Source organism: Geodermatophilus sp. Leaf369, from assembly GCF_001424455.1.
Lineage (GTDB): Bacteria > Actinomycetota > Actinomycetes > Mycobacteriales > Geodermatophilaceae > Klenkia.
This window is the reverse complement of record NZ_LMQA01000002.1, coordinates 1-56,525: the sequence shown is the minus strand read 5'-3', so window position 1 is coordinate 56,525 and position 56,525 is coordinate 1. Positions and strand designations below refer to the sequence as shown.

At 75.8% G+C, this 56,525-nt stretch carries 53 protein-coding genes, 1 pseudogene and 1 riboswitch (1 of these 55 running past the window's edge); of the genes and pseudogenes, 30 read left to right on the top strand and 24 right to left on the bottom strand.

Translation table 11 applies throughout. The features are described 5' to 3' along the window. The 3 genes in view from ASG36_RS09065 to ASG36_RS09055 are tightly spaced (at most 51 nt apart) and all read left to right on the top strand, a layout consistent with a single transcriptional unit that may run on beyond the window. Positions 1-1,321, top strand: the 3' portion of a protein-coding gene (locus ASG36_RS09065; protein ID WP_055762946.1) for an acyl-CoA dehydrogenase family protein. It extends 317 nt beyond the left edge of the window; the window shows 1,321 of its 1,638 coding nt (coding positions 318-1,638); its start codon lies off the left edge, out of view; its stop codon occupies positions 1,319-1,321. Between the two features lie 19 nt (positions 1,322-1,340). Then, positions 1,341-1,814 (top strand): DUF1992 domain-containing protein, encoded by a 474-nt coding sequence (locus tag ASG36_RS09060; RefSeq protein ID WP_055762943.1) that lies wholly within the window; start codon positions 1,341-1,343, stop codon positions 1,812-1,814. Between the two features lie 51 nt (positions 1,815-1,865). Further along, positions 1,866-2,510 (top strand): GNAT family N-acetyltransferase, encoded by a 645-nt coding sequence (locus ASG36_RS09055; RefSeq protein WP_055762940.1) that lies wholly within the window; start codon positions 1,866-1,868, stop codon positions 2,508-2,510. A gap of 1 nt (position 2,511) precedes the next feature. Here ASG36_RS09055 and ASG36_RS09050 read toward each other — a convergent pair whose 3' ends face one another. Then, complete coding sequence (locus ASG36_RS09050) at positions 2,512-3,042, bottom strand: NUDIX hydrolase (RefSeq protein WP_055762937.1); 531 nt, start codon at positions 3,040-3,042, stop codon at positions 2,512-2,514. Positions 3,043-3,169: 127 nt separating this feature from the next. Between ASG36_RS09050 and ASG36_RS09045 the strand changes: the two genes are divergently transcribed. From ASG36_RS09045 to ASG36_RS09025, 5 genes are all read left to right on the top strand, one after another. Continuing rightward, positions 3,170-4,933 carry a bifunctional diguanylate cyclase/phosphodiesterase gene (locus ASG36_RS09045; protein ID WP_055762934.1) on the top strand — a complete coding sequence of 588 codons (1,764 nt, stop codon included), beginning with the start codon at positions 3,170-3,172 and terminating at the stop codon, positions 4,931-4,933. 157 nt (positions 4,934-5,090) lie between these two features. Continuing rightward, positions 5,091-5,795, top strand: coding sequence for an NYN domain-containing protein (locus ASG36_RS09040; protein WP_235494787.1), 705 nt, complete (start codon positions 5,091-5,093; stop codon positions 5,793-5,795). Further along, on the top strand, positions 5,792-7,348 hold the full coding sequence (locus ASG36_RS09035) for a phospholipase D-like domain-containing protein (RefSeq protein WP_200944417.1): 1,557 nt from the start codon (positions 5,792-5,794) through the stop codon (positions 7,346-7,348). The genes ASG36_RS09040 and ASG36_RS09035 overlap by 4 nt, the downstream gene beginning before the upstream one ends. Before the next feature lie 45 nt (positions 7,349-7,393). Continuing rightward, entirely contained in the window at positions 7,394-9,040 is a 1,647-nt protein-coding gene (locus tag ASG36_RS09030) for an ABC transporter ATP-binding protein (protein ID WP_055762930.1), read from the top strand. Then, positions 9,037-10,761: an ABC transporter ATP-binding protein gene (locus ASG36_RS09025; protein WP_055762927.1), complete on the top strand. Its 1,725-nt coding sequence runs from the start codon at positions 9,037-9,039 to the stop codon at positions 10,759-10,761. The genes ASG36_RS09030 and ASG36_RS09025 overlap by 4 nt, the downstream gene beginning before the upstream one ends. Before the next feature lies 1 nt (position 10,762). Here the strand turns inward: ASG36_RS09025 and ASG36_RS09020 are convergent, their stop codons facing one another. The 4 genes from ASG36_RS09020 to ASG36_RS09005 form a co-directional block, all read right to left on the bottom strand. Further along, the gene (locus ASG36_RS09020) at positions 10,763-12,532 is read right to left on the bottom strand and encodes a GAF domain-containing SpoIIE family protein phosphatase (RefSeq protein WP_055762924.1); all 1,770 of its coding nucleotides are present in this window, start codon (positions 12,530-12,532) and stop codon (positions 10,763-10,765) included. Next, positions 12,529-12,960: a YdeI/OmpD-associated family protein gene (locus ASG36_RS09015; protein ID WP_055762920.1), complete on the bottom strand. Its 432-nt coding sequence runs from the start codon at positions 12,958-12,960 to the stop codon at positions 12,529-12,531. The genes ASG36_RS09020 and ASG36_RS09015 overlap by 4 nt, the downstream gene beginning before the upstream one ends. A gap of 65 nt (positions 12,961-13,025) precedes the next feature. Then, complete coding sequence (locus tag ASG36_RS09010; RefSeq protein ID WP_055762917.1) at positions 13,026-13,496, bottom strand: (2Fe-2S)-binding protein; 471 nt, start codon at positions 13,494-13,496, stop codon at positions 13,026-13,028. 17 nt (positions 13,497-13,513) lie between these two features. After that, positions 13,514-15,760 carry a xanthine dehydrogenase family protein molybdopterin-binding subunit gene (locus tag ASG36_RS09005; protein WP_200944416.1) on the bottom strand — a complete coding sequence of 749 codons (2,247 nt, stop codon included), beginning with the start codon at positions 15,758-15,760 and terminating at the stop codon, positions 13,514-13,516. Positions 15,761-15,989: 229 nt separating this feature from the next. On the opposite strand from ASG36_RS09005, the gene ASG36_RS09000 reads away from it, so the two are divergent. Further along, entirely contained in the window at positions 15,990-16,568 is a 579-nt protein-coding gene (locus ASG36_RS09000) for a GNAT family N-acetyltransferase (protein ID WP_055762914.1), read from the top strand. Beyond that, positions 16,565-17,140 carry a pentapeptide repeat-containing protein gene (locus ASG36_RS08995; RefSeq protein ID WP_055762911.1) on the top strand — a complete coding sequence of 192 codons (576 nt, stop codon included), beginning with the start codon at positions 16,565-16,567 and terminating at the stop codon, positions 17,138-17,140. Before ASG36_RS09000 ends, ASG36_RS08995 begins: the two co-directional genes overlap by 4 nt. Positions 17,141-17,150: 10 nt before the next feature. On the opposite strand, the gene ASG36_RS08990 is transcribed toward ASG36_RS08995, so the two are convergent. After that, positions 17,151-18,215, bottom strand: coding sequence for a M23 family metallopeptidase (locus ASG36_RS08990; protein ID WP_235494785.1), 1,065 nt, complete (start codon positions 18,213-18,215; stop codon positions 17,151-17,153). A gap of 307 nt (positions 18,216-18,522) precedes the next feature. On the opposite strand from ASG36_RS08990, the gene ASG36_RS21490 reads away from it, so the two are divergent. Then, positions 18,523-20,709: a SpoIIE family protein phosphatase gene (locus ASG36_RS21490; RefSeq protein WP_082522975.1), complete on the top strand. Its 2,187-nt coding sequence runs from the start codon at positions 18,523-18,525 to the stop codon at positions 20,707-20,709. 3 nt (positions 20,710-20,712) lie between these two features. Here ASG36_RS21490 and ASG36_RS08980 read toward each other — a convergent pair whose 3' ends face one another. Continuing rightward, on the bottom strand, positions 20,713-21,189 hold the full coding sequence (locus ASG36_RS08980; protein ID WP_055762908.1) for an ATP-binding protein: 477 nt from the start codon (positions 21,187-21,189) through the stop codon (positions 20,713-20,715). Positions 21,190-21,380: 191 nt separating this feature from the next. Between ASG36_RS08980 and ASG36_RS08975 the strand changes: the two genes are divergently transcribed. Both ASG36_RS08975 and ASG36_RS08970 read left to right on the top strand, forming a co-directional pair. Then, positions 21,381-23,096 (top strand): GTPase domain-containing protein, encoded by a 1,716-nt coding sequence (locus ASG36_RS08975; protein WP_235494783.1) that lies wholly within the window; start codon positions 21,381-21,383, stop codon positions 23,094-23,096. Next, entirely contained in the window at positions 23,093-24,658 is a 1,566-nt protein-coding gene (locus tag ASG36_RS08970) for a GTPase (protein WP_055762902.1), read from the top strand. The genes ASG36_RS08975 and ASG36_RS08970 overlap by 4 nt, the downstream gene beginning before the upstream one ends. Before the next feature lie 21 nt (positions 24,659-24,679). Here the strand turns inward: ASG36_RS08970 and ASG36_RS08965 are convergent, their stop codons facing one another. Both ASG36_RS08965 and ASG36_RS08960 read right to left on the bottom strand, forming a co-directional pair. Next, a complete protein-coding gene (locus tag ASG36_RS08965; RefSeq protein WP_055762899.1) occupies positions 24,680-25,456 on the bottom strand; it encodes an isocitrate lyase/phosphoenolpyruvate mutase family protein in 777 nt (258 codons plus the stop codon). Between the two features lie 8 nt (positions 25,457-25,464). Beyond that, entirely contained in the window at positions 25,465-25,890 is a 426-nt protein-coding gene (locus ASG36_RS08960) for an STAS domain-containing protein (RefSeq protein ID WP_055762895.1), read from the bottom strand. Positions 25,891-25,964: 74 nt separating this feature from the next. Between ASG36_RS08960 and ASG36_RS08955 the strand changes: the two genes are divergently transcribed. From ASG36_RS08955 to ASG36_RS08945, 3 genes are all read left to right on the top strand, one after another. After that, positions 25,965-26,924 carry a hypothetical protein gene (locus tag ASG36_RS08955; protein WP_157498741.1) on the top strand — a complete coding sequence of 320 codons (960 nt, stop codon included), beginning with the start codon at positions 25,965-25,967 and terminating at the stop codon, positions 26,922-26,924. Positions 26,925-27,025: 101 nt separating this feature from the next. Beyond that, positions 27,026-28,792, top strand: a complete 1,767-nt coding sequence (locus ASG36_RS08950) for an alpha/beta hydrolase (RefSeq protein WP_055762889.1) — start codon at positions 27,026-27,028, stop codon at positions 28,790-28,792. A gap of 2 nt (positions 28,793-28,794) precedes the next feature. Continuing rightward, complete coding sequence (locus ASG36_RS08945) at positions 28,795-29,634, top strand: alpha/beta fold hydrolase (protein WP_055762886.1); 840 nt, start codon at positions 28,795-28,797, stop codon at positions 29,632-29,634. Here ASG36_RS08945 and ASG36_RS08940 read toward each other — a convergent pair. Next, positions 29,622-30,572, bottom strand: coding sequence for a nucleoside hydrolase (locus ASG36_RS08940; RefSeq protein WP_055764829.1), 951 nt, complete (start codon positions 30,570-30,572; stop codon positions 29,622-29,624). The two genes, ASG36_RS08945 and ASG36_RS08940, sit on opposite strands and share 13 nt — an antisense overlap. A 987-nt stretch (positions 30,573-31,559) precedes the next feature. Here ASG36_RS08940 and ASG36_RS08930 point away from each other — a divergent pair. Continuing rightward, on the top strand, positions 31,560-33,404 hold the full coding sequence (locus ASG36_RS08930) for a gamma-glutamyltransferase family protein (protein ID WP_235494781.1): 1,845 nt from the start codon (positions 31,560-31,562) through the stop codon (positions 33,402-33,404). Between the two features lie 21 nt (positions 33,405-33,425). On the opposite strand, the gene ASG36_RS08925 is transcribed toward ASG36_RS08930, so the two are convergent. From ASG36_RS08925 to ASG36_RS08915, 3 genes are read right to left on the bottom strand one after another with little or no spacing between them, the layout of a single operon-like run. Beyond that, entirely contained in the window at positions 33,426-34,058 is a 633-nt protein-coding gene (locus ASG36_RS08925) for a hypothetical protein (protein ID WP_055762879.1), read from the bottom strand. 9 nt (positions 34,059-34,067) lie between these two features. Further along, on the bottom strand, positions 34,068-34,466 hold the full coding sequence (locus tag ASG36_RS08920) for a rhodanese-like domain-containing protein (RefSeq protein ID WP_055762876.1): 399 nt from the start codon (positions 34,464-34,466) through the stop codon (positions 34,068-34,070). Beyond that, on the bottom strand, positions 34,463-35,587 hold the full coding sequence (locus ASG36_RS08915) for an aromatic acid exporter family protein (RefSeq protein ID WP_055762873.1): 1,125 nt from the start codon (positions 35,585-35,587) through the stop codon (positions 34,463-34,465). Before ASG36_RS08915 ends, ASG36_RS08920 begins: the two co-directional genes overlap by 4 nt. An 88-nt stretch (positions 35,588-35,675) precedes the next feature. Between ASG36_RS08915 and ASG36_RS23095 the strand changes: the two are divergent. Beyond that, positions 35,676-36,917: pseudogene (locus ASG36_RS23095) on the top strand (PAS domain-containing protein); the annotation flags it as partial. A 186-nt stretch (positions 36,918-37,103) separates the two neighbouring features. Beyond that, positions 37,104-38,279 (top strand): PP2C family protein-serine/threonine phosphatase, encoded by a 1,176-nt coding sequence (locus ASG36_RS23090; protein ID WP_369794087.1) that lies wholly within the window; start codon positions 37,104-37,106, stop codon positions 38,277-38,279. A 2-nt stretch (positions 38,280-38,281) separates the two neighbouring features. On the opposite strand, the gene ASG36_RS08905 is transcribed toward ASG36_RS23090, so the two are convergent. Both ASG36_RS08905 and ASG36_RS22195 read right to left on the bottom strand, forming a co-directional pair. Further along, positions 38,282-38,698 (bottom strand): ATP-binding protein, encoded by a 417-nt coding sequence (locus ASG36_RS08905; protein ID WP_055762870.1) that lies wholly within the window; start codon positions 38,696-38,698, stop codon positions 38,282-38,284. A 109-nt stretch (positions 38,699-38,807) separates the two neighbouring features. Then, positions 38,808-39,350, bottom strand: coding sequence for a DUF1697 domain-containing protein (locus tag ASG36_RS22195; RefSeq protein WP_055762867.1), 543 nt, complete (start codon positions 39,348-39,350; stop codon positions 38,808-38,810). A gap of 238 nt (positions 39,351-39,588) precedes the next feature. Here ASG36_RS22195 and ASG36_RS08895 point away from each other — a divergent pair, with 238 nt between their 5' ends. The 5 genes from ASG36_RS08895 to ASG36_RS08875 all read left to right on the top strand — a co-directional run bounded on the left by ASG36_RS08895 (position 39,589) and on the right by ASG36_RS08875 (position 45,170). Further along, a complete protein-coding gene (locus ASG36_RS08895) occupies positions 39,589-40,938 on the top strand; it encodes a reverse transcriptase family protein (protein WP_162245185.1) in 1,350 nt (449 codons plus the stop codon). 80 nt (positions 40,939-41,018) lie between these two features. Further along, a complete protein-coding gene (locus tag ASG36_RS08890) occupies positions 41,019-42,398 on the top strand; it encodes a uracil-xanthine permease family protein (protein WP_157498739.1) in 1,380 nt (459 codons plus the stop codon). Between the two features lie 33 nt (positions 42,399-42,431). After that, positions 42,432-43,118 (top strand): ABC transporter ATP-binding protein, encoded by a 687-nt coding sequence (locus ASG36_RS08885; protein WP_055762858.1) that lies wholly within the window; start codon positions 42,432-42,434, stop codon positions 43,116-43,118. Then, a complete protein-coding gene (locus ASG36_RS08880; protein WP_055762855.1) occupies positions 43,115-44,638 on the top strand; it encodes a DUF6297 family protein in 1,524 nt (507 codons plus the stop codon). The genes ASG36_RS08885 and ASG36_RS08880 overlap by 4 nt, the downstream gene beginning before the upstream one ends. Positions 44,639-44,702: 64 nt before the next feature. Continuing rightward, positions 44,703-45,170, top strand: coding sequence for a DUF805 domain-containing protein (locus tag ASG36_RS08875; RefSeq protein ID WP_055762851.1), 468 nt, complete (start codon positions 44,703-44,705; stop codon positions 45,168-45,170). Between the two features lie 13 nt (positions 45,171-45,183). Here ASG36_RS08875 and ASG36_RS08870 read toward each other — a convergent pair whose 3' ends face one another. From ASG36_RS08870 to ASG36_RS22300, 3 genes are all read right to left on the bottom strand, one after another. Continuing rightward, a complete protein-coding gene (locus ASG36_RS08870) occupies positions 45,184-45,945 on the bottom strand; it encodes an MIP family channel protein (RefSeq protein ID WP_055762848.1) in 762 nt (253 codons plus the stop codon). 103 nt (positions 45,946-46,048) lie between these two features. After that, entirely contained in the window at positions 46,049-46,645 is a 597-nt protein-coding gene (locus ASG36_RS08865) for an Asp23/Gls24 family envelope stress response protein (protein ID WP_055762845.1), read from the bottom strand. A 4-nt stretch (positions 46,646-46,649) separates the two neighbouring features. Continuing rightward, positions 46,650-47,486, bottom strand: coding sequence for an RNA polymerase sigma factor (locus ASG36_RS22300; RefSeq protein ID WP_082522970.1), 837 nt, complete (start codon positions 47,484-47,486; stop codon positions 46,650-46,652). 423 nt (positions 47,487-47,909) lie between these two features. On the opposite strand from ASG36_RS22300, the gene ASG36_RS21480 reads away from it, so the two are divergent. Both ASG36_RS21480 and ASG36_RS08855 read left to right on the top strand, forming a co-directional pair. Then, positions 47,910-48,080: a CsbD family protein gene (locus ASG36_RS21480; RefSeq protein ID WP_082522969.1), complete on the top strand. Its 171-nt coding sequence runs from the start codon at positions 47,910-47,912 to the stop codon at positions 48,078-48,080. Between the two features lie 103 nt (positions 48,081-48,183). Next, entirely contained in the window at positions 48,184-48,513 is a 330-nt protein-coding gene (locus ASG36_RS08855) for a hypothetical protein (RefSeq protein ID WP_055762842.1), read from the top strand. A gap of 5 nt (positions 48,514-48,518) precedes the next feature. Here the strand turns inward: ASG36_RS08855 and ASG36_RS08850 are convergent, their stop codons facing one another. From ASG36_RS08850 to ASG36_RS08840, 3 genes are all read right to left on the bottom strand, one after another. Further along, a complete protein-coding gene (locus ASG36_RS08850; RefSeq protein WP_055762839.1) occupies positions 48,519-49,280 on the bottom strand; it encodes an energy-coupling factor transporter transmembrane protein EcfT in 762 nt (253 codons plus the stop codon). Beyond that, a complete protein-coding gene (locus ASG36_RS08845; protein ID WP_055762836.1) occupies positions 49,277-50,743 on the bottom strand; it encodes an ABC transporter ATP-binding protein in 1,467 nt (488 codons plus the stop codon). The genes ASG36_RS08850 and ASG36_RS08845 overlap by 4 nt, the downstream gene beginning before the upstream one ends. A 1-nt stretch (position 50,744) precedes the next feature. Further along, on the bottom strand, positions 50,745-51,362 hold the full coding sequence (locus ASG36_RS08840) for an ECF transporter S component (protein ID WP_055762833.1): 618 nt from the start codon (positions 51,360-51,362) through the stop codon (positions 50,745-50,747). Further along, positions 51,362-51,466, bottom strand: a riboswitch (TPP riboswitch). (Overlaps the previous gene by 1 nt.) Positions 51,467-51,592: 126 nt before the next feature. Here ASG36_RS08840 and fabG point away from each other — a divergent pair. Beyond that, positions 51,593-52,351: a 3-oxoacyl-ACP reductase FabG gene (gene fabG / locus ASG36_RS08835; protein WP_055762830.1), complete on the top strand. Its 759-nt coding sequence runs from the start codon at positions 51,593-51,595 to the stop codon at positions 52,349-52,351. Positions 52,352-52,387: 36 nt separating this feature from the next. Here the strand turns inward: fabG and ASG36_RS08830 are convergent, their stop codons facing one another. Continuing rightward, positions 52,388-53,002, bottom strand: coding sequence for a hypothetical protein (locus ASG36_RS08830; protein ID WP_082522968.1), 615 nt, complete (start codon positions 53,000-53,002; stop codon positions 52,388-52,390). 38 nt (positions 53,003-53,040) lie between these two features. After that, positions 53,041-53,697 (bottom strand): FMN-dependent NADH-azoreductase, encoded by a 657-nt coding sequence (locus ASG36_RS08825; protein ID WP_055764819.1) that lies wholly within the window; start codon positions 53,695-53,697, stop codon positions 53,041-53,043. 69 nt (positions 53,698-53,766) lie between these two features. On the opposite strand from ASG36_RS08825, the gene ASG36_RS08820 reads away from it, so the two are divergent. Further along, positions 53,767-54,123, top strand: a complete 357-nt coding sequence (locus ASG36_RS08820; protein ID WP_055762827.1) for a helix-turn-helix domain-containing protein — start codon at positions 53,767-53,769, stop codon at positions 54,121-54,123. Positions 54,124-54,127: 4 nt separating this feature from the next. On the opposite strand, the gene ASG36_RS08815 is transcribed toward ASG36_RS08820, so the two are convergent. Further along, on the bottom strand, positions 54,128-54,625 hold the full coding sequence (locus ASG36_RS08815; protein ID WP_055762824.1) for a PaaI family thioesterase: 498 nt from the start codon (positions 54,623-54,625) through the stop codon (positions 54,128-54,130). Positions 54,626-54,690: 65 nt separating this feature from the next. Between ASG36_RS08815 and ASG36_RS08810 the strand changes: the two genes are divergently transcribed. Then, a complete protein-coding gene (locus ASG36_RS08810) occupies positions 54,691-55,332 on the top strand; it encodes a GntR family transcriptional regulator (protein WP_055762821.1) in 642 nt (213 codons plus the stop codon). Continuing rightward, complete coding sequence (locus ASG36_RS08805; RefSeq protein ID WP_055762818.1) at positions 55,329-56,351, top strand: 1-aminocyclopropane-1-carboxylate deaminase; 1,023 nt, start codon at positions 55,329-55,331, stop codon at positions 56,349-56,351. Before ASG36_RS08810 ends, ASG36_RS08805 begins: the two co-directional genes overlap by 4 nt. Positions 56,352-56,525 lie beyond the last annotated feature (174 nt).

The window sequence follows — 56,525 nt, the reverse complement described above, 5'->3', positions numbered from 1 at the left end:
GGCCGACGACCCCGAGCACCCCGACCCGCACGCACACGTGCGGCGAGCGGTGGGCTACCTGGGCTGGACGCAGGTGGAGATGGGGCACGCCTGCCCGGTGACGATGACCTACGCCGTGGTCCCCGCGCTGCGCCGGGCGCCCGAGCTCGCGGTGGTGTTCGAGCGCGGGCTGACCAGCACCTCCTACGAGGCGGGGCTGGCAGACCCGCGCACCAAGGCCGGGCTGGTCGCCGGGATGGGGATGACCGAGAAGCAGGGCGGCTCGGACGTCCGGGCCACCACCACCCGCGCCGTGGCCCAGCCCGACGGCACCTACGCCCTCACCGGGCACAAGTGGTTCACCTCGGCGCCGATGAGCGACCTGTTCCTCGTGCTCGCGCAGCTGGAGGAGGGCGTGTCCTGCTTCCTGGTGCCCCGGATGCTGCCCGACGGCGACCGCAACGTGTTCCGGCTGCAGCGGCTCAAGGACAAGCTCGGCGACCGCTCGAACGCCAGCAGCGAGGTGGAGTTCGACGGCACCGCCGGCTGGCTGGTCGGTGAGCCCGGCCGCGGCGTGCCGGCGATCCTGGAGATGGTGGCCACCACCCGGCTGGACTGCGTGCTCGGTTCGGCGGCCACCGTGCGGGCGGCGCTGACCCAGGCGCTGCACCACGCCCGGCACCGGGAGGCCTTCGGGGCCCGGCTGGTCGACCAGCCGCTGATGCAGAACGTGCTGGCCGACCTGGCCGTGGAGAGCGAGGCCGCGACCGCGCTGGCGATCCGGTTGGCCGCCGCCCAGGACGCCGGGGAGGCCGACTTCCTGCGGCTGGCCGGGGCCGCGGCCAAGTTCGCCGTCTGCAAGCGGACGCCGACGGTGGTCGCCGAGGCCCTCGAGGTGCTCGGTGGCAACGGCTACGTCGAGGAGTCGGTGCTGCCGCGGCTCTACCGGCAGGCGCCGCTGAACTCGATCTGGGAGGGCTCGGGCAACGTCATCGCCCTGGACGTACTGCGGGCGATGGACCGCCGGTCGGAGTCCGCCGAGGCGGTGCTGGCCGAGATCGAGGCCGCCACCGGCGCCGACGACCGGTACGACAGGGCTGCCGCCCGGCTGCACGCCGAGCTCGCCGACCCCGAGCAGCTGCCCTTCCGCGCCCGGCGGGTCGCCGAGCTGCTGGCCCTGTGCCTGCAGGGCTCGCTGCTGCTCCAGCACGCCCCGGGCGCCGTCGCCGACGCCTTCTGCGCCACCCGGCTGGGCGGTGACTGGGGCTCCGTCCTCGGCACCCTGCCCGCCGGCACCGCGACCGCCGAGATCGTCGACCGCGCGGTGGTCGCCCCGGCCTGAGGCTGGGAAGCTCGAGCGGGTGACGCAGCGCAAGCCCGAGGGGGTCTCGTTCGAGACCTGGGTCGAGCACCAGATCCGGACGGCGGACGAGCGGGGCGAGTTCGCCGACCTGCCCGGCGCCGGCAAGCCGCTCCCGAAGCGGGACGGTCCGGAGGACGCGTACTCCTGGGCACTGTCCTGGGCCCGCCGGCAGGAGCCCGATGCCACCTTCCTGCCGCCGTCCCTGGCGCTGCGCCGGGAGTACGACGACCTGCCCGCGCGACTGGCCACTCTGCGCGAGGAGTCGCAGGTCCGGGCCGCGATCGCCGAGTTCAACGGCCGGGTCGCCGCGGCCTGGCGGCAGCCGCTGGACGGGCCGCCGGTCGTCGTCCCGATGCGGGAGGAGGAGGCGGCTGTCGAGGTGTGGCGGGCCTCCCGGCCGCCGGAGCCCGAGCCGGAGGAGCCGGCGCCGGAGCCCGTCGTCCGCACCCGGTGGTGGCGTCGCCGGCGCTGACACCGGTGCGGCTCACCGCCGGTGCGCGCGGCCGGGGCTAGCGTGGTGACGATGTCGATCGAGGAGCAGCGCCGGGCGGTCCCCGTGCCCGGCAGCTCCTTGGTGACCCCCCGGTTGCGGCTCCGGCCGGTCCGCGCGGGGGACGGCGACGACGTCGTCGCCCTGCACGGGGACGCCGAGGTGATGCGCCACCTGGGCACCGGCCACCCCGTCCCGCCGGCCCGGGTGCGCGGGCGTGACCTGCCCCGGCTCCTGGCCAACCACGGCGCGCACCCGCTGGGCTGCTGGGCCGCCGAGGACCGGGCGACCGACGCCTTCGTCGGGTGGTTCGAGCTGCGACCGATGGCCACCACCCCGGTCGTCGCCGTCGAGCTGGGCTACCGGCTGCGACGCGCTGCCTGGGGTCGCGGGCTGGCCACCGAGGGTGCCCGCGCGCTGGTCGAGGCGGTGTTCACCGGCACCGACGTCGACGAGGTGGTGGCCACCACGATGGCGGTGAACACCGGGTCGCGGCGGGTGATGGAGAAGGTCGGCCTGACCTGGCGGCGGACCGTGACCGAGGACGCCCCCGGTCCCCTCCCCGGTGCCGAGCACGGCGAGGTCGAGTACTCCCTCGCCCGCGCCGACTGGCGCCCGGCCCGCACCGAGCCGTTCCACCGCCGCCAGCCCCGCCGCTGGTCCACCCGCCGCCCCTGACTCAGCTCCCTCGGTGCACGCGGAGGACGGCGTGGGCGGCCAGGGACGGGGCGTCGGTGAAGCGGCCGTCGCGTACCCGGGCCAGGAACTCGGCCTCGGTGACGAACGCGCTCACCATGTCGGCCTCGCTGACCTCGCGGGCGGTCGGACCCGGGGTGAGGTCGGTGGCCAGCCACAGGTCGAACTGCTGGGTCAGGATCCCGGGCGCGAGGTCCAGGTGGGCCAGGTGCTCGAGCCGGCCGGCCCGCAGCCCGGTCTCCTCGGCGAGCTCGGCGCGGGCCAGCTCCTCCGCCGTCCCCGACGCGCCGGCCGGCCACCCGCCCTGCGGGAACTCCCAGCTGCGCCGGTCGATCGGGTGCCGGTGCTGCTCGACCAGCCAGAACCCGTCTCGCTCGGCCGGCACCACCATCGCGAAGTCCGGGCGTTCGACCACGCCGTACACGCTGGTGGAGCCGTCGGCCAGCACGACGGTGTCCTCCCGGACCGTCGTCCAGGGGTTCCGGTAGACCTCGCGACTGCCCGTGGTGCGCACCCCGGCAGCGTGGCAGCAACGCCCCCGGGTGACCCGGTCGGGTGACGCTCCAGGTGTTTCGGACGAATGTGGCCCGTATCGTCCTCGTCACACGGGCCGGTGCGGCCCCGACGGGGGGAGCAGCGGGGTGTTCGGACTCGGTGCCCGGGACGGCGCAGCGCCGCTCGCCGCGGTGCTGGACACCCTGCCGGCGGCCACCGTCGTCATCGACGGCTCCTTCACGATGCTCGCGGTGAACGCGGCCTGGCGCCGGGCCGGGGGCACGATGCTCGAGCCGGGCAGCGAGCTCTCGCTGGACGGCGACTCCTACCCCGACGCGCTGGACCGGGTGCTCCCGCCGCCCGAGCGGGCCCGGCTGGTGACCGCGCTGCGCGGGCTGCGCGCCACCGGGGAACCCACCGAGGTGCTCCGGTTCGCCGTCAGCGGTGCGTCGGGGGTCGTCTGGACCCAGTGGCAGGCGGCCGCGCTGCCGGAGGACGCCGGGCCCGGCGGAGCGCTCTTCGTCGTCACGCACACCGACATCACCGAGCTGGTCCGGCGGGAGCAGGAGCTGGCCTGGCGGGCCGGGCACGACGACCTCACCGGGCTCCCCGGGCGCAGCCGGCTGCACGAGCTCGTCGGCGAGGTGGTCGACGCCGGGGCCGGGGCCGCGGTCCTCTTCCTCGACGTCGACGGCTTCAAGAACGTCAACGACAGCCTCGGCCACCGGGCCGGCGATGAGCTGCTCACCCAGGTCGCCGCCCGGCTGGAGCGCCGCACCCGCCCCGGGGACGTCGTGGGGCGGGTGGGCGGCGACGAGTTCCTGGTGCTGGCCCGGGACTGCGACGTCGACGGTGCGGTGGCCATCGCCGAACGGCTCCGGGCGGCCTTCGAGGAGCCGTTCCTGCTGGGCGTCGAGCGGGTGTCGCTGACCGCGAGCGTCGGCATCTCGGTGACCCCGTGCCCCTCCGGGGCGGCCGCGGCCGACGACGGCGAGCCCCCGGCCGACGGCCTCATCGGCGACGCCGACGCCGCGATGTACGCCGCCAAGTCCGCCGGGCGCGACCGCACCGTCGTCTTCAGCACCGAGCTGCGGCAGGCCGCGCGCTGGCGGCTGGAGGTGTCCTCCCGGCTGGGCGACCCGGCCACGTACGCCGAGCTCGTCGTCCACTACCAGCCCATCGTGCACCTGCCCTCGGACCGGATCACCGGCCTGGAGGCGCTGGTCCGCTGGCAGCACCCGCGCCGCGGGCTGCTGCTGCCCGACGAGTTCGTGCCCCTGGCCGAGGAGACCGGGACCGTCGTGCCGATGAGCCGCTGGCTGCTGCACGAGGTCTGCCGGCAGGGCGCGGCCTGGTCGGCCGCGGGCACCCCGGTGGTCATCGGGGTCAACGTCTCCGCCCGGCACTTCGGCGCCGGGACCCTCGTGCAGGACGTGGTGGCCGCACTCACCGCCGCCGGCCTGCCGCCGTCCCAGCTGGTGCTGGAGCTGACCGAGACCGCGCTGGCCGACGAGCCGCACACGGTGGCCGCTCAGCTGCTGGAGCTCGACGCACTGGGCGTCAGCATCGCGGTCGACGACTTCGGCACCGGCTGGTCGACGCTGGCCCGGCTGCTCGCCCTGCCGCTGGACACCCTCAAGATCGACCGGTCGCTGCTGGACGCGGTCGACGGCATGAGCACCGACCAGGCGCACGGGGTGATGGCCGCGATCGTGGCGCTGGCCGACACCCTGGGCATCCGGGCGCTGGCCGAGGGGGTGGAGACCCCGGCACACCTGGCCCGGGTGCGCGCGGCCGGCTGCGTCTTCGCCCAAGGCTGGCTGTTCGGCCGGCCGGTGCCGGCCGAGGAGCTGGGACCGATGCTGGACGGCGTCGGGGAGCCGTGGGCGGACGTGGCCTGCGCGGGCTGACCGCGCGGCTGGGACGATCCCCGACGTGGCCTTCCCCGCGATCGCGCGTCGCTCCCGCCGGGCCACCTCCCCGGCGGGTCCCCCCTCCCGGGTGACCGCCCCGGCGGACCGGCCCTCCGGGACCACCGACGACACACCGACCCGGCACACTGCGGAGGTGACCGTGACCGAGAGCCCCGACGTCGAGAGCGGCTGGGAGCCCAGCACGGAGGCGTCGCCCGCCCGTCCGCGGCCCTCCCTGGACCTGCTGGTCTGGGACGCGCCCAACATCGACATGACCCTGGCGACCGTCATCGGCGCCCGGCCCACCGCGGCGTCGCGCCCCCGGTTCGACGCCATCGCGTCCTGGTTCGTCAACGGCGCCGGCGACCCGGCCGGCAGCGGCTCCGACGACGTCGAGGCCTGCGTCTTCGCCAACGTGCCCCCGCAGCACGTCACCACCCTGCGCGGCTGGGTCGAGGCGCTGCGCAGCTTCGGCTACTCGGTCTTCGCCCGCCCCAAGAGCCGCCCGGACGACGACATCGACCAGTCGATGCTCGACCACATCGAGGTCCGCGCCGCCAGCCACGACCTGCGCCGGCTGGTCGTCTTCTCCGGTGACGGCCGCAACTTCGCCGAGCCGCTGGAGACCCTGGCCCGCAGCGGCACCGAGGTCGTCGTCGTCGCCTTCTCCGAGGTCGCCGGCTACGCGCTGAGCTCGGACCTGCTGCGCTTCGTCGACATCGAGGACGTCCCCGGCGCCTTCGCCGCCCCGCTGGACCGGGTCCGGCTGGACTCCCTGCCGGTGGACGGTGCCTGGCTGCGGCCGACCAAGAGCCTGCGCGAGGCGGCTGCGGCGTTCGTGGCGAAGCGGTCCACGTGAGCGCCGAGGAGGTCGGCACCACCACCGACCCGGACACCGGCGGCTTCTCCGCCGCCGTCCCCAGCCCGCGGGAGCCGGTCGACGACGATCCCACCCGCGGCAGCGTGCTGGTCCCGGGCGAGACCGTCTGGCGGATCGAGCGGGCCACCTCCCACGCGGTGTTCGTCGACGCCGCGGACTACTTCGCCACCCTCAAGCAGCTGATCCTGCGCGCGGAGAAGCAGGTGCTGTTCATCGGCTGGGACTTCGACCCGCGGATCCGGCTGGACCCCCGCACCCCCGGCAGGGGCCGCGACGACCGGGTCGGCCGGGTGCTGGAGCAGGTCGTGCAGGACAAGCCCGACCTGTTCGTCGGTGTCCTGCAGTGGGACCTGGGCATGTTCGAGGCCCTCGGCCGCGGTCTGGTGCCGATCGTGCTGCTGAACCGGCGCACCTCCGACCGCTTCCAGATGAAGGTCGACGCGCACCACCCGCTCGCCGGCGCGCACCACCAGAAGATCGTGGTGGTCGACGACTCGCTGGCCTTCGCCGGCGGCATCGACGTCACCGCCGACCGCTGGGACGACAGCCGGCACCTGGACCGCAACCGGTACCGGCACCGCCCCCGGTCCCGGCGCTCCACCCAGCCCTGGCACGACGTGACCAGCCTGGTGTCCGGGCCCGCGGCGAAGGCCCTGGGCGAGCTCGCGCGGCGGCGCTGGGCGGCCGGCACCGGCCAGCAGCTGGACCCGGTCGAGGGCATCGAGCACGCCTGGCCCGAGCAGGTGCCGGTGCTGCTGCGCGACGTCGACGTGGCCATCTCCCGCACCCGCCCGGAGTTCCGGGAGTGGGAGCTGGTGCACGAGATCGAGGACCTGTGGCTGGCCAGCATCGCCAGCGCGCAGACCTGCGTCTACATCGAGAGCCAGTACTTCGCCAACCGCCGGGTGGCCGAGGCCATCGCCGCCCGGCTCGGTGAGGACGACGGGCCCGAGTTCGTCGTGGTCAACCCCGAGACCGCCGACGGCTGGCTCGAGGAGAAGGCCATGGGCACCGCCCGGGCCAAGCTGCTGCGGATGGTCCGCGAGGCCGACGTGCACGGCCGGTTCCGGCTCTACGTCCCGGTGACCGCGACCCGGCAGCCGATCTACGTGCACGCCAAGGTGTGCGTCGTCGACGACCGGCTGCTGCGGATCGGGTCCTCCAACCTGAACAACCGCTCGATGGGCACCGACACCGAGTGCGACCTGACGATCGAGGCCACCGCCGACGACCCGCGGCGGGAGGAGATCGCCGGTTCCGTGCTCGGCATGCGCGACCGGCTGCTGGCCGAGCACCTCGACGTCACCCCCGACGAGGTGGCCGCCGCGATCGCCGGGCACGACGGCTCGCTGGTGGCGGCGGTGGAGTCCCTGGTGCGTGCCGAGGGCCGGTCGCTGGCGCCCTTCGAGATCCCCGAGCAGGGCCTGCTCGACACCGTGCTGGCCGACACCGAGCTGCTGGACCCCGAGACCACGCCCAACCGCGCCCAGCGGGTGGTCGCCCGGTTCCAGCGTCGCGGGCACCACGGCTGACCCGACCTCGGGGCCGGTGACCCCGGCGGGTTAGGGTCCCCTCACATGGACGGGGTGCCGCAGACCGCGGGGGCGTTGCTGCGTCGTGCGCTGCGCCGGCACCCCCGTCGGCTGGGCGCCGCCGTCCTCCTGCTGTCGGTGCACCAGGCCTGCGAGGCGCTGGTCCCGGTGGCCATCGGGGTCACCATCGACCGGGCGGTGGCGACCGGGTCGGTGCCGGCGCTGATCGCCTCGCTCGGCGGCACGGCGCTGCTGTTCCTCGTGCTGTCCCAGGCCTACCGGTACGGCGCCCGCAACGTGGTCACCGGCTGGTACCGGGAGAACCACCTGCTGCGGGTCGAGGTGACCGCCCGGGTGCTGGACCCCCGCGGGCTGCGCGGGGCGCCGCCCACCGGTGAGCTGCTGTCGATCGCCACCTCCGACGCGGAGAAGTCCGGCCGGGTGCTGGAGGCGGCCGCGATCGTCGTCGGCGGGACCACCGCGCTCGTCGTGTCCGCGGTGAGCCTCCTGCTGATCAGCGTGCCGCTGGGGGTCGGGGTGCTGCTGGGCGCGCCCCTGCTGGTCGCCGTCCTCCAGCTCCTCGCCCCCGTGCTCACCCGGCGCACCGCCACCCAGCAGGAGGACGTCGCCCGCACCGCGGGGCTGGCCACCGACCTGGTGCGCGGTGTCCGGGTGCTGCGCGGGATCGGGGCCGAGGACGCCGCCGCCGCGCGCTACCGGGCCACCAGCGCGACCGCGCTGGGCTCCACGCTGCGGACCGCCGGCGTGATCGGGGCCTACCGCGGTGCCACCGTGCTGGGCAGCGGGTTGTTCCTGGCCGCCGTGGCCGGCGTCGCCGGGGCGATGGCGCTGGAGGGCCGGCTGTCGGTGGGGCAGCTGGTCACCGTGGTCGGGCTGGCCCAGTTCCTCGCCGAGCCGGTCGGCCTGCTGGGCTTCGCCGGGCAGAAGCTCGCCGAGGCCCGGGCCTCCGCGGCCCGGGTGGTCGGGGTGCTCACCGCGCCGCCGCTGCACCCGGCCGGGGTCGTCCCCGCCCCCGGCCCGGGTGCCCTGGAGCTGCCCGGCCACGGGTTCCACGTGGAACCGGGCCAGGTGCTGGGGGTGGTCGCCCCCGACCCCGCCGACGCGGAGGGGCTGGTCGGCCTGCTGGCCGGCCGACGCCCGGCCGACCCCGGTGAGCTGCTGCTCGACGGCGTCGACGTCGGCACGTTGGACCCCGGCACCGTCCGGGCCGCGGTGCTGGTCGAGCCGCACGCGGTGGTGCTGTTCGAGGGCACCCTCCGGACCGCGGTCGACCCCGCCGGGGACGCCGACGACGACCGGCTGACCGGGGCGCTGGCAGCGGCCGGCGCCGCCGACCTGACCGACCTGGAGCTGGCGGTGGCCGACCGCGGGCGCTCGCTGTCCGGGGGCCAGCGGCAGCGGGTCGGGCTGGCCCGGGCGTTGCTGCGCGACCCCCCGGTGCTGGTGCTGCACGACCCCACCACCGCCGTCGACGCGGTGACCGAGGAGACCATCGCCGAGGGGCTCACCCGGCTGCGCCGGACCCGCACCACCGTGCTGGTCACCAGCAGCCCGGCCCTGCTCGGCCGGTGCGACCACGTGGTCGTGCTGGCCGGCGGCCGGGTCCGCGCCCGCGGCACGCACACCGAGCTGACCGCCGACGCCGAGTACGCCGCGGCGGTGCTGCGGTGAGCGTGCCGGTGCCCGGGACCACCGACCAGCTGTTGCCGATCGCCACCGGCCGCCGCGCCGCGCAGGTCGTCGGTGCCCACCTGCGGGAGCGGCCGTGGGTCAGCGCACTGACCGCGCTCACCGCGGTGGCCGCCTCCGCAGCCGGGCTGATCGCCCCCTGGGTGCTGGGCCGGCTGGTGGACGCCGTGGGGGGTGGCGGCTCGGTCTGGCCCTACGTCGGCGGGCTGCTGGGTGCCGCGGTGCTGGTCGCCGTCCTCACCGGGCTGTCGGCGCTGCTCATCGCCCGGCTCGGGGAGACCGTGCTGGCCCGGCTCCGCGAGGCCGTGGTCGACCGCGCGCTGCACCTGTCCTCGGCGACCCTGGACCGGGTGCGCGGCGGGGACCTGCTCTCCCGGGTCGGGGACGACGTGGCGAAGGTGGCCGACTCGGTCACCAGCGGGCTGCCCCAGGTCGCCGGCGCCGGGCTCACCGTGCTGCTGACCGTGGTCGGGCTCGGCGCGCTGGACGGGCGGCTGGCACTGGCCGGTCTGGTGGCCATCCCGCTCTACGTCCTCGCACTGCGCTGGTACCTCCCGCGCTCGGCCCCCCGGTACGCCGCCGAGCGGGTCGCGATGGGCGAGCGGTCCCAGGCGCTGGTCAGCTCCGTGCAGGGCGCGGACACCGTGCACGCCTACGCCGACGAGCAGCGCCACCGGGACGTGGTCACCGACCGCTCGGCCCGGGCGCTGGACATCGGGGTCGGGGTCTTCCGGCTGTTCACCGACTTCGGCTGGCGGATGAACCGGGCCGAGTACGTGGGCCTGGCCGCCGTCCTCGGGGTGGGGTTCGCGCTGGTGCGCAGCGGGGACGTGACCGTCGGCGCGGTGACCACCGCCGCGCTGCTGTTCCACCGGCTCTTCGGCCCGCTCGGGCTGCTGTTGTTCAGCTTCGACGACGTGCAGTCGGCCGGGGCGAGCCTGGTGCGCATGGTGGGCGTCGCCGACCTGCCGGCCGTCCCGGACCGGGAGCCCGTGCGCACCCCGCACCGGCCGGCGGTGGAGCTGCGCGGGGTGACGCACGGCTACGGCGACGGCCCGCCGGTGCTCACCGAGGTCGAGCTGCGGCTGGCCCCGGGCGAGCGGGTGGCGCTGGTGGGGGCCTCGGGGGCCGGCAAGACCACGCTGGCCGGGGTGCTCGCCGGTGGACTCACCCCGCGGGCCGGCACGGTGCTGCTCGACGGCGCCCCGGCCGACCTGCGCGCCCACGTCGGGCTGGTCAGCCAGGAGGTGCACGTCTTCGCCGGCACGCTGGCCGACGACGTCCGGCTGGCACGGCCCGGGGCCAGCGACACCGAGGTGCGTGCGGCGCTGGCGGTCGTGGGTGCCGACTGGGCGCAGCTGGACGACCGGGTCGGCGAGGGTGGGCGTGAGCTCACCGCCCCGCAGGCCCAGCAGCTGGCCCTGGCCCGGCTGGTGCTGGCCGATCCCCCGGTCGCCGTGCTCGACGAGGCCACCGCCGAGGCCGGCAGCGCCGGCGCCCGCGACCTCGAGGAGGCCGCCCTCGCCGCCACCGCGGGCCGCACGACGCTGGTGGTCGCCCACCGGCTCACCCAGGCGGCCCGGGCCGACCGGGTCGTGGTGCTCGAGGCGGGCCGGGTGGTGGAGGAGGGCACGCACGCCGAGCTCGTCGCCGCCGGCGGGCGCTACGCCGGGCTCTGGTCGGCCTGGACCGCGCGGGGGTGAGTCAGGCGAGGACGCGGACGGCGAGGACGGCGATGTCGTCGTCCCGGGCCGGGCCGGTGAGGCTGGTCAGCACGTCGTCGAGCAGCTCGTCCACCGGGCGGTGCTGCTGGCCGGCCAGGGCCCGGGCGAGGTCGCCGGTGCCCACGTCGAGGTCGCGGTCGCGGTGCTCCACCAGGCCGTCGGTGTAGAGCACCAGGGTGCTGCCCACCGGCAGGTCGCGGACGTGGTCGTGCCGCAGCCGGGTCGGGTCGACGCCGATCAGCACGTCGGGCGGGGTGACCAGCAGCTCGACCGCGCCGTCGGGGTGCACCAGCAGCGGGGGCGGGTGACCGGCGTTGGACCAGGTGACCCGGGCGCCCAGGTCGAGCCGCTCGACCCGGGCCAGCAGCAGGGTGGCCAGGGTGTCCAGGTCCAGACCCGCGGCGGCGCGGTCGACCCGGTGCACCGACTGCGAGGGCACCTCGGAACGGTCGAAGGCGAACCCGCGCAGCAGGGTGCGCAGCTGGCCCATCGAGGCGGCCGCCGCGGTGTCGTGCCCGGTCACGTCGCCGATGGCCAGCACGGTGGTGCCGTCGGGGGTGGTGAAGGCGTCGTACCAGTCCCCGCCGACCTGGTCCTGGGCGTGCGAGGGCAGGTAGCGGGCCGCCACCGCCAACCGGTCCGGTGCCGGGAGCTCGGTGAGCATCGCCCGCTGCAGCGTCTCGGCGACCCCCCGCCGCTCGGCGAGCAGCAGTGCCCGCTGCAGCGCCTGGGCCACGTACCGGGCCAGGGCCCGGATCACCAGCCGGCCGGCCGGGGTGATGTCGCGGCGGGAGGTCCAGACGAGGCTGAGCACCGCACGCTCCTGGCCGACCAGGTCCAGCGGCAGGTGCAGGTTGGCCTCGAAGGGGGCCACGTCCTCGGTCAGCCCGGGGACGGCGGCCCGGGTGGCGGCGGCGTCGGCGAACCAGCGCTCCCGGCCGTCCAGCGCGGTGAGGGTGGCCGGGTGCGGCTCGTCCTGGGGGCGGGGCCGCCAGCTGCCGGTGCCGGGGCGCCCGTCGGCGGTGACCGGCACCAGGTCCCGGCGGTGGCCCTCCTGCAGCGAGACCACGGCCCGGTCCACCCCGAGCCGGCGGGTGGCCAGCTGGGCGACCGTGGAGGCGACGTCCGCGACGGTCTCGGTGCGGTTCAGCGTCTCCGACAGGGCCAGGAGCAGCCGGGACTGCCGGCCGGACTCGGCCTCGGCGTCCGCGGCGGCGTCGGCACGCAGCTGCAGGGTGCGCAGTCGCAGCTCCGACGAGCAGGCCGAGGCCAGGTCGGCCAGGCTGCCCAGGTCGTCGGTGGTCCAGGTGCGGGTCTCGGTGTCGATCGCGCACAGCGCCCCGATCACCCGGCCCTCGGCGTCGACCAGCGGGTGCCCGGCGTAGGCGATGAGCCCCAGCCCGGGGATGGCCAGGCTGTCGCGCAGCAGCGGGTGCTCGCGGGCGTCGGGGACGGCCAGCGGACCGGCGGTGGTGACCACGTGCTGGCACAGCGACCAGGAGATCGGCATCGAGCGCTCGGTGGCGAAGGGCTCGGGCAGGCCGACCGCCCCGGGGAACACCTGCCGGTCGGCGTCGACCAGGCTCACCAGCGCGATCGGCACCCGGAGCTGGCGGGCGGCGAGCCGGGCGAAGCGCTCGAAGGCCTCGTCGGTGCGGGCCGGCAGGGGGGTGGCGACGGGCAGCGGCAGCGGGAGCCGGAGCGGCTGGGTCAGCTCGCCGCTGTCGGTGCCCTGGCGGGAGATCGTCACCCGCGCAGCGCCACCAGCACGGCCTGGACCCGCCGGTCGCGGGTGGCGTCGGTCTTCGCGCCGTCCACGGCGAGGGCGTGCGCCTTCTGCTTCGACGGCGAGAGCGCGGCGAACGCGGCCCGGTCGGCGTCGTCCATCACCGCGGCCAGAGCGGCCGGGGGCTCCACGGTGCGCGGCTCGGTGTCCAGCTCGAGGTCGACCACGACCTCCTGGCCCGCCTCGACACCCGCAGCGGCCCGGTGCTCGGCGGCCAGCGGAACCAGGTTCTGCCCGCCCATGACCGCCACCGTGCTGCGGTAGGAGTACCCGTTCAGCCGCACGGTGACGGCCGGCCGCCGCCCACCGCCCAGGGCGGTCACGACGTCGTCCGGGACCGGCAGACCGGTGGCGGTCTGCCGGGCCGCGAGGACGGTCGTGCGGAACTGCATGGCCTCATCCTGCCCGACGTGACCACCCCGGGGGAACGTCCGTCGCCGACGGTCCCCCGGGTGGCTCACATCCGGGCGGCCGCGGCCTTGATCGCCTCCCGGATCCGGACGTAGGACCCGCAGCGGCACACGTTCTCGATCGCGTCGATGTCGGCGTCGGTGGGGTCCGACGTCCGCTTCAGCAGGGCGACCGCGGCCATGATCTGACCGGGCTGGCAGTAGCCGCACTGGGCCACGTCCTGCTCCAGCCAGGCCTCCTGCACCGGGTGCAGCTGGTCCGGGTCGTCGGAGAAGGTCCCGGCCAGGCCCTCGATGGTGGTCACCTCACGGCCGGCGACGTCGGCGGTGGGCGTGACGCACGGGTTGATGGCCTCGCCGTCGAGGTGGCTGGTGCAGGCCTTGCAGACGTCGATGCCACAGCCGTACTTCGGCCCGGTGACCCCGAGCTTGTCCCGCAGCGCCCAGAGCAGGGGCAGGTCGGCCGGGGCGTCGACGGTGACCGTCTCGCCGTTGAGCTGGAAGGTGTAGTTCGGCATGTCGATCGTCTCCTGGCTCAGCGGGGGAAGGGGTCGAAGTCGACCGGGAAGACCACCGGGAAGCTGCGCGGCTTCGTGCCGGTGGCCCGGGCGTAGGCGTTGGCGATGGCACCCACCGCGGCCGGCACGCCCAGCTCGCCGGCGCCCCCGGGCTCGCCGTCGGCCGGCATCACGAAGACCTGCGCCTGCAACGGGCTGTCGGCCTGCCGGGTGTAGTGGAACTGGGAGTAGCTGCCCTCCAACGGGAGCCCGGCGTCGATGTGCAGCCCGGCCCGGAACGTCGTCCCGATGGCGTCGGTGAGCCCGCCCAGCAGCTGGGCCTCCAGGCCCCGGGGGTTGATCGGGCGGCCGACGTCGGCCACGATCGTCGCCCTGGTGACCCGGGGCCGCGTCCGGTCGGTGGCGTCGACCTCGACCAGGCACGCGGTGCACGACTTGTACTCGGCGTGGAAGGCGATGCCCTGCGCGGTGCCGCGCGGCATGCTCTTGCCCCACTGCCCCTCGGTGGCCACCTTGTCCAGCACGGCCCGGTAGCGGTCCTGCTTGAGGAACTCCCGGCGGAACGCGAGCGGGTCCTTGCCGAGTTCCGCCGCGATCTCGTCGACCACGATCTCCTCGGCACCCCGGGTGTTGGCCGAGTAGACCGAGCGCCACGAGCCGGTGTGCATCTGCAGCGGCACCTCGTTGAGCAGCTGCGTGGTCACCCCGAAGTCGTAGGGCGAGTGGATCGTGGTCAGGAAGATCGTCTGCGCGAAGCTGGCGTTGCCGCCCACCGGCAGGCTGGCGGCGACAGCCGTGAGGATCTCGCCCAGGCCGTGCGTGGTGTCGGTCTCCACGCTGGCCACCCGGTGCTCGAAGGTGAGCACCTGGCCGGCGGCCACGGTGGCCCGCACCCGGTGGAAGCTCGCCGCGCGGGCCCGGCCGTGCCGCGTGTCGTCGATCCGCGACCACAGCAGCTTGACCGGCTTCCCGGCGGCCTTCGAGATCCGCGCGGCCTCCAGGGCGGCGTCGAAGAACAGCCGGCGCCCGAACGAGCCCCCGCCCTGGGTCACGTGCACGGTGACCGCCGACTGCGGCAGGCCGAGGTCGGCGGCGATGGTCTGCTGCGCGACGATCGGGGACTTCAGCCCCGACCAGATCTCTGCCCGGTCCCCGCGCACGTCGGCGATGGCCGAGTTGGTCTCCATCGGGGCGTGGCTGACGGTGGCGAAGTCGAACTCGGCGTCCACGGTGGTGGTCAGCAGCGGCGGGACGACGAAGGGCAGCGCGGCCCCGCGCAGCTTCTGCTTGATCGTCGCGTCGTTCTCACCGTCCACGGTGCCCGGTCCCCAGGTGACCTGCAGGGCCTCCTTGCCGTCGAGTGCCTGGCCGAAGGTCTCGGCCAGCACGGCGACGCCGGTGGGGACGGTGACGACGTCGACCACGCCGGGCATGGCCCGGACCGCAGCCGCGTTCTGCACCGAGCGGACGGTGCCGTTGATCGTCGGCGGGCGACGGACCATGGTGGGCAGCGCGCCGGGCACCACGTCCAGGTCGAGGGTGTAGTCCATCTGGCCGGTGACCATCTTCCGGGCGTCCACCCGGTTGGTCGGGGTGCCGACGACCTTCGCGGCCGAGGCGGGCTTCGGGCTGGCCAGCACGACCGACAGCGTCGGGCTGGCCGCGGCGGCGGACAGCTCGCCGTAGGTGGCCGTCTGCCCGGCGGGGCCGGAGACGACGCCGTCGGTGACCGTCAGTGCGCCGGGCGTGGTGCCCCAGCGGGCCGCCGCGGCGGCGAGCAGCCGGGCGCGGGCCTGGGCGGCCGCGGTGCGCACCGGTCCGTAGACGCTGCGGATGGTGTTCGAGCCCCCGGTCAGCTGGTTGAACACCAGCTCCGGGCGGGCGTCGGCCAGCGTGACGTCGACCTGGTCCAGCGGGACGTCGAGCTCGTCGGCCAGCAGCATGCCGACCGCGGTGGTGATGCCCTGGCCGACCTCGGCGCGCGGCAGGGCCAGCCCGACCCGGCCGGCCTCGTCGACGGTGACCACGATGAGCCCCGAGGTGGGGGCGCCGGCCAGGATCAAGGCGTCGCCCAGGTCGAGGAGCTCGGCCGGGGCGGGCAGCGAGGGGACGGCGGCGTTCGCGGTGGCCGGGGCGAGGGTGTCGGCCCCGATCCGGGCGGCGACGGCCAGCGTCGGGGCTGCCACCAGGTAGGTGAGGAAGCGCCGGCGGCTGTGCTCGCGGGGCTCGCCGCGGGTGTCGGTCTCGGGTGTTTCCAGGCTCACAGGTGACTCCCTCGTCAGCTGTCCAGGGCTCGGAGCGGCGGTGCGGCGACACCGGGCGGTACTCGTACCGTGCGCACACACCTACTGAGGGTCAACGCCTGCCCGGGCGCGGGGTCACGCTCGTGCCACGCTTTTCTCGCCGATCTGCGGACCACGTGGAGCAGGAACCGCATCGCGTGATCGACACCCATCCCCGGGTCCGCAGCTGCGGACCCGGCATGATCGCCCCGTGTCCGACTGGCTGGCCCGTGTCCCCCTCCTCGGCTCCCGCGTGCACCTGGTGCCGCTGGGTCCCGAGCACGCCGGGGCGTGGCTGACCGGCCTGACGGCCGACGTCGCCGAGCACCTGTCCATCGGCCCGCCTGCCGATCGGGTGGCCGCCCTCGACCAGGTCGCCACCGCCCTGACCCAGGCCGGCCGGGTGCCGTTCGCGCAGCTGACCCCGGCGGGGGAGTTCGTCGGGTCGACCTCGTTCTACGACGTGGACGAGGCGAACCGGTCGCTGGCGGTCGGCTACACCTGGCTGGTCCCGGCCGCGCAGCGCAGCGGGGTCAACCGGGAGGCCAAGCTCCTGCTGCTCACCCGGGCCTTCGACGAGCTGGGCGCCGTGCGGGTCGTCTGGCACACCGACGAGCGCAACGAGCGCTCCCGGGCGGCCATCGCAGCCCTCGGCGCGGTCGAGGAGGGCCGGCTGCGCAAGCACCGCCGCCGGCGGGACGGCAGCTGGCGGACCACGGTGCAGTTCGCGATGACCGACGAGGACTGGCCGGCGGTGCGCGACCGGCTGCGCGCCGGGTCGTCGTCGTGAGCGACCTGCGCGGGCTGGACTGGTACGGCGAGGACCTCTCCGGCCGTGAGCACACCGGCGACGCGTTCTGGGACGGCGACCTGTCCGAGGTGACCGGCACCGCCGCGACCTTCACCGACTGCACCTTCGGTGGCGTCCGGTTCAACGCCGCGCGGCTGACCGGCTCGGCCTTCCGGTCCTGCACCTTCACCCGCTGCTCGTTCTTCGCCGCCGAGCTCGAGGAGTGCAGCTTCGTGGGCAGCCGGTTCACCGACTGCACGCTGCGGCCGCTGACCGTGCGCGGTGGGGACTGGTCGTTCGTCTCGCTGGTCGGTCAGGACCTGCGGGGGACGACCTTCGACGGCGTCCGGCTGCGCGAGGTGGACCTGACCCGGGCCGACCTGTCGACCGCGGCGGTGAACGGCGCCGACCTCTCCGGCGCCGAGCTCACCGACAGCACCTGGACCGGCGCCGACCTGCGCGGCAGCGACCTGAGCGCCTTCGACGTCCGCGAGGTGGCCCTGGCCGGCGTGCGGATCCGCGCCGAGCAGGCCGTCACCCTCGCCCAGGCCCTGGGCCTGCGCATCGGCTGAGGCTGGGGCCTCAGCCGCAGGAGCCGACGTCGATGCCGTGCGCCTGCAGCCAGGGGGCCGGGTCCTGCCGGTCCTGGTAGAGGCCGGCGTAGTGCGTCTCGATGTGCAGGTGCGGCCCGGTGGACTGGCCGCGGTTGCCGACCTCGGCGATCTTCTGGCCGGTCTCGACCACCTGTCCGGCGCGGACGTCGAAGGAGTCGACGTGGCCGTAGAGGGTGATCACGCCGTTGGGGTGCTGGAGGTAGACGGCCTGGCCGAACCCGCTGGCCGGGCCGGCCTGCAGGACGACACCACCCTCGGGGGCGTAGATCGGCGTCCCGATCGGGGCGGCGATGTCGATGCCGTAGTGCGTGGTGCCCCAGCGCGAGCCGTAGCAGGAGGTGATCCGGCCGGTGACCAGCTGCCCGGTGCCGGCGGTCGCGACCTCGGTGGCCCGGGTGGCGGCGGCAGCCGCAGCGGCCTCGGCGTCCTCGACGCCCTGGGCGCTGAGCAGCGCGACCTGGGCGTCGAGCAGCTGCTGGGCCAGCGCGGCCCGCTCGGCCTCGGCGGTGGCGTAGGAGGCCTGGGCGGCGGCGAGCTCGCCCTGCGCGGCGGCGTCGGCCTGGGCGGCGGTGGCCGCGGCGGCGTCCAGCTGGGTGACGGCGGTCTGCGCGGCGGCGTCGGCGTCCTCCTGCTGGTCCTGCACGAGCTCGACGGCCTCCAGCCGCTCCGCGCGGTCCACCCCGAGCCGCTCCAGCGTGGCGGCCCGCTGGAGCACGTCCTCGGGGCCGGCGGCGTCGAGCAGCACGGTGGCCGCACCGAGGGACTGCTGGCCCATGAAGGCCTCCCGGCCCAGGGTGGCGACGTCGGCCTCGGCCACCTCGGTGGCGGCGATCGCGGTCTGCAGCTGGGCGGCGGTCTGCACCTGGGCGGCCTGCGCGGCCACCAGGGACTCCTGCGCGGCCCGGTCGGCGTCCGCAGCGGCCTCGGCGAGCACGGTGACCCGGGCCAGCTCCTCCTCGGCGGCGGCGACCAGCGCGGTCACCCGGTCGACCTCGGCGGAGGCGGTCGCGATCCCGGCGGCGTCCGTGGGCACGTCCCCGGGAGCGGCGGACGCCGAGGGCGCCCAGAGGCCGGAGAGCGACAGCGCCGCGAGGGTGGCGACCAGGGCTGCCAGCAGGCGGCTCCGGTGGGTGTGCTCGGGGCGCAGCGACAGCAGGACGGACTCCGTTCGAGGTGTGACGAATGGTGTGGGTGGGGCGCGGGGCCTTGGCGACCGTAGCCGGAGACACCCCCGCCTGTCACGAACGGGTAACGGACCTGTGGAGGAACCCACACCCCCGGGGGGCCACGGACGGGTGAGCCCGGCCCCGGGTCGGGGCGCGCTCACTACCATCGGGCGCGTGGGTTCTGCACACACCCGGCTCGGACGGGCCGGCGACGCGGTCTCCGAGGAGCTGGTCGAGGCCGCCGAGGCGGCCCTGGCCGGGCCGTCGGGCGGATCCGCGGTGCTGCCCCGGGTGGTGGGCGAGGCCCCCGTCGCGGTGCTGCTCATCGACCGCGGCACGGGCGAGGTCACCTACGGCAACACCGCCGCCCTCCGGCTGGCCGGTGACCTCGAGCTGCCGCTGGGCACCGACGCCTGGGCCGATGCCGTGGGGCTCACCGACCTCGACGGCCACCCGCTGTCGGGCACCGACGGGCCGCTTTCGGCCATCGCCACCGGGCTCCCGGTCGCCGGCGAGGCCGTGCGGGCACCGGGCGCCGACGGCGGCCCGGAGCAGGTGCTGTGGGTGACCGGTTTCCCGCTGGGCCCCGGGGTGGACGGGCTGGACCTCTCCCTCGTCGTCCTGCTGGCCGTGGACGAGGGGCCCGACGCGGCGACCGGCCTGGTGCTGCAGTCCCTGCGCGACCGGGCGGTCGTCGCCACCGACATCTGCTTCACCATCTCCGACCCCCGCCGCCCGGGGAACCCCCTGGTGTGGGTCAACCCCTCGTTCACCCGGGTCACCGGGTACAGCGCGGAGGAGGCGCTGGGCCGCAACTGCAGCTTCCTGCAGGGCCCGGCCACCGACCCCGCGGTGGTCGCCGAGATCCGGGCCGGGATCGCGGCCCGCCGGCAGACCACGGTCACCCTGCTCAACCACCGCAAGGACGGCACCGCGTTCTGGAACCAGCTGTCGATCTCCCCGGTGTTCGACCGGGTCGGTGAGCTGACCGGTTTCGTCGGCGTGCAGTCCGACGTGACGGCCCGGGTGCTGCTGGAGGCCGAGCGGGCGGCTGCGCACGCAGCGGAGCGGACGGCCCGCCGGGACGCCGAGGCCGCCCAGGAGCGGCTGCGCCTGATGGCCGAGGCCACCACGCTGCTGGCCGGCACCCTGGACACCGGGGAGCTGCTCGACCGCCTCGCCGGACTCTGCGTCCCGTCGCTGGCCGACTGGGTGTTCATCGCCCGGCTGGACGGCGACGGGGTGGTGGACGAGGTCGTGGTGCACCACACCGGTGGCGACCCGGCGCACCTGCAGGACGTGCGCTCGGCCTTCCTGGGCCGGCACCTGCCCGAGTCGTCCCCGGCGTACGAGGCGGTGCGCACCGGGGGGCCGGTGGTCGTCCGCGACCTCCGGCCCGAGACGCTGCAGCCCTTCTCCCGCGGCCTGGACCCCCGGATGCTCGCCGAGCTGGGCACCCGGTCGCTGCTCGCCGTCCCGTTGCCGGCGCGCGGGGGCACCCGCGGGGTGATGACCCTGGTGCGGGCGATCGACGACGGGTTCTCCGCCAGCGACGTCGGTCTGGCCGTCGACCTGGGCACCCGGGCCGGACTCGCGCTGGACAACGCGCGGCTCTACGAGCAGGAGGCGTCGGTGGCCGAGGCCCTGCAGCGCTCCCTCCTGCCCGAGCTGCCGGCCATCGACGGCGTCACCGGCGCTGCGCACTACACCAGCGCCTCGGCCGCGGCCGCCGTCGGCGGGGACTTCTACGACCTGCTCGCGCTGCCCGGCGACCGGATCGGCATGGTCATCGGCGACGTGGCCGGACACGACCTGAACGCCGCGGCGACGATGGGGCAGCTGCGAGGCCTGCTCCGGGCCGGGTGCTGGGACCTCGACGCCCCCGACCCCGCCGTCGTCCTGGGCCGGGTCGACCGCCTGCTCGACGTGCTCGACGTCCCGGGGCTGGCCACCACCGTGCTGCTGCGGGCCGACCGACCGGTCGACGGCGGGCCGTGGCGGGTGGAGTGCTCGAACGCCGGCCACCCGCCGGTGCTGGTTCGCGGCCCGGACGGGTCGGTGCGGCCGCTCACCGAGGAGCACGACCTGCTGCTGGGCGCCGCGCCGCAGGCCCGGCGCCGCACCGCGGTGGTCGAGGTGGAGCCCGGCAGCCTGCTCATCGGCTTCACCGACGGGCTCATCGAGCAGCCCGGCGCCGGCGGCGGGCCGGCCCGGGACGTCGACTCGGGCACCGCGGCGCTGGTCGGGCTGCTCGCCGGGCTGCCGGTGGGACTGCCCGCGCCGGACGTGTGCGAGGCGATGACCGCGCTGGTCTCCGCCCGGCTGGACGACGTGGCCTGCCTCGTCGTCGCCCTGCACTGACCCTCAGGCGCGGGTGGACCTCGGGGCCGGGGTCGCACCGGGGACGCCCACGCCGGAGGTGAGCTGGGCCCACACGTGCTTGCGGTCCTGACCCACGGCGTAGCCGTAGTGGGCCGACAGCTGGGCCACCATCGGCAGGCCCATGCCGCCCAGCGCCGGGTCGCGGTCGACCGCGGGCACCGGCGGACGGTCGGGGGCCTCGTCGGAGAGGGTCAGCAGCCAGCCGTCGCGGGTGGCCACGATGACGGCCTCGACGGCGCCGCCGCCGTGCCGCAGCGCGTTGGAGGCCAGCTCCTCGAAGGCCAGCAGCAGGCCCTCACGGGCGTCCTCGGTGGAGGACGAGGTGAGGGAGGGGTGCGCCAGCCGCGCCCGCAGGTCCATCCGGACCCGGGAGGCGTCGTGCACGCTGGGCAGCTGCCACCGCCAGACGTCGCCGACGATGTCGGGCACCGGCGCAGCCGGCCAGGCGTCCTGGTTCACCGTCGGTCCTCCCCGGATGTCGTGGTCCGACGGGCCGTGCCGACCCGGTGACGGCTGGTGCGCACGTTCACGGGGCCTCCACTGCTCGAAGGGCGGTCGTCGTCCATGGTGCGGGACGGCGCAGCTCCCCGCACGGGGGAGCCGGTCCCCAGGAGGTGCTGGGCGCTCCGTGGACCGGGATGATCCCCGGGGTGACCCCCCGCAGCACGGCCGTGCCCGGTCAGGACGTCGTGGACCTGCCGACGGCCCTGGAGCAGCTGCGCGACCGGGTGGCGGCCGTCCCGCTGGTGCTGGCCACCCCCGGTCGGGACGCCGCCGACCGCACCGCCCGGTCGGTCGTCGACCAGGTCACCGACCACCTGCTGCCCCGGGTGCGCGACATGGACGCCCCGCTGCTCACCGTGGTCGGCGGCTCGACCGGGGCCGGCAAGTCCACGCTGGTCAACAGCCTGCTCGGCGCCACGGTGACCACCCCCGGAGTGCTGCGCCCGACCACCCGCTCACCGGTGCTGGTCTGCGCCCCGGCCGATCGTGCCGCGTTCGCCGACGACCGGGTGCTGCCCGGCCTGGCCCGCACCACCGGTGGCTCCGGCGGCCCGGGGACGCTGCAGCTGGTGGTCACCGACGCGCTGCCGGCCGGCCTGGCCCTGGTGGACGCCCCCGACGTGGACAGCGTCGTGGAGGCCAACCGCGACCTCGCCGGGCAGCTGCTGTCCGCGGCCGACCTCTGGGTCTTCGTCACCACCGCGTCCCGGTACGCCGACGCCGTGCCGTGGGACCTGCTGCGCACGGCCGCGGAACGGGGGACGGCGCTGGCCGTGGTGCTGGACCGGGTGCCCCCGGAGGCCGTGCGGGAGGTGGCCGAGGACCTGCACGGGATGCTCGGGCGGGCCGGCCTCGCGCAGGCGGCGTTGTGGGTGGTCGAGGAGCGGCCGCTGGTCGACGGGTTTCTGCCCGAGGACCAGGTCGCCCCGCTGCGGTCCTGGCTGCACGGCCTCGCTGCGGACGCCGGGGCCCGGGCCGCCGTCGTCCGGCAGACCCTGGTCGGTGCGCTGGCCAGCCTGGACGAGCGGGTGGCGGTGGTGGGTGTCGCGGCCCAGGAGCAGGCCGCGGCGGCCGGGGCCCTGGCGGCCGCCGCCGACACGGCGTACCGGCGCGCGGAGGAGGCGGTGGACGAGGGCGTGCGCAGCGGCACCCTGCTCCGTGGGGAGGTGCTGGCCCGCTGGCAGGAGTTCGTCGGCACCGGGGAGTGGATGCGCAGCCTGCAGGCCGGGATCGGCCGGCTGCGCGACCGGGTCACCGCGGCGTTCAGCGGGAAGGCGACCCCGGCCGAGGACCTGCAGGTGGCGCTGGAGTCCAGCGTGGAGCACCTGCTGCGGGCCTCGGCCGACGAGGCGGCCGAGCGCACCGTCACCTCCTGGCGCGGGCTGCCCGGCGGGGCCGCGCTGGTGGCCGGCCGGGAGCGCGAGCTGGGCACCGTCACCCCCGGCTTCACCGAGGCCGCCGCGGACGAGGTGCGCGGCTGGCAGGGCGCCGTCCTCGGGCTGGTGCGTGACGAGGGGGCCGGCAAGCGCTCCCGGGCGCGGCTGCTCTCCTGGGGCGTCAACGGTGCCGGTGCCGTGGTCATGGTCGCGGTGTTCGCCCAGACCGCCGGACTCTCCGGGGCCGAGGTCGCGGTCGCCGGCGGGACGACGGTGGTCGGCCAGCGGGTGCTGGAGGCCGTGTTCGGCGACGCCGCCATCCGCCAGCTCGCCGACCGGGCCCGCACCGACCTCGACGCCCGGGCGGCCCGGTTGCTCCACGTGGAACACGACCGCTTCGTCGCCCTGCTGGAGCCCGCCGCCACCCCGGCGGACGCCGAGGAGCTGCGCGCCGCGGTCGCCGTCCTGGCCCGGGCCCGCTCGTGAGCCGCCGCGAGCTGTCCCTGGCCGACCGGCTGACCGCGCTGCGCGAGGCGGTCGAGGTCGCCGACGGCCGCCTCGAGGTGCCCGAGGTCGGCCGGGCCCGCGCCCTGCTGGCCAAGGCCGGGGCCCGGCAGGCGCTGGGTGACGCGACCGTCGTCGCGTTGGCCGGGGCCACCGGCAGTGGGAAGTCCACCCTGTTCAACGCGCTCAGCGGCAGCGAGGTCAGCACCCCCGGGGTGCGCCGGCCCACCACCGGCGTCGCACACGCGACCGTGTGGGGCGAGGGTGCCGACGGGCTGCTCGACTGGCTCGAGGTGCCCCGCCGGCACCGGCATGCCCCCGACCCGGCGCTGGACGGGTTGGTGCTGCTCGACCTGCCCGACCACGACAGCGTGCGCCTGGAGCACCGGCTGGAGGTCGACCGGCTGGTCGAGCTGGTCGACGTGCTCGTGTGGGTGCTCGACCCGGAGAAGTACGCCGACGCCGCGGTCCACGACCGGTACCTGAAGCCCCTGGCCGGGCACGCCGGCACCCTGCTCGTGGTGCTCAACCAGGTCGACCGGCTCACCGACGAGGCCGCCGCGGCCTGCCTGACCGACCTGCGCCGGCTGCTGGACGCCGAGTGGCTGGCCGGCACCGAGGTGGTCGCGGCCAGCGGACGCACCGGCCAGGGTCTGCCCGAGCTCGTCGACCGGCTGACCCGCCGGGTCGCTGCCCGCCGGGCCGCCGCCGAACGGCTGACCGCCGACGTGCGCGGGGCGGCCCGCGGCCTGGCCGAGCACTGCGGGACGGCGGGGGAGACGTCCCGGGCCGACCGGGAGGTGCTCACCCGCGCCCTCGGCGACGCGGCCGGGGTGCCGGCGATCACCGCCGCGGTGGAGCGCTCGACCACGAAGGCAGGGACGGCGGCGACGGGGTGGCCCGTCGTCCGGTGGGTCGGCAAGCTCCGCCCGGACCCGTTGAAGCGGCTGCACCTGGGCAACGCCGAGAGCCGCAGCTCGCTGCCCGAGGCGGGGGCGGTGCAGCTGGCCGGGGTGGCCACCGCGGTGCGCCGGGCCCGGGACGCGGCCGGCGAGGGCCTGCCGGTGGCCTGGACCGACGACCTGCGGCGCACCGTCGAGGTGCACTCCGACCGGCTGGCCGACCGGCTCGACCGCGCGGTCACGGGCACCGACCTGGGCTCCGAGCGCACCCCGGTCTGGCAACGGGTGGTCGGCGGGCTCCAGTGGCTGCTCGCCGCGGCCGCACTGGTCGGGGTGCTCTGGCTGCTGGGCCTGGTGGTCCTCGGGTGGCTGCAGCTGGACGACGTCGTGCCGCTGCCGCGGGTGGAGGGCCTGCCGGTGCCCACGCTGCTGCTGGTCGGCGGGTTGCTGGCCGGTGCGTTGCTCGCCCTGCTGGTACGGCCGTTCGTCGCGCTCCGGGCCCGACGCCGGGCCCGACGGGCGCGGAAGCGGTTGGACACCGCGGTGGCCGCGGTCGCTCAGGCCGAGGTGCTCGACCCGCTGGCCGAGACGACCGCCGACCACGCGCGCTTCTGCGCCGCGGTCACCCGCGCCGGCAGCTGACCTGCCGGCGCGGGTGGTCGCTCAGTTGAGCGGCCGGACCCCGTCGGGCAGGTTGCCGCCGGCGATCGCGTCGGTGGCGAAGTCGGCGAACGCGGTGAGCGCCAGGCGCTGGGTCCACGGGCCGAAGGACACCCGGGCCACGCCGAGCTCGGCGAGCCGGGCCTGGGGCAGCGAGCCCGGGACGTTGATGACCGAGACCCGGCGCTCGCCGATGCCCTCCACCAGCTGCACCACGGTGGGCTCGTCGAGCAGGCCGGGCACGAACACGCAGGAGGCCCCGGCCTCCAGGAAGGCCTTCCCGCGCTCGATCGCGTCGGCGACGACGTCGGCCTTCGCACGGTCGCCGGCCTTGACGAAGGCGTCGGTGCGGGCGTTGAGCACGAAGGGCACGCCCTCGGCCTCACCGGCGGCGACCACGGCGCGGACGGCCGCCACGGCCTCCTCCAGCGGCTTCATCTGGTCCTCGAGGTTGGCGCCCACGATGCCGACGCCGATGGCCTTGCGGGTGGTCTCGCCGGCGTCGCCGTAGCCGACCTCGAGGTCGGCCGACACCGGCACGGACACGGCGGCGGCGATCCGGCCCACGGCCTCGATCATGGTGTCGACCGGGATGTTCTCCCCGTCGGCGTAGCCGTACGAGGCGGCGATCGAGTGGCTGGCGGTGGCCAGCGCCTTCGTGCCGGGCAGGTCGGCCACGACGGTCGCGGTGATCACGTCCCAGACGTTGACGACGGTCAGCAGCTCGGGGTCGGTGTGCAGGCGGAGGAGCTCCGCGGCCTTCTCGGCGTTCGTGGGCATGCGTCCAGTCAATCCGAGACCTGGGCGGACGGCCCGTCGGAGGGCGGCACCGCGGGCCCGGTGCGGTCCTCGGGGGGCACGGAGTGCGCGGGCATCCCGCTGACGTCGAGCTGCTGCAGGAGACCGGTGAGCTCCAGCGGCCCGGTGACGATCCGGCTGGTGGCGACGACCCGCACCCGCTTGCCCGCGGCCTCCGGGTGCTGGCTGAGCCAGACCAGCGCCGTCACCCCGGCGGAGCCGAAGAAGTGCACCGCGGAGAGGTCGACGGTGAGCACGTCGTCGGCCTCGCGCAGCGCGGTGAGCAGGTCGTGCTGCAGGGCCGGGTTGTAGGCGGAGTCCAGCACCCCGGTGACCGCGGCGACGAGGTCGCCCTCGGTGCCGGGGTGCGTGGACACCGTGTAGGGGACGTCGTGGGCGTGGTCGTGCACGGTCATCGGGAGCTCCTCTGCTGCCACCTCTGTCCTCACCGCTGGGGAGGGGTCCGAAACGCCCGGCCATGATGGGCGCCGTGGACTTCGACGAGGTCGCCGACGAGCTGTACGCCGCGCTGCCCGGGGAGTTCATCGCCGCCCGGGACGACGCCGTGGCGGCGGCCAAGCGCACCGACAAGGTGCTGGCCCGCCGGCTGGGTGCGCTGGGCAAGCCGACGCTGGCCGGCTGGACGGTGAACACGCTGGTCCGCTCGGCGGGGGACCAGGTGCAGGAGCTGGTGTCGCTGGGCGAGCTGCTCCGCTCGGCCCAGGACTCCCTGGACCCCGAGGCCATGCGCGAGCTGGGCAAGCAGCGGCAGCAGGTGGTGCGGGCGCTGGCCCGGGAGGCCGCCAGGCTCGCCCGGCGCGCCGGGCACCCGGTGAGCGAGCAGGTGGTCGGCCAGGTCGAGGAGACGCTGCGGGCCGCGGTGGCCGACCCGGCGGCGGGCGAGGCGGTGCTGGCCGGCCGGCTCACCGGGGCGCTGACCTACAACGGCCTGGGGACGCCGGAGCCCGCGGCCCGCCCCGCGGGTCCGGCGCGCCGTCCCCCCGCACGCGCGGCCGCCCCGGAGGAACCCGAGGAACCCGCCGCCCCGCCGGTCGACCTGGACGCCGCCCGGGCGGCCAAGGCCGACCGGGCCGCCCGGCGGGAGGCCGAGGAGCGGTTGCGCCGGGCCCGGGCCGAGCTGCGCACCGCCCGCACGGTGGCCGACGACGCCGCCGGCGAGGTCGAGCAGGCTGCGACGGCGGCGCACGAGGCCGAACAGGCCGCCGCCGAGGCGCGTCGCGGCCGCGACGACGCCGACCGCCGGGTCACCGAGCTGGAGTCGGCGCTGGAGGCCGCCCGGGAGCGGGCCACCGCGGCCGCCGACGACGTGACGCAGGCCGAGGACGCCGCCGCCCGCGCCGAGGATGACCGGCAGACCGCCCGGGCCGAGGCCGAGCGGGCCGCCGAGCAGCGGGACAGGGCCCAGCGGGTCGTCGACGAGCTGTCCTGAGCACCTGCCGGGTTGCCGCTGGAGCTGGCCGGGGCAGGATGTGACGCACAGCACTCACCCGCCTGGACGGGTGAGGCGGCCGATCGTGCGGAGACCCACAGATGACGACCAGCCAGCGGCGCACCCGACCGGAGACCACCGTGGCCGAGCCCGCGGAGCAGCAGTCGGACCTGGAGCTCGTCGAGGCCGCGATCGAGGCGCTCACCGGGGCGCTCCCGGTCGCACTGAGCCCCACCCAGGGGCTGGCCGCCGCCCGTCGGCTGGTGGGCACCGTCGTCCGGCAGCCCCGGGCGCTCACCAAGCGAGGGGTGGACCTCACCGCGCAGCTGGCCCGGATCGCCGCGGGCACCTCCGACATCGCCCCCGACCGCAAGGACGCCCGCTGGAAGGACCCGGCCTGGCAGACCAACCCGCTCTACAAGCGGGTCGGCCAGTCCTACCTGGCCTGGAACCGCGCCGTGCACGGCGTCGTGGAGGACCTCGACCTCGACGAGAAGAGCAAGCTGCGTGCGCTGTTCCTGCTCAAGCTGGTCACCGAGGCGGTGGCGCCCACCAACACGCTGGTCGGCAACCCGGCGGCGCTCAAGCGGGCCCGCGAGACCCGGGGCAGGAGCCTGGTCGACGGGGCCCGGCACGCCCTCTACGACGTGCGCAACAACGGGGCGATGCCCTCGATGGTCGACTCCCGGCCCTTCGTGATCGGCGAGACCATCGCCGCGACCCCGGGCGCGGTGGTGTGGAAGAACGAGATCGCCGAGCTCATCCAGTACTCCCCGAGCACCGGCAAGGTGCGCGAGCGGCCGATGCTGGTCATGCCGCCGCAGATCAACAAGTACTACGTGCTGGACCTGGCCCCGGGCCGCAGCATGGTCGAGCACCTGGTCTCCCACGGGCACCAGGTCTTCATGCTCAGCTGGGCCAACCCCGGCAAGGGCGACGCGGCCTGGGACTACGACTCCTACGCCCGCACCGCGCTGGAGGCCTCCGACGTCGTCCGGGAGATCACCGGGTCCTCGGACATGAACCTGCTCGGCGTCTGCGCCGGCGGGATCACCGCGGCCGGGCTGCTCGGGCACCTGGCCACCGCCGGTGACGACCGGTTCGCCAGCGTCACCTTCCTGGTCACCCTGATCGACTTCGAGGTGCCCTCCCAGGTGGGCACCTTCATCTCCAGGCCGGTCGTGGCGGCGGCGAGCCGGAAGAGCCGGAGCGAGGGCGTGCTGTCGGGCCGGGAGCTGGCCCGGGTGTTCGCCTGGCTGCGGCCCAACGACCTGGTCTGGAACTACTGGGTCAACAACTACCTGATGGGCAAGAACCCGCCGGCCTTCGACGTCCTGGCCTGGAACGCCGACGCCGTCGACCTCCCGGCGTCGCTGCACGGGGACTTCATGGACATGGCGCAGAGCAACTCCCTCACCCACCCCGGCGAGCTGCGGGTGCTGGGGACGGGGGTCGACCTGGGGAAGGTGACCGTCGACAGCTACGTGGTCGGCGCGGTCACCGACCACATCTGCCCCTGGCGGGCCTGCTACCCGGTGGTGGACCTGATGGGCGGCTCGGTGGAGTTCGTGCTCAGCAGCCAGGGCCACATCCAGGCGCTGATCAACCCCTCGGGCAACCCGAAGGGCTCCTACCGGACGACCGACGGCGACGACCCCGCCCGCGGTGCGGACGACAGCGCCGGCAAGCCCACCGCCGACGAGTGGCTCGAGCGGGCCACCGAGCACCCGGGCTCCTGGTGGGACCACTGGGTGGAGTGGCTCGAGCCCCGTTCGGGGGCGGAGAGGAACGCCCGGCGGAAGCTGGGCAGCAAGGCCCACCCGCCGATCGAGGACGCCCCGGGCAGCTACGTCCGGGCGACGGTCTGAGGGTGGCGCGCACCGCTGCTGCCCGCGGTCGCTCCGGCGCCCGCACCCTCGAGGTCGCCGGGTACTCCCTCCGCGTGCGGGTGGAGCACGCCGGGGCCGGCCGGCCCCTGCTGCTCGTCAACGGCATCGGCGCCACCGGCGACCTGTTCGACACGTTCCGCTCGCACCTGGGGGACCGGGAGACCGTCTCCTTCGACGCCCCCGGGGTGGGCGAGAGCTCCACCCCGACCTACCCGCCGACGATGCGGAGGCTGGCCGGCGTGGTCGCCGAGCTGGTCCGCGCGGTCGGCCACGAGCAGGTCGACGTCCTGGGGCTGTCCTGGGGCGGGGCACTGGTCCAGGAGCTGGCCCGTCGGCACCCCGACGTCGTCCGGCGGCTGGTGCTGGCCGGCACCACCCCGGGCTGGGTGTCGCTGCCCGGGCGGCCGGCGGCGATCAGCATCCTGGCCTCGCCGATGCGCTACTACTCCCCGGGCTACCTGACCCGGGTGGCCCCGACGCTCTACGGCGGCGGCATCCAGCACCACCCCGACCTGCTCGGCGAGCACGCCGCGCAGCGCTCGGCGCACCCGCCCACGCCCTACGGCTACCTCTGCCAGCTCGCGGCGCTGCGCCGCTGGTCGAGCCTGCCCTGGCTGCACCGGCTGGAGATGCCGACGCTGGTGCTCGCCGGGGACGACGACCCGATCATCCCGCTGGCCAACGCCCGGCTGATGGCCTCCCGGCTGCCGCACGGCGAGCTGCACGTCGTCCGCGGTGGGGGGCACCTGTTCCTGTTCACCCACGCCGACCGGATGGCCGGCGTGGTGCGCGAGTTCCTCGACTCCCCTCAGGCGCCGTAGGACTCCAGCCGGCCCACCAGGAACTCCACCGCGGCCTCGCTGTCGACGGTGTCGGCGACCTCGACGGCGGTGTCGGCGGCGCTCACCGCACGCAGGTCGGCGAGCGTCTGGCCGCGGGCGGCGCCCAGCGTGGTGCCGACGACGACGTCCCGGCGGGTGGTGCCCAGCGTGCCGGGCACGACCGCCTCGGTGAGCGCCAGGGCGTCGTGCACGCACACCCCGCTGATCCCGTAGCTGTTGCGGGCGGCGTCCACGTACTGCTGCAGCACCGCTGCGGCGGTGCTGCCCACGCGGCCGCCGTTCGCCCGGAACCGCTCGATGCCGGGCTCGGTGAGCACGGTGGGCAGCGTGACGTCCAGCCCCACCATGGTCACCGGCAGCGGGCTCGTGAGCACCGCGTGCGCGGCCTCCGGGTCGGCCCAGGCGTTGAACTCCGCCGCCGCGGTGACGTTGCCGCCGCGGGCCGCCGAGCCGCCCATCCAGACGACGCGGCCGATCCGGGCCGCGGCCTCGGGGAAGACGGCCAGCAGCAGCGCGATGTTCGTCAGCGGCCCGATCGGGGCGACGGTGACGGTGCCCGGGTCGTGGGCCATCAGCAGCTCGGCCAGCGCGACCACGGCCGGTCGCGGGTCGACCGCGGCCGGGGAGGGGTCCAGCTCGACCCCGCCCATGCCGGCAGCGCCGTGCACGTGCCCGGCCCGCTCGGGCAGCGGGTGCACCAGCGGGCCGGCGGCACCCACCGCGACCGGCACGTCGGAGCGGCCGGCCAGGTGCAGCACCCGCAGCGCGTTCTCCGTCGTCTGCGCGAGCTCGACGTTGCCGTGCACCGTCGTCACCAGCTGCAGGTCGACCTCCGGGCTGGCCAGGGCCAGCAGGATCGCCAGCGCGTCGTCGATGCCGGGGTCGGTGTCGATCACCAGGGGGATGCGGTCGGTCACGGCGGCCACCCTGCCGCACGCCCCGCCCCCGCCGAGAAGCGCCCTTCTCGTCGGCAGTCCCACGCGACACGCCAGCCCCACGTGTCACGTCCGGAGGTCACCGTCCCGGAAACCGCGGTTTCCGGGGCATCCGGGCCCTGGGGGTCGACAAGTGACCGGATCGCGAGGGGGGTCACCGGCCCGCGACACGGGTTGCGCATCGGTTCGGTCACGCGGGCTCCAGAGCGTGTCCGTGGTGGCCGATCACGGGAGTCCCACGCGTCACTCTCGTCCCTGACCGGAGCTCCTCCCCGGCTCCGGCCCACTCCCGCCCAGGAGACAGACGATGACGATGACCGCGGTCCCCGTCCCCACCACGCTCGTGCTCGACGCCCTGCCCGCCCTCTCCTTGACCTCCATCGACACCGACGTCGAGTTCCTGGAGCCCCGACCCCGCCGGTCCGAGGTGAGCGACCTCTGGGCCGCGCTGGAGGCCTCCACCGACCCGCAGGTGCCCGCACCGACCCGGTTCGCCGGCCTGCTGCAGACCCTGGTCGGCTGGCTGCGCCGCCAGTGGCTGCGGCTGGGCTCCTGGGGCGCCGGCCCCCGGGGCGAGCACCTGGCCTGGGGCGGACGCCGGTACGCCCCGCTCCAGCCGGCCGCCCCGGTCCTGCGCCACCGCGCCCCGGACGACGACGACCCGGTGCCGATGCGCGAGCTGCCCAGCACGCCGACCACCGCACCCCGGCCCCGGCACACCGGCGCACTGCGGACGACGTCCCTGCAGGCACCGCACGTGCTGCTCGGCCGCCGGGCGCTGGCCCCGCTGCCGCCCCGGCCCGCCCCTGCGCCGGTCGTCGTCCGCCCGCTGCCCCCGCTGGTGCACGCCCGGCGGACCACGTCGGTCGTGGTGCGACCCAGCGGCGCCGACCGCTCCGTGCCCCGCTCGGTGCGCCCGGGACTGCGCACGGTGAGCCGGACCACCCGACCGGTCCTTAGTCTGGCTACGTGTCCAGCCCCGCTTTCACCACCCGACCCGAGCTCGCCGGCACGTTCGGGATGGTCGCCTCGACGCACTGGCTCGCCAGCCAGGCGGGCATGGCGACGCTCGAGGCGGGCGGCAACGCCTTCGACGCCGCCGTCGCGACCGGTTTCGCCCTCCACGTCGTCGAGCCCCACCTCAACGGCCCGGGGGGCGAGGTCCCGATCCTCTTCGCCCGCGGCGGGAGCGGGGCAGGCGCGGGGCAGCCCGTCCTGCTGTCCGGTCAGGGGGTCGCCCCCGCGACCGCCACGATCGACGCCTTCGAACACCTGGGCCTCGAGCTCGTCCCCGGCACGGGACTGCTCGCCGCCACCGTCCCCGGTGCCGTCGGCGCCTGGCTGACCCTGCTGCGCGACCACGGCACGATGCCGCTGGACGCCGTCCTCCGCTTCGCCATCGAGTACGCCGAGACCGGCCACCCGCTCACCGCACGGGTGGCAGCGACCGCGGCCTCGGTCTCCGAGCACTTCCGCACCCACTGGCCGACCTCGGCCGCCACCTGGCTCACTTCCGACGGAGCACCCCCCACCGCCGGCCGCCTGTTCCGCAACGACGTCCTCGCCTCGACCTACCGCCGACTGCTCGACGCAGCGCGCGGACCCTCCCGGGAGGCGGGCATCGACGCGGCGCTGGCTGCCTGGTACCAGGGGTTCGTCGCCGAAGCGATCGACGTGTTCTCCCGGTCCCCCGTTCGTGACGACTCCGGTCGTGATCACGCGGGCTTCCTGACCGGACACGATCTGGCCGGCTGGCGACCGACGTACGAGCCGCCGGTCACGACCGACTGGCGTGGGTGGAGTGTCTCGAAGGCCGGGCCCTGGTCCCAGGGACCGGCGCTGCTCCAGGCGCTGGCGATGCTGGATGGCGTCCCGTCGGTGTCACCGGGTTCCGGCGCGGGTCGGCAGGCGCCGACGGCCGACGTCGTCCACGACACCGTGGAGGCGGTCAAGCTGGCCATGGCCGATCGCGAGGCCTGGTACGGCGACGAGGCCGACGTCCCCCTGCACGACCTGCTCTCCCCGGCCTACACCGACGGCCGCCGCGCCCTGATCGGCGCACGCGCCGACCTCGGGCTCCGCCCCGGCTCCCCTGGGGGCCGTGCGCCCCGGCTGCCCCGGCACGTCACCGACCCGAGCGGTTCGTTCGCGGTCGGGGCCGGGGTCGGCGAGCCCACCGTGGCCCGCACCGGTGAGCAGGTGGTCTCCCCCGACGGCACCACCCGCGGCGACACCTGCCATGTCGACGTCGTCGACCGCTGGGGCAACGTCGTCTCGGCCACCCCCTCGGGCGGCTGGCTGCAGAGCTCGCCCGTCGTCCCCGGCCTGGGCTTCCCGCTGGGCACCCGGGCGCAGATGTTCTGGCTGGACCGCGGGCTGCCGAACTCCCTGGCCCCGCGCAAGCGGCCCCGCACCACGCTCACGCCGTCCCTGGCGCACGACCGGGAGACCGGCCGCTGGCTGGCCTTCGGCACCCCGGGCGGTGACCAGCAGGAGCAGTGGCAGCTCTGCTTCTGGCTGGCGCACACCGTCCGCGGGCTGGACCTGCAGGCCGCGATCGACGCCCCGGCCTGGCACACCACGTCGTTCCCGTCGTCGTTCTACCCGCGGGAGACCAATGCCGGTGAGGTGGTGGTCGAGTCCCGGGTGGGGGACGACGTGATAGCCGACCTCCGCGGCCGCGGACACTCCGTCGTCGTGGCCGACGCCTGGTCGCTGGGCCGGCTGTCCGCGGTCAGCACCGACCCGTCGACCGGGATCGTCCGTGCCGCCGCCAACGCCCGCGGCATGCAGGGCTACGCGATCGGCCGCTGACCCGTCAGGGACGGGCGGGGGTCAGCGGGCGAGGGCGAGGAGGGCGGGGGTGTCCTGGCCGGCCCAGGTGCCGCGCAGGACGGGGCCGCCGACGGAGCCCTCCTCGGGGCCGCCGAGCACCCGGAGCAGCACGAGCTCGCCGCCGTCGGTGCGCAGCACGGTCGTCGTGCCCTCGGTGGTGACGGTGACCTCGGCGTCGGCCGGGGGTCCGCTGAGCGTGCCCAGCGCGCCGTCGACGTGCACCCGGGCGGTGGGCTCACGCACCTCGGGGCCGTCGGGGGTCTGGTACTCCAGCTCCGCCTGCGGGGTGCCGGTGAGCAGCGCGGAGGAGAGCGCGGCGGCGTAGACCGGGTCGGTGGGGCCGTCGTAGACGAAGCGGTGGCCCAGCACGGAGTGCTCCGTCGTCCCGACCAGGACGGCGTCCTCCAGCGGCTGGGCCCGGTAGGTCACCGGCACGTGCAGCACGGTGCCGTCCCCGGTGCGCAGCAGGAAGGTCTCGGTGCCGACCTCGCCGGCGGGGTCGTCGAAGCGGTAGGCGCCGGCGAGCTCGAGGGCGGTGGTGTCCAGCCCGGCGGCCCACGGCTGGGTGGGCACCCACGCCTGGAGCAGCTCGAGCTTGCCGGGGACGAGGGTGGCGAGGTGGATGACGGCCATGCCCGGACGCTAGCGCCGGACGTCGGCCGGCCCGCGCCCGACCGGGAACCCGGCGTCCCGCCACGCGGCGAACCCGCCGGCCAGGTCGGTCGCCCGGTGCAGCCCGACGGCACGCAGGCTCGCCGCGGCCAGCGAGGAGCTGTAGCCCTGGTGGCAGACCACGACCACCTCGACGTCCCAGCCGGTCGCCTCCGGGATGCGGTGGCTGCCGGTCGGGTCCAGCCGCCACTCCAGCACGGTCCGGTCGATCACCAGGGCGCCGGGCAGCTCGCCCTGCTCGGCGCGCTGGGTCTCGGTGCGGGTGTCCACCACGAGCGCCCCGCGGGCCAGCGCGGCCGCGGTCTCCGCCGGTCCGGGTCGGTGCACGCCGTCCCGGGCCCGGGCGAGCACGTCGTCCACGCCGGTCACCGGGGTGCCTGCTCGGCCGGCCCGGGGGCGACGACGGCGGTGAGGCAGCGCCGCAGGGTGGTCACCACGCTGCCGGCCACGAACAGGTCCTGGCCGCTCTCGACACGCTGGGCCCGGACCCGGTCGGCGAGCGCCTCCACCGCGACCCGGGCCCGGGCGACCACCGCGGGGTCGCCGACCACGTCGTCCCCGATGGCGTCGTCGGCGACCGAGCGCAGGACGTCGGCGATCGCGGTGAGGGCCCGTGCGGTGTCCGGACGGAGCCTCGGGCCCATCGCGATCTCGTCCCAGGGCAGCTCGGCGGTCTCGTGCTCGCGCACCAGCTCGGTGAGGTCGGCGACCAGGAACGCCAGGCTCTCCAGCGCCCGGGCGTGCTCGTACTGCTGCTGGGCGGTGTCGGCGTGCCGGCGGGCCCGCCGGTTGCCGCGGCGGGCCTCGTCGCTGAGCCGCACCGCCTCCCGCATCCGGGTGAGCACCGGGTCCACCGCCCGCATCCGGCCCCGCCACTGGGCTCCGTCGGGCAGCTCGTCCTGGGTGAGCCCGGCGGCCAGGTCGTCGAGCTGCTCGGCCAGCAGGTCGCGCAGCAGGGCCAGCTGGGTCTGCGCCGGGGCCAGCGGCAGCGGCGGGAACGCGGCAGTGACCGCGAGGCCGATGGCCGCGCCCAGCAGGGTCAGCCCTGCGTAGCCGGAGACGTACCCGACGGGGTCGGCGTCCCCGATGATCAGGGTGAACAGCGCGGCGGTGGCCACCCAGCTGCCCGCGGTCCCCAGTGCCCGCCACCCGGCCAGCAGCACCCCGAGGGCGATGACCAGCGCGACGGTGGCCACGTTGGGGTAGGCCAGCGCGTCGACGGCGAGGGCCACCACCGCACCCAGCGAGATCGCCCCGACGGTCTGCAGGGCCTCCCGGGCCGAGCCGGCCAGCGTGGTGGAGGTGGCGATCACCGCGCCCAGGGGTGCGTAGTACGGGTACTCCCCGGCGGCACCGGGGACGAGCTGGACCACCGCCCAGGCCAGCGACGCGGCCAACGCGGCCTTCACGGCCAGGCCGAGCCGGGGGTGGCGGGCCCAGGTGCGCAGCAGGGCACCGGTGGGTCCGGGCCGTCGGGCGGTGGGGGTCACCGCGTCATGGTGCTCCGTCGACGCCCGGAGGGGTGGTCCCGCGTCCGTCCGTGGGGCGCAGCGCCCCCGGTCCGGGCAGGATGGGGGGATGGACGACGGGGAGCAGGTGTCGGGCGGTGCCGCACCGCCGTCCGGGCCCGTGCCCACCGGTGACCGGGAGGGCGCCCCCGGCGACGTGCTGACCGCGGCGCTGGCCGAGGGCCTGCGGGGGGACCGGGACCGGGTGTCCGCCGTCCGGCGGGTCGAGGCCGCGGCCGTGGGGTCCCGCGCGCTGGAGCGGCTGGCCCACCTGGCAGCACGTCTGCTGGACGCCGGGTCGGCCCAGGTCTCGCTGCTCGGTGACCTGCAGACCGTGGCCGGCGGAGCCGGGTTGGCCCCGGACTCGGTCGGTGGGCAGGGCCCGCTGGCCGACTCGCTGTGCACCGTGACCGCCGGGGGCCAGGGCCCGTTGGTGGTCACCGACGCCCCGGCTGACCCCCGGGTGGCACACCTGCCCCCGGTGCGGGCCGGTGCCGTCGGCTCCTACCTGGGCATGCCGCTGACCGGCTCGGGCGGCTTCACCGTCGGGGCGTTGTGCGTGTTCGACCCCGCCCCGCGCACCTGGAGCGACTCCGACGTCTCGTTGCTGCGCCAGCTCGCCGACTCGGTGTCCACCGAGCTGGAGCTCTCGGCGCTGTCCACGGAGTTCGAGGCCAGCCGGCTGCGCTGGGGCCTGGCCATCGACGCCGCGGAGATCGGCAGCTTCGACTGGGACCTGCAGACCGGCCGGCTGGTCTGGGACGACCGGCTGGTCGAGCTCTTCGGCTACGACCGGGGGGTGTTCGGGGAGACCATCGAGGACTTCAACGCCCGGCTGCACCCCGACGACGTGCCCCGGGTGGCCGACGCCCTGCAGACGGCCATCGACACCGTCGGGCCCTTCGAGGCCGAGTACCGCGTGCAGCTGCCCTCGGGGGAGACCCGCTGGGTCGTCGGGCGCGGCCGGGCGCTGGCCGACGGCAGCGGCCGGTCGACCCGCATCCTCGGCGCTGCCTACGACACCACCCGGCAGAAGCACGGCGACGCCCGGGTCTCGCGGGTGCTGGAGTCGATGTCGGCGGCGTTCTACTCGATCAGCCGCGACTGGCGGTTCACCTACGTCAACGCCGAGGCCGAGCGGCTGCTGCAGAGCTCGCGCGAGGACCTGCTGGGCGGGGAGATCTGGGAGCTGTTCCCGGCGACGGTCGGCAGCGTGTTCGAGACCGCCTACCGCGGGGCGATGGCCAGTGGGGAGCAGGTGGTCTTCGAGGCCTACTACCCGCCGCCGCTGGACGGCTGGTTCGAGATCCGGGTCTGGCCGATCCCGGACGGTCTCAGCGTCTACTTCCTGGAGATCACCGAGCGCCGCGCCGCGGAGAACGCCGCCCGCACCAGCGCGGCCCGGCTGGAGATGATCGCCGAGGTGACCGCCGCGTTCGGCGCGCTGCTGGCCGGCGACCGGACCCACGAGGAGGCCCTGCACCAGCTCGCCCGCTCGGTGGTGCCGGTGCTCGGTGACGCCGCGATCGTCAGCGAAGCCGACGCCGACGGCCGGATGCGCGACATCGGCAGCTGGCACGTCGACCCCGACCGGGCAGCGGCGCTGGCCCGGTACACCGAGCTGCGGTTGCCGCACCTGTCGCCCGGCGCCCCCCTCCTGCGCAGCCTGGACACCGGTGAGGTGCTGGTCAGCGAGCAGGTGGCCGAGCTGGTCGAGGAGTTCGTGGCCGGCGACGACGCCGCCCGCGCCTACGCCGACCTGGACCTGAGGTCCCTGGTCGTCTACCCGCTGGTCGCCCGCGGCCGGACGGTGGGCGCGCTGTCGGTCTACCGCGGTGCCGAGCGGGCTGCGCAGGACGACGACGACCTGGCTGCCGGCCGGGAGGTCGCCGACCGCGCCGCGCTCGCCCTGGACACCGCCCGGCTCTACGAGCAGCAGCGCCGGATCGCCGAGGAGCTGCAGCGCAGCCTGCTCACCGCCCCGCCGTGCACCCCCGGCGCCCGGATCGCGGTGCGCTACCTCCCGGCGGCCGAGGCGGCCCAGGTGGGCGGGGACTGGTACGACGCCTTCCTGCAGCCCGGTGGGGAGCTGGTGCTGGTCATCGGCGACGTCGTCGGCCACGACACCGAGGCCGCGGCGTCGATGGGCCAGCTGCGCGGGCTGCTGCGCGGCATCGCCTACCGCGAGGGGGTCGGACCCGCCGACGTCCTCGCCGGTCTGGACCGTGCGATGGCCGGCCTGCAGGTCGACACGATGGGCACCGCCGCCGTCGCCCGGCTGGAGGGCGTCGGTACCGCCGGGCCCACCCGGGTCACCTGGTCCAACGCCGGGCACCCGCCGCTCATGGTCGTCGCGGCCGACGGCACGGTGACCGAGCTGACCGCCGGCCGCGCCGACCTCATGCTCGGCGTCGACGAGACGGCGTCCCGTCGCTCGCTCCCGCTGGAGCTGGGTGCCGGCGCGGTGCTGCTGCTCTACACCGACGGTCTCGTCGAGGCCCGGGACATGCCGCTGGACGAGGGCCTGGACCGGCTGCGCACGACGCTGGAGGACCTCGGACCGGTCGGACCGGGGGAGCGGGACCTCGAGGAGTTCTGCGACCGGGTCGTGGCCCGGCTGCGACCGGCGGGTTCCGAGGACGACGTGGCCCTGGTGGCCGTCCGGCTGGACTGAGCTCAGCCCCGCAGCAACGCCCAGACCACCTTGGTGTCGGTCTCGGCGTGCCAGCCGTGCTCGACCGACATCTCGGCGATGAGGTGGAGCCCCAGCCCGCCCTGGCTGGGGTCACGGTCGATGGCCGGGGTGGGTGGCCGGACCCTGGCTGCGTCCCGCACCTCGACCAGCCAGCAGTCCGCCGACCGGCTGACCGTCGCGGTCGCGCCGCTCCCGCCGTGGCGCAGGGCATTGGAGGCCATCTCGTCGAAGGCCAGCACGACCCGGTCCACGGCCTCGTCGGCCCCCACCAGCAGACGGCGCAACGCCGCGCGGACGCCCGGGAGCTCCGCGACGTGCGTGAGCGACCACGACCACCCGTCGACGACGGGCGGGGGAGGGGCTGCGGGCCACACGGGGCTCGCCCACTCGCGGGTCACGTACGCGCTCCTCGTCCACTCGGCAGTCCGGCACCCGGGGTCGCGTGCTCGTGGCGGCTGCTGCGCCCCGGGGTGGATGCTCAGCCGCCCCGGTGCCCAAACACGCAGCTCACCCCGGGGTGAGGGCGGCGACCCGCTGCACGGTCGTCCAGTTGCGCGCGGTGCCCGCGACACCGAGCAACCGATCCCACCGCCAGCGGCCCACCGGGGTGTCCAGCACCCCGCCGGGCAGCCACAGGTGCAGCTCGCGGCCGCGCAGCCACCAGCCGCCCTCGTCCGGTCCGGCCGCGGGGACGGTGGCGGCCAGCGCGGGGTCGGGGGTGCCGGCCAGGAAGGTCACCAGGTAGCGGGCCGGGTCCACGACGGCGGGGTCCTCGAGCAGCGGGCCGGCGGCCACGACCACGGCCAGCTCGGCGGCGGTGCGGACGACGACGGCCACGTCGTGCCCGAACCCCTCGGCGACCGCCGCGTGCACGTCGGCGGCGACGGCCTCGGCGTCGAGGTCGCTGGACAGGACGACGTTGCCGCTCTGCAGCAGCGTGCGCACGTCCCGGTGCCCACGGGCGGTGAGCAGCTCGCGGAGCGGGCCCATCCCCACGCGCTTGGCCCGCCCCACGTTGATCCCGCGCAGCAGCACGACGTAGCGGGTCACGCCCGGCACCCTAGGGCCCCCCTTACGGTGCGGTCGGGTCTCGGCTCTGCCAGGGTGGTCCCGTGCGGTGGTGGGGGGCCGAGGGTGCCGGACCGCAGGTCGGACCGGCAGCTCCGGGGGTGCCCCGGGGACCGCAGCACGCCGCCACCACCACGCCTCCGGCCACGCCCTGCGCTCCGCGCAGCCGATGGTCGGGACGACGGGACAGGTCGGCCCCTCCCACCGCACGGTGTTCCACGTGAATCGCGAGGTGGCCCGGGCGCCGGCCGACGCGTTCCTCGGGGCGCCCGCCTGGCGGGTCTCGGTGCTGGTCGACCGGGGCCGCGCGGTGCTGTCGACCGAGCCCTCCTGGCTGGGTCGGGCCGCGGTCGCCGCCGTCACCAGCTGGCCGGAACCGCCGGTCGACGCCCCGGGCGAGCTGGCCCGGTTCCTGCTCGGGGTCGACGTGGGCCCCGAGGACGAGGAGGCACGCCCGGAACCGCCGCCCCGCGTGGTCCGCCGGGTGCCCACCCCGACCCGCATGGGCCGCACCTGCTGGCCGGTGCACCCGCTGCACGACCTCGCCGACGTGGCGGAGCTGCTGGGCACCGACCTCGAGCACCTGGACTGGTACGCCGACCGCCAGGGCCGCCAGCGTGCCGAGCCGGCCGGGCACCTGCAGCTCTACCGCCGGCGGTGGCTGCCCCGCCCGGGCCGGGTGCCCCGGCTGCTGGAGGTGCCCACCCCGCGGCTGCGTGCGGTGCAGCGGCTGCTGCTGGACCGGGTGCTCGGGCCGGTCCCGGCGCACCCGGCCGCGCACGGGTTCGTGCCCGGGCGCAGCGCGGTGACCGGGGCGGCGCAGCACACCGGTGCCGACGTCGTCCTCACCCTGGACCTGGCCGCGTTCTTCGCCACCGTGACGTCCGGGCGGGTCCACGCCACGCTGCGGACGGCGGGCTACCCGGAGCCGGTGGTCGCGCTGCTCACCGGGCTGGTCACCACCCGGGCCACCCGCGACGACCTGGCCACCATGCCCCCCGGCGGCACCGACGCCGCCCGGCACCAGCTGCGCGGCGCGTTGGCCGCGGCGCACCTGCCGCAGGGCGCCCCGACCTCGCCGCACCTGGCCAACCTCGGCGCCCAGCGGCTGGACCGCCGGCTGGCCGGGTACGCCGCTGTCGCCGGGGCCGGCTACACCCGGTACGCCGACGACCTGACCTTCTCCGGGGGTCCCGAGGTGGCCCGCCGGGTGCGGGCGCTGCAGCACGGCATCGAGCGGATCGTGGCCGACGAGGGCTTCGTGGTGCACCCGACCAAGACCCGGGTGCGTGGTCGGGGTGCCCGGCAGACCGTGACCGGCATCGTGGTCAACCGGGGGACGTCCCTGCCGCGGCCCGAGCTCGACGCGCTGCGTGCCCGGCTGACCAACGCCGCCCGCCGCGGCCCCTCGGCAGCCGACCTCGCGGCGTTCGACGACGACCGGGCCGCGCTGCGGGCGCACCTGACCGGCCGGGTCGCGTGGGTGGCCCAGGTGCACCCCGCGAAGGGGGCCCGGCTGGCCGCGCTGCTCGCCGCCGTCGACTGGGACGGTCCCGACACGTCGCTGTGACCCGGCTGTGACCCGGACCCGCCAGTCTCGCCCCACGGGCGGTGCAGCGGGTGCCGTCGCAGAGCCAGGGGGAGCACGACGTGGCGACGACGAAGACCGGCCTCCAGAGGGACCCCACCGACCCGAACGCGCTGCCGCCGTGGTCGGTGGCCGTGCCGCTGGGCCTGCAGCACGTGCTGGCCATGTTCACCTCGAACCTGACCCCGGCGATCCTGCTGGCCGGGGTCATCGGCGCCACCACCGGCGAGGCCACCCTGCTGGTGCAGGCGGCACTGCTGTGCGCCGGGCTGGCCACCCTGCTGCAGACCGTGGGCATCGGCCCGGTCGGCAGCCGGCTGCCGCTGATGATGGGTGCCGGGTTCGCCTTCATCGCCGTCGCGGTGCCCCTGGCGGCGGACTACGGGTTGTCCGCGGTGCTCGGCGGCGTGCTGGTCACCGCCGTGGTCCAGGTGCTCATCGGGCTGAACATCCACCGGGTCGCCCAGTTCTTCCCGCCGGTGGTGACCGGCACGATCATCCTGGTCATCGGGCTGGGTCTGCTGCCCAGCGGTGTGAACCTGGCCGCCGGCGGCATCGGCTCCCCGGACTTCGGTTCGCCGGCGAACCTGGCGGTCGCCGCCGTCGTGCTGGTGCTCACCGTGGTGCTCAACCAGTTCGGCCGCGGGCTGCTGTCCAGCGCCGCGGTGCTCATCGCCGTCCTCGTCGGGTACGTGGTCGCCATCCCGTTCGGGCTGCTCGACCTCTCCGGGGTGGGTGACGAGCCGCTGGTCGCCGTCCCCACGCCGTTCGAGTTCGGGGTGAGCTTCCCGCTGGTCGCGGTGCTGTCCATGGCAGTGGTCGGGGTGGTCAACATGGTCGACTCGGTGGGCACCGTGCACGCGGTCACCGAGGGCGGCGCGGGCCGGCCGGCGACGACGAGGGAGCTGCGCGGCGGGATCCTCGCCGAGGGCGGCAGCGCGGTGCTGGGCGGGGTGTTCGGTGCCCTGCCGACCACGATGTTCAGCCAGAACATCGGCCTGGTCGCGCTCACCAAGCAGATGAGCCGGCACGTGGTGACCATCGGCGCGGTCGTGCTGGTGCTGCTCTCGCTGCTGCCCCAGGTCGCCGCGGTGCTCGCCGCGATCCCGCCGGCGGTGCTCGGCGGGGGCGTCCTGGTGCTCTTCGGGATGGTCTGCGCGATCGGCGTGCAGCTGCTGAGCAAGGACGGGCTCACCACCCGCTCGCTGCTCATCGTGGCGATGTCGCTGGCCCTGGGGCGCGGCATCGCCTCGGCCCCGGACGCGCTGGACCGGGTCACCGGTGAGTGGGGTGCGCTCTTCGACTCCGGGATCGTGGTCGCGGCGGTGGTCGCCGTCGTCCTCAACCTGGTGCTGCCCGGCCGCACCCGCGCCCCGCTCGCGCCCGAGGTGCTCGTCGAGGGGGCCGCCGACGCCGAGGCCGACCGGCGCCGCGAGGACTGAGCCGCACAGCCGCGCGCTCTACGCTGCGCGGCGATGGCGAAGACCGGGCTCCTCGAGGTGCGTGACCTGTCGGTCGGCTACGGCGGGGAGCCGGTCTGCGCACCGGTCACCCTCAGCGTGCAGGCCGGGACGGCGGTCGGGGTGATCGGCCCCAACGGCGCGGGCAAGTCCACCGTGCTGCAGACCCTGGTCGGGCTGCTCCCGGCGATCGCCGGCACCGTCGAGCTCGAGGGCCGCCCGGTGGACGAACGGGAGGCGGTGTTCCGGCGCTCGGTGGCCACCGTGCTCGACGACGACGCCTTCTTCCCCTCGCTCACCGGCGCCGAGCACCTGCTGCTCACCGCCCGCGGGCACGGGGTCACCGACGCCGAGCAGGTGGTCACCGACGAGATCGCCGAGTTCGGCCTCGAGGAGCGCGCGCACGCGCTGCCCTCGGCGCTGTCCTCGGGTCAGCGGCGCCGGCTCGCGCTGGCGGCGGCCTTCGTCCGGCCGGCCCGGTTGCTGGTGCTCGACGAGCCCGAGCGCCGCCTCGACGCCCAGATGCGCCGCCGGCTGGCCGCCCGGCTGGCCGAGGACGTCGCCGACGGGCTGACCGTGGTGTTCGCCAGCCACGACCCGGAGTTCCTGTCCACCGTGGCCCGCCGGGTGCTCGTGGTGGACGACGAGGAGTGCACCGTGGTCTCCCCGAAGGCCGCCGTCGCGGCGCTGCGCGAGGGGTGAACGCCGACCCGACGCTCGAGCTCAGCGGGGCAGGCGTCCGCAGGTACACCCGGCAGGCCACCGCCACCCGGGCCGACACGAGCTGGCTGACCCTCGGCGGGGACGTGCTGTCCTGGCTGACCACCGCCGGGGTCGTCGTCGCCGTCCTGGGCGGGGCGTTCTCCGCGTTGCGCGAGCGGATCGCGGCCCGTCCGGAGACCGGGACGACGGTCCTGCCCGGCGAGCTGACCGCCGTCGTCGCCGCCGTGCTCGTCACCGCGGGGGTGGTCGCGCTGTTGTCCCGGCTCGGCCCGGTCAGTGCGACCCCGGCCACCGCGGCCTGGTGGCTCCCCCTCCCGGCCGGACGGCGCGGCCTGCTGCGCGGTGAGCTCCGCCGGGTCGGCCTGGTCGCCGTGGTGGCCGCGGTCGTGGTCGCCCTGCCGGTCGTGCTCGCCGCCCCGGCCGCGCCCACGGTCGCCGAGGTCGCGGCCACCGTCGCCGGTGCGGCCCTGCTGGCCCTGGCGGTGGTCGGCGCCCTGGTGGTGCTGCAGGCCGCCGGCCGCACCGGGTGGGTCGCCCCGGTCGCCGGGTCGCTGGCCACCGTGGTCGTCGTCGTCCCCGCGCTGCTGGGCACGGTCGCCGGGTCGTGGGCGTGGGAGCCCAGCGCCCCCCACCTGCCGGTGCCGGTGCTGCTCGGGGTGCCCGCGGTGCTGGCCGTGGCCGGGCTGGTCGCCGCCGACCGGGTCAGCGACCGGCTCGCCGCCGGCGCCCTGCGCGAGCGGGGGACGGCGGTGTTCGTGGCCTCGGCGTCCGCCCTGTCGCTGGACACCCGGGAGCTGGGCCGCGCGCTGGGCACCCCGGTGCACCCGCCGCGGCGCACCCGCTCGTGGAGCTGGGTGCGCGAGCCGTGGCAGGCCGTCGTCGCCGCCGACCTGGCCGTGTTCTCCCGCTCCCCGTGGCGCTGGGGGCAGCTGGCCATCGGGGCCGCGCTGCCGGTGCTGGCCGCCCGCACCCGCGGGCTGGGTGAGGTGCCCGCGCTGGTGGCGGTGGCCGTCGTCCTGGGCTGGTCGCTGGCCGCGGTCGCGCTGGGTGAGCCCAGCCGCCGGGCGCACGGCTCCCCGGCGGGGGACCGCTCGCTGCCGCTGGACGCCCGGGACGTCGTCCGCTCGCGCGCCGTCGTCCCGCTGGTCGGCCTGGTCGTGGTCTGCGGGGTGTCGCTGGGGCTGACCGGGCTCGGCTGGGAGTGGGTGCTGCTCGGCGTGGCGACCGCCCCGGCCTGGGCGGGCGCCGCGGTGCGCGGGGGCTACCGGCCGGAGCTGGACTGGTCGGGGCCCGTGCTGTCCTCGCCGATGGGCGCGGTGCCCACCGGTGTCGGGGCCACCCTGGTGCGCGGGTTGGACCTCGGGGTGCTCGGCACGGTGCCGCTGGTCGTGGCTCTCTTGCTGGGTGAGGTGCCACAGCTGCTGCTCGGGATCGCCGTCGCCTGGTCGGTGGGGCTCGGGCTGGTCTCCGTGGAGACGGCGCGCCGCTCGAAGGAGTGATCACGACGCGCTGACCTGCGGTTCCTGTGGGAGGGTGCGGATCCGTCCGACGAGGGGAACGCACGTGTCACTGGGGTCCTGGTACGTCAGCCGCGGTCGGATCGACCGGCGCACCTACTGGTTGCGGTACTTCCTGCCGGTGTTCGTGGTGCTCGTCGTCGTCGCGGCGGTCGTGTTCGCGCTCTTCGGGGAACAGACGGCGCCAGGGACCGTGTCGGTCACCGGCGGGCCGGCCTTCCTGCTCTTCGCCGTCTACCTGGCGGTGCTCACCCCGGCCCTGACCTCGGCTCGCAGCCGGCTGCACGACACCGGCCGCTCCGGGTGGTGGCTGCTGATCGGCTTCCTGCCGCTGGTCGGTGCGATCGTGCTGCTGGTCTTCTACTGCCTGCCCGGCGACCCGGGCCCCAACCGGTACGGCCCGCCCACGGGCGCCCTGCAGCAGCAGCCCGGGTGGGCGCCGCAGCAGCAGTACGGCCAGCCCCCGCAGGGCTACGGGCAGCAGCCCCCGCAGGGGTACGGCCAGCAGCCCTGACGGACGGCGGCGGTCAGCTCCCGGCGCGGGTGGTCGGGTCCGGGGTGTCCTGCGAGGCGGCGTCGGAGTCCGAGCCGCGGAGCACGCGGTAGACCAGCGCACCGAGCACGCCGCCGACCAGCGGGACGACGATGAACACCCACAGCTGCTCGAGGGCGGTGCCCCCGGTCAGCACGGCCGGGCCGAAGCTGCGGGCCGGGTTGACCGAGGTGCCGTCGACCGGGATCGCGACCAGGTGCGCGACGACGAGGGTGAAGCCGATCGGGAGCCCGGCGACGGCGGCGTTCGACTGCCGCGCGGTGGCCGACAGGACGACCAGGACCAGCAGCGCGGTCAGCACCAGCTCGACCACGATCGCCGAGGACAGTCCGTAGCCACCGGTCGAGGCCGCGCCCCAGCCGTTGGCGCCCAGGCCGTCGGCGGACAGGTCGAACGAGGGGTCACCGGAGCGGAACGCCAGCACCACGCCGGCGCCGGCCAGACCGCCGAGCAGCTGGGCCACGACGTAGACCCCGGCCGCGGCCGGCTCGATGCGCCGGGCGACGAGCAGGCCCAGGGTCACCGCCGGGTTGACGTGGCAGCCTGACACCGGTCCCAGCGTGTACGCGAGCACCAGCAGGGCGAGGCCGAAGGCCATCGCGATGCCGAGCGTGCCGGTGTCGGGGGCGGCGACGGCCGTGCCGACGCCGGCGATGACGAGCAGGGCGGTGCCGAGGAACTCGGCGAACCCGCGGATCGGCAGCGCCGGCTGGGGCGGGGCGGTGGTGGTGCTCATGGGGACCTTCCCGGAGTCGTGGGGACGACGCGCCTCAGGGCGCGTCCGGGGGGTCAGACGGGGCGCGGCGGCGATCCTCACGCGCTGTCCGGTGTGAACCGGCTCACCGACCACCGGCGACGTCGGCCACGTGCACGTCGACCTGCAGGGCAGTCAGCCCGGTGAACACCCGGACGTGCCGGGCGACCAGCCGGCGGACCCGGTCCACCAGGGGCGGGATGGGCACCCCGGCGTCGACGGTGACGGTGAGGACGACGACCACCGGCGGGTGGTCGCCGTCCTGGACCCCGTGGTCAGGCCCGTCGGACGGCACGGCACCGCCCGGCAGGACCCGGCCGGTCACGGTGTGCACCCCGGCGACGCCGGCGGCGGCCCGGCGGGCGACCACGGCCACCACCCAGGCCCCGATCCGGGTGCGCCCGGTCCGGTCGCCGACCACGGCGTGCCAGCCGTGGACGGCGTGCGTGGCCACCCGCTCCATGACGCTGACATCCAGCGTGCGGGGAGTCGGCGGCGTCTCGTCGAGGGCGTCCAGCGGGGCCCAGGCGGTGGTGAGCTCCGCCAGCGCCGGCCCGCAGAACGGGCAGGTGCGCTGGTGCTCGAGGGTCCCGGCGTCGGGGACGACGCCGTCGGCGACCTGCTCCAGGAGTTCCTCGACGTCGGCCCCGCAGGGCAGCCGCGGGGTCGGGGGTGCGCTCACCGGGTCACCGCCAGTCCGCCATCGCGGTCACCAGGGCTCGGCGGGCCCGGTGCAGCCGGCCGCGCACGGTGGGTTCGGTGAGCTCCAGGACGTCGGCGACCTCGGCGTAGGACAACCCCTCGAACTGGTGCAGCACCAGGGGGGCGCGCTGGTCGAAGGGCAGGGCGAGGACGGCGGCGCGCAGCGCGGCGGTGCGGGCCCGCCGCTCGACGACGCGGTCGGTCTGCTCGGAGACCGGCACCGGCTCCTCGCCGGTGAGCGGGACCGTCCGGCGCGGCCGGCTGAGCAGGGTCAGCGCCTGGTTGGTGACGATGCGGTGCAGCCAGGTGCTGAACGCCGACCGGCCGGCGAAGTCCGGCAACCCGCGCCAGGCCGAGACCAGCGCCTCCTGGGCGACGTCCTCGGCCAGTGCCCGGTCGCCGACCAGTCGGTAGGCCAGCCGGAAGGCCCGGTCGCGGTGCCGCTCGACGAGCAGGCCGAACGCCTCGACCGAGCCGCGGGCGGCCTGCTGGACCAAGTAGTCGTCGGGCAGCCCCGCCCCGTCGAGGAACCCCGCGTCCAACCGGGCGGGGACCGGCCGAGGGTCGTCGTGCTCGATCTGCGGGGCGGCCGAGGTCGTCGGGTCCGCGGCCGGCTGCGGCCGGGCCGGGCTGTCGGACAGCGGGAGGCCGACGGGGGGAGCGGGCAGGTCCAGCGGCGCGACGTCGTCCGCGGTCTCCGGGGTGGCCAACGGGCCGGTGAGGTGGTCGGCGAGGACCTCCCGGGCGGCTGCCGGGTCCGCCACCGCTCCCGACCGCTCCACCGGACCGCGCAGGGCGGTCTCGCGGGCGGGGTGGGTCACGGCGGTGGGTCCTCGTCGGTCGTGGGCGGGGCGCGCTCCAGCGCACTGCGGAACTCGTTCGTCCGTTAGGGCCTGTCCGGATTGCCCACGTCGGATGTCGTGTCGTGCCCTACCCGGTGGCGGGCGACCGAGCGTACGAGACCAGTGATGCAGCTCACTCGATCGGGACGTGAGGATGCGGCGGCGTCCCCGTCTGAAGGGGTGTCAGCACGTCACGCCCGGCAGCGTCCGGGCCCCACCCGAAGGAGATCCCCATGAGCGGCATCGACAAGATCAAGAACGCTGCGGAAGAGGCCCTGGGCAAGGCCAAGGAGGCCGTCGGCGGCGCGACCGACAACGAGAAGCTGCAGGCCGAGGGCNCGTCTGAAGGGGTGTCAGCACGTCACGCCCGGCAGCGTCCGGCCCCACCCGAAGGAGATCCCCATGAGCGGCATCGACAAGATCAAGAACGCTGCGGAAGAGGCCCTGGGCAAGGCCAAGGAGGCCGTCGGCGGCGCGACCGACAACGAGAAGCTGCAGGCCGAGGGCCAGAAGGACCAGGCCTCGGCGAACACCAAGCAGGCCGGCGAGAACATCAAGGACGTCTTCAAGTAGGTCGTCCGCGGGGTCTCCGACCCCTGCCCGGCCCGGGCGCCGGCACGCGCCCGGGCCGGGCCGCCCCACCCACCGATCGAGCGAGAGCGAGCACCGCACCCCGATGGCCGTCCACCGCACCGTCCGCGTGCAGCACAGCGCGACGCACCCCGACCGGGGGGCCATCACCCTCGACGGGGACACCCTGACCCTGGTCGGCGAGGTCGACCACGGGCTGGTCGCCCGGTGGACCGCCGAGGCGCCCGCCGACGTCACCGCGACGACGGTCGACGCCCGCGCCGTCACCTTCCTGGGCAGCGCCGGACTGGCCCTGCTCGCCGGGCTCGCCCGGGCGACGTCGTCCCGGGTGGTGCTCCTGACCGAGCAGCGGGTGGTCACCCGCCCCCTGACCGTGACCGGCCTCGACGCGCTGTTCGAGATCCGCCCCGACTGAGCCGCTCAGCCCCCGACGAACACCGGGTCCCACGCCCCGGCCAGCACGCTGGCGGTCACCGCGACCGCGCAGACGGCGACGGCGGCCAGCACGAACCAGCCGTCGCGGGCGTGCAGCACCGAGCCCCGCGCGTTGGTGCGCACCACGCCGGAGTCGAACCCCCGCGCGTCCATCGCCGTGGCCAGCCGCGACGCCCGCCGCACCGCCCCGACCAGCAGGGTGAACCCGATCCCGGCCAGCAGCCGCACCCGGGCGACCGGGTCGCGGCCGGCCTCCACGCCCCGCGTCCGCCGGGCCAGTCGCACCGACTCGAACTCGGCCACCAGCAGCGGCACCAGCCGCAGCGCGGCCAGCGCGCCGACAGCGAACCGGGCCGGGAAGCGCCAGTGCACGGTGAGCGCGTCGGCCAGCCGCACCGGGTCGGTCGAGGCCACCAGGAACACCCCGGGCAGCGCCAGCCCGACCACCCGCAGCGCCAGGCCGAGTGCCGACACCGCCCCGGACTCCCCGAGCCACAGGTTCACCAGTCCGACGCTCGTCGCCCCCACCAGCAGCGGCCAGGTGCGCAGCCACACCGTGCGCGGGTGGGTGAGCCCGGCGGCGGGGAAGAGGCACAGCTCCACCGCGACGACGACGGCCGGTGTCACCACGTCCAGGCTGGTCAGCAGCACCAGCGTGACGACGACGATGGCGGTCAGCTGGGCGACCGGGTTGATCCGGGACAGCGGCACGTCCGGCGTCGGCCCCAGGGCCAGGGACGCCGTCACAGCGGGTGCTCCCCGTCGGCCAGGACGTCGACCAGGTCCCGGTCGTGGGTGACCACGCAGACCGCGCACCCGGCGGCCCGCTGTTCGGCCAGCAGCGTCACCAGCTCACGCCAGGTCGCGGCGTCCTGGCCGAAGGTCGGCTCGTCGAGCACCAGCACCCGGGGCGCGGTGGCCAGCGCGGTGGCCACCGACAGCCGGCGCTGCTGCCCGCCGGACAGCGTGAACGGGTTGGCGTCGGCGAAGGGTGTCAGCCCGAGCCGCTCGAGCAGCTCCTCCGCCCGGGCCCGCGCCGCGGTCGACCCCGAGCCCGAGCGCAACGGCCCCAGCTCCAGCTCGTCGCGCAGCCGGCCGGTGAGGAACTGGTGCTCGGGCTGCTGGAACACCGTGCCGATCCGGGTGACCAGCTCCCCGGCCCGCCACCGGTGCGGTGTCCGCTCCCCGCGGACCGCCAGCTCCTCCGCCGCCCGCACCCGGCCCACCGTCGGCCCCCGCAGCCCCGCCAGCAACAGCGCCAGCGTCGACTTCCCCGTCCCGTTCGCCCCGGTCACCGCGGTCACCGCCGCCGCGGGCAGCGCCAGGTCGGTGGGCGTGAGCGCGGGCGTCGTCGTCCCCCGGTAGGAGAACCCCGCCCCCTCCGCGACCACCAGCGCCCCCCAGCGTGGATCAGGTGACCTGATCGACGTCTCTCCGCCCTCAGCAACGTTGGTGAGGGAGGCCAGCTTTGGATCAGGAGACCTGATCGAAGCTGGGGGCAGCGCCAGGCCGGCGGTGCGGGAGGTCGGGGTCCAGCCGGGGCCGTGGGCGACCAGGCCGCCGTCCACCACCTCGACCACCCGGTCGACCAGCGGGAGCCACGGCGCGGCGTCGTGGTCGACCACGAGCAGGGTGGTGGCGCGGTCGGCGACGGCGCGCGCCACCGAGGTGCGGACGACGTCCGAACCCGCCGGGTCCAGCTGGGCGGTCGGCTCGTCGAGCAGCAGCAGCCCGGGACGCCGGGCCAGCGCACCGGCCAGCACCAGCCGCTGCTTCTCCCCACCGGACAGCATCTGGGTGGGCCGGTCGCGTCCGTAGCGCCAGCCCACCGCGTCCAGCGCGGCGTCCACCCGGGGCCAGATCTCCTCGGCGGGCACGCCGGCGTTCTCCAGGCCGAAGGCCACGTCGTCCCCGGCGCGGGTCATCACCAGCTGGCTGTCGGGGTCCTGCAGCAGCAGACCGAGCCGGTCGCGCGCGTCAGCGGGCGCGAGCCCGTCGACGGTCAGCTCGCCGGTGACCTCGGCGGCCTCGGGGTCCAGCAGCCCGGCGAGGACGGCGAACAGCGTGGACTTCCCGGCCCCGGACGCGCCGGTGACCAGCACCCGCTCACCGGGGGCGACGTCGAGGTCGACCCCGGTGAGCGCCCAGGCCAGCCGCGAGGCGTGCCGGACGGCGAGTCCGCGCGCCCGGACCGTGGCGGGCGCCGGCACCTCAGACGCGACTGCGGCCGGAGGCGAACGAGCTCAGCGCCCCGGTGCGGGCCAGCGCCCGGACCAGCAGCAGCCCGACGACCCCGGCGAGCAGCACGCTGCTGAGCACGGTGAACGCGGTGTAGGGCACCTTGTAGGCCCAGAAGCCCAGGTCGGCGTAGTAGACGGTGGTGTCCAGGATGGAGGTGGACAGCCCTGCGGTGACGCCGGCCAGCACCGCCGTCCCCCAGCCGAAGCTGCGGTAGCGGGTGAGCAGGAAGCCGATCTCGCCGCCCAGGCCCTGGATCAGGCCGTAGACGATGATGATCCCGCCGTAGGGCGAGCCCAGCAGCAGGCTGACCGCGGCGGCCAGGCCGGAGGCGAACACGGCGGCGCCGGGCTTGCGCACCAGCAGGCCGGCGACCACGCCGGGCATGAGGTAGACCCCGTTGAGCAGCGCGGACAGCGGCGGGAAGAAGTCCAGCGGGGCGGCCAGGACGCCGAAGACCAGGTTCCAGGCCCAGAAGACGACGCCGAAAGCGACGCCCAGGACGGCGGTCGTGACGATGTCGACGGTGCGCCAGGTGCGGCGCGGTGCGGTGCTGCGTGCAGCGGTGGGACGGGTGACCTCAGCGGTCATGTCGATCTCTCCAGACTCCCTACGCCGGCATGACCCGGTTCAGGTTCGAGGGTCTGCGGTTGCCCGCACTCTCAGCGCCTGCTGGCGCTCCCCTGTCGGTGTGTTCTGTTGTGAGCGGGACTGTACGCAGGCCCGCATCGAGCCGCCGTCCGGGCCTGCTGGTAGACCGGTGCGCAGACGTACTGGCCAGTAGGACAGCGCGAACGGACTCGACGAGGAGCGCAGAACAGATGGCGGACACACAGCGGACGGCGATCGTCACCGGCTCGGCCCGGGGGATCGGTGCGGCGATCGCCCTGCGGCTCGCCGCCGACGGGATGTCGGTGGCGGTGCTCGACCTGGACGAGGGCTCCTGCGCCGGCACGGTCGAGCAGATCAAGGCCGCCGGCGGCGACGCGATCGCCGTGGGCGCGAACGTGGCCGACGAGGCCAGCGTGGCCACCGCCGTCGACCGGGTCGCCGAGGAGCTCGGCGGGCCGACCGTGCTGGTCAACAACGCCGGCATCACCCGGGACAACCTGCTCTTCAAGATGCCCGTCGACGACTGGGACGCCGTCATGAACGTGCACCTGCGCGGTGCCTTCCTGATGACCAAGGCCGCCCAGAAGCACATGGTGGAGGCCGAGTACGGCCGGATCGTGAACCTGTCCAGCGTCTCGGCGCTGGGCAACCGCGGCCAGGTGAACTACTCCGCGGCCAAGGCCGGCATGCAGGGCTTCACCAAGACCCTGGCCATCGAGCTGGGCCGCTACAACGTGACTGCGAACGCGATCGCCCCGGGCTTCATCGCCACCGACATGACCGCCGCCACCGCGGAGCGGGTCGGCGTCCCCTTCGAGGACTACAAGGCGATGGCCGCCAAGCAGATCCCGGTCGCCCGGGTGGGTCAGCCCGAGGACATCGCGCACACGGTGTCGTTCCTGACCAGCGAGGGCGCGGGCTTCGTGTCCGGTCAGGTCATCTACGTCGCCGGCGGCCCGCGCGACTGACCTGGTGGAGGGTGGGCGCGCAGGATCCCTGCGCGCTCACCCTCCGGCCGGGCGCACCAGGGTCCAGACGGGCAGCTCGTGGTCGACCGCGGTGCGCTCGCTGGCGCTGACCACGAAGCCCAGCGACTCCGCCCAGCGGACGACGCCGGAGGTGTAGGCGGCCAGCGCGGCCGGCACGCCGTCGGCGTCGCAGCGCTCGAGCACCGGGCGCAGCACCGCCGCGCCCAGGCCCTGCCGGCGCACCGAGGCCCGGACGCCGGCCGCCCGCAGCCACCAGTGCGGTCCGTCGGGGCGCCCGCCGGCGGCGATCCGGTCGGAGGCCTGCACGACCCGGTGCCGGCCGCCGAACACCTTGGGCAGGTCGCGGTCGAGCACGGCCTGCATGTCCGCAGCCGGGGCGGGGTCGCCGGGTGCCTCCCAGGTGGCGACGGCGGTGCAGCCCTCGCTCACCCACGTCGTCCCGGCGTCCACCCCGGCCAGGCCTGCGAGCACCTCGTGCCACCGGTGCAGCCGCTGGGCCCGGCCGTCGTCGGGGAAGGCCCAGGAGGTCCAGCGGTAGTCCGGGTAGGCCGCGGCGAGCGTGGCGGCCAACCGGGGGACGTCGGAGCGCTGGGCCAGGCGGACGGCGGGGGCCGGTGGGAGCTCGCTCACGAGGGCGATCCCACCACGCGGCCCCCGGGGCCGCGGGTTCAGGCGGCGACGCGGCGCGACGTGCTGAGCCGGCGGCCGTGCTCGGCCGCCTCGCGCTCGGCGTCGGCCTTGAGCTCCTCGGCCATCGCGGTGAACTCGTCGAGGGCCGGGTTGACCCCGACAAGGGTGAACTCGCGGGTGACGACGGTGAGGTCGAGCTGCCAGACGTCGGCGAGGATGCGGCGCAGCCAGCCGGTGGCGTGGTCCCAGTCCTCGCGCGGGGTGCCGGCGCTGTAGTTGCCGCCGTGCACGGTGACCAGGACGGCGGGCTTGCCGGCCAGCAGCGGCGGCTGACCGGGGGCCATCCGGGGGTCGGTGATGACCAGGTCGACCCAGTTCTTCACGTGCTGGGAGACCCCGAAGTTGTACAGCGGGACGGCGATGAGCAGTGCCTCGGCGTCGGCGAGCTCGTCGGTGAGGGTGGCGGCGAGCGCGACGGCCTCGGTCTGCGCGGGGGTGCGCTGGTCCTCGGGGGTGTACGCGGCGTTGACGGCGTCGCCCCACGCGGTGGCGGGCAGCGGCTCGGTGCCGACGTGCCGGCGGGTGACCGGGGCGTCGGGGGCGTCCTCGCGCCACTGGGCCTCGACGATGTCGGCGATGGCCCGGCTGGCCGAGCCCTCGGTGCGGATGCTGGCGTCCAGACGGAACAGGGACACGGTGACCACTTCTCTCAGGTGTGTAGCTAGGAAAAAACGAGCGACCAGAGAAAAGCTAGCACGGGTAGGGTGGGTCGTGTGGAGGACGTGGTGCACGAGCCCCGGGCGTGTGACGCCGCCTTGAGCCACGCCTTCTCGTTCCTGGGCAAGCGCTGGAACGGCATGGTCATCGCCGTCCTCACCGGGGGGCCGGCCACGTTCAGCGAGCTGCGGCGGGCCGTCGGCGGGATCAGCGACTCCGTGCTGTCCGACCGGCTCACCGAGCTGGCCGGCGCCGGGTTGGTGCAGCGGACCGTCGACGCCGGGCCCCCGGTGGGTGTCAGCTACCGCTTGACGCCCTCGGGTGACGCGCTGGCCCCGGTCCTGGACCAGCTGGGTCGCTGGGCGACGGAGAACCTCGCCCCGCGCTGCCCGAAGGCCGGCTGACCCCTCAGGGACGCATCACCAGGATCGAGCTGGTCGCCGTCGCGAGGAGCCGGTCCGCGCCGTCCACGAGCCGGGCCTCGGCGAGCGCCGTCCGGCCGCCCAGGTGGGTGACGGTGCCGATGCAGCGCACCGGTCCGGTGTCGGTGCGCATCGCGCGCAGGAACTTCACCGTCAGGTCCAGGCTGGTGTAGCCCACCCCGGCCGGGAGCATCGAGTGCACCGCGCAGCCGCAGGCCGAGTCGAGCAGGGTGGCGTAGACCCCGCCGTGCACCGAGCCGATCGGGTTGTAGTGGAACTCGGCCGGCTCCAGGGTGAAGACCACCCGGCCGGGCTCGACGGACTCCAGACCCATGCCCAGCGTGGAGGCGATCGGGGCGGCGGGGAGCCGGCCCTGGGCGATCCCGCGCAGCACCTCGATGCCCTCGCTGGTGCGCACCTCCGCGGCGGAGACGCCGGGGTCTCCCCAGGTGTGGGTGCGTTCGCGAGTCGGTTCGAGCGTCATACCGGCAACGTAGCCGCCGCTCGCCTCGGCTCTGCCCCTTGACATCCGGCCAACTGACATCTGAGATGTCAGTTGTGCGTGTGCTGCTGCGGGACCAGGCCCTGGTGCGGATCCGGGAGGCGATCGTCTCCGGTGAGCTGCCCCCGGGCGGGGTGGTCAAGGACGCCGAGCTCGCCACCCGGCTGGGCCTCTCGGTCGCCCCGGTGCGCACCGCGCTGGCCCGGCTGGCCGACGAGGGCCTGGTCGAGTCCAAGCCGCAGAGCCACACCCGGGTCACCGCCGTCGTCCCGGCCGCGGTGCGCGATGCTGCCGTCGTCGTCCGGGCGATGCACGAGCTCGCCGTCCGCACCGCCGTCCCCACCGTGACCGCGGACGACGTGGCGGCCATGCGCACGGCCAACGCCGCCTTCGCCGCGGCCGTCGGGGCCGGGGACGTCGACGCCGCCCTGGACGCCGACGACGCCCTGCACGCGGTGCTCGTGGCGCGCTGCGGCAACGGCGCCGTCACCGCGACCGTCGACCGCTTCACCCCGCTGGTCCGCCGGCTGGAGCGGCTGCGCTTCGCCGCCGCCCACGGCGCGGACTCCGTCGACCTGCACGACCGGCTCATCGCCGCGTGCGAGCACCGCGACGTCGAGGACGCCGTCTCGGTCACCACCGCCATCTGGACCGCCCTGCTGGCCGAACTCTCCGAGGAGACCCCGTGACGACGCTCGACGACTTCCCCCGCACCCCGCTGCTCTTCGGGCCCTCGCCGGTCCACCGCCTGGACCGGCTGACCGAGCACCTCGGCGGTGCCGCGGTGTGGGCCAAGCGGGAGGACTGCAACTCCGGCATCGCCTACGGCGGCAACAAGACCCGCAAGCTGGAGTACCTGGTCGCCGAGGCGCTGGCGCAGGGCTGCGACACCCTCGTGTCGATCGGCGGGGTGCAGAGCAACCACACCCGTCAGGTCGCCGCGGTCGCCGCGCACCTGGGGCTGTCCTGCGTGCTGATCCAGGAGAGCTGGGTCGACTGGCCCGACGCCGTCTACGACAAGGTCGGCAACATCCTGATCTCCCGCCTGGCCGGCGCCGACGTGCGGTTGGTCAAGGCCGGGTTCGGCATCGGGTTCAAGGAGAGCTGGGAGACCGCGCTGGCCGACATCGAGGCCCGCGGGGGCAAGCCCTACGCCATCCCGGCCGGTGCCTCGGACCACCCGCTCGGTGGCCACGGCTTCGCCCACTGGGCCCGCGAGGTCGCCCAGCAGGAGGCCGAGCTGGGGGTCTTCTTCGACACCGTCGTCGTCTGCTCGGTGACCGGCTCGACGCAGGCCGGCATGGTCGCCGGGTTCGCCAAGCTCGAGGAGGACGGCGCCCGCCCCCGGCGCGTGCTCGGCGTCGACGCCTCGGCCAAGCCCGCCGAGACCCGCGACCAGGTGCTGCGCATCGCCCAGCGCACCGCCGCCGCGATCGGGCTGCAGCGGCAGCTGACCCTGGACGACGTCGAGCTCGACGAGCGCTTCCACGCGGGGGTCTACGGCATCCCGGACGACGTCACGCTGCGCGCCATGGAGACCGCCGCCCGCACCGAGGGCATGGTCACCGACCCCGTCTACGAGGGGAAGTCGATGGCCGCGACCATCGAGCTGGTCCGCTCGAAGGAGATCTCGCCCGACTCCACCGTGCTCTACGCCCACCTCGGTGGACAGCCGGCCCTGAACGGGTACAGCGCCCTCTTCAGCTGACGCGCTGTGGAGTGGGAGGGCGCGCTCCCCGCGTCCCTGCCACTCCGTGAGCCGGGCACACCACCGGCCCGACCGCCCCTGGCTGGGGTGGTCGGGCCGGTGGTGCCCTGTGGGGGTCTCTACTGCTGGTGCTGGCGGCGCCGGGTGGCGGTCGTCAGGCCCAGGCCGAGGGCG

What these genes read in the sequence shown, in the direction of transcription:
- ASG36_RS09055 (WP_055762940.1), top strand. Translation starts at nt 1,866, where the DNA reads ATGTCGATCGAGGAGCAGCGCCGGGCGGTCCCCGTGCCCGGCAGCTCC.
- ASG36_RS09030 (WP_055762930.1), top strand. Translation starts at nt 7,394, where the DNA reads ATGGACGGGGTGCCGCAGACCGCGGGGGCGTTGCTGCGTCGTGCGCTG.
- ASG36_RS09015 (WP_055762920.1), bottom strand. Translation starts at nt 12,960, where the DNA reads ATGCAGTTCCGCACGACCGTCCTCGCGGCCCGGCAGACCGCCACCGGT.
- ASG36_RS09010 (WP_055762917.1), bottom strand. Translation starts at nt 13,496, where the DNA reads ATGCCGAACTACACCTTCCAGCTCAACGGCGAGACGGTCACCGTCGAC.
- ASG36_RS08965 (WP_055762899.1), bottom strand. Translation starts at nt 25,456, where the DNA reads ATGCCCACGAACGCCGAGAAGGCCGCGGAGCTCCTCCGCCTGCACACC.
- ASG36_RS08960 (WP_055762895.1), bottom strand. Translation starts at nt 25,890, where the DNA reads ATGACCGTGCACGACCACGCCCACGACGTCCCCTACACGGTGTCCACG.
- ASG36_RS08950 (WP_055762889.1), top strand. Translation starts at nt 27,026, where the DNA reads ATGACGACCAGCCAGCGGCGCACCCGACCGGAGACCACCGTGGCCGAG.
- ASG36_RS08925 (WP_055762879.1), bottom strand. Translation starts at nt 34,058, where the DNA reads ATGGCCGTCATCCACCTCGCCACCCTCGTCCCCGGCAAGCTCGAGCTG.
- ASG36_RS08885 (WP_055762858.1), top strand. Translation starts at nt 42,432, where the DNA reads ATGGCGAAGACCGGGCTCCTCGAGGTGCGTGACCTGTCGGTCGGCTAC.
- ASG36_RS08870 (WP_055762848.1), bottom strand. Translation starts at nt 45,945, where the DNA reads ATGAGCACCACCACCGCCCCGCCCCAGCCGGCGCTGCCGATCCGCGGG.
- ASG36_RS21480 (WP_082522969.1), top strand. Translation starts at nt 47,910, where the DNA reads ATGAGCGGCATCGACAAGATCAAGAACGCTGCGGAAGAGGCCCTGGGC.
- ASG36_RS08855 (WP_055762842.1), top strand. Translation starts at nt 48,184, where the DNA reads ATGGCCGTCCACCGCACCGTCCGCGTGCAGCACAGCGCGACGCACCCC.
- ASG36_RS08840 (WP_055762833.1), bottom strand. Translation starts at nt 51,362, where the DNA reads ATGACCGCTGAGGTCACCCGTCCCACCGCTGCACGCAGCACCGCACCG.
- fabG (WP_055762830.1), top strand. Translation starts at nt 51,593, where the DNA reads ATGGCGGACACACAGCGGACGGCGATCGTCACCGGCTCGGCCCGGGGG.
- ASG36_RS08815 (WP_055762824.1), bottom strand. Translation starts at nt 54,625, where the DNA reads ATGACGCTCGAACCGACTCGCGAACGCACCCACACCTGGGGAGACCCC.
- ASG36_RS08810 (WP_055762821.1), top strand. Translation starts at nt 54,691, where the DNA reads ATGTCAGTTGTGCGTGTGCTGCTGCGGGACCAGGCCCTGGTGCGGATC.